Below are 57,671 nucleotides of genomic sequence, written 5' to 3'. Positions count from 1 at the left end.
CAGGCGACCGGCCTCAATCTCAAATTGCAGAACTTCGGGGCAGCCCAGGGCTATTCCCCTGCCCCGCAAAGCCGTGTCCAGCGTACTGGCGTATGAGCGCAAGTTTACCTTTGGCGCGGCTGCAATCTCGGCATTGCCGGAGAGTTCCGAGAAGTTTTCCCAGTTGATCCATTTCGGTGTCAGCTTGTCGAAATCCAGCAGTTTTGTGCTTTGGAACCCCTGCATTGTGTCAACCAGCGCGGGCGCGGCCACAGGCGACCAGATTTCTTCGAAAAGCAAAGTACCTTCCCAACCTGAGGGAATGTCGGAACCATAGAACAAAACCGCATCCGTTTCGAAGGCGAACAGATCAGCATCCTTGTCCGAAGCTGTCAGCGTGACCGGGGCCGCATTAGGCCCAAGCAGGTATTCGTTGATGCGCGGTGTTAGCCAGTATTGTGCCACCGCAACATTGGCCCCAAGCGACAGGCGATCACCTGCCGTTGCACGGCGGATCTGCCGCAAGCTGGAGCTCAGATAATCAAGCGCTTCAGAAGTGTTGGCGGCAAGCGCCTTGCCATTCCGTGACAGGCTGATGGTACGCCCGCTGCGATGAACCAAGGTCATGCCCAGCCATTCTTCCAACACTTTTACCCGTTTGCTGACAGCCGCCTGACTGACGTTCAGCTCAGCGGCAGCACGGGTGAAGTTCTCGTGGCGCGCGACTGCTTCAAAAAACAGAAGATAGTCAAGTGGCGGCAAGGATCGGCGAAAATCTTTCATAACTCAAGGTTATCATAAGCCTATATCAGATGTCACTTTGTGAATCGCGTTTCCGCTCCTAAGCTGATGCATCATCTGAGCACTTCACCGGGGAAAGCCCAGGGATCAAACCGCGCAAGGAAACACGCATGTTCACCCAGAGATTGTCACAATTTCAAACCCGTCTGGCGCAGGCCGGTATCGATGTGGCGTTGATCACTGATGATGACAATGTCTATTACCTGACCGGTTACTATGACTATTTGCATATGGAGTTCGGACGACCAACGATACTGGTTGTACCCAAGGATGGCCCGTCGCTGCTGATCACGCCGACGATTGACCTGAACTCGGCCAAATTCGCTGCGCGGGTGGATCGGATTTCCGCGTGGAATGATGGGATGGGCGCGGAATGGCGCGAAGAACTGCCAAATGCAGTCAAAAGCGCAACCAAGGTCGGGATCGAGCCCGGCCACATGCCACCATTAGTGCGCACATATGTTGATGAACTGATCGGCCCGGACCGATTGACTAGTGCGACTCCGATCTTGAACGATATGCGAATGATCAAGTCGCCGCAGGAATTGCAACTGGCCCGCCACGCCGGACAAGTCGCAAGCGAGATGATGGCGGCGGGTCGCGCAGCTATTGCGGATGGCGTGCCTGAATTTGAGGTCGCGATTGCCACCTCTCAGGCCGGAACGCGCAAGGCCGCCGAGTTGCTGGCCGCACACTACGACGATGCGGATATGTCGCCCAACACGCATTTTCTGCAGATCATGGCCTCGGGCGAGGACATCATCAAAACTCACCACCGCGCATCAACCCGTGTCATGCGGCAGGGGGAACCCGTATTCCTGTGTTTCTGTGGGATGACGAATTTTCACCGTTTCAAACTAGGATTTGATCGTACATTCTGGATCGCTGATGCGCCAGACGATCAGGTCGCGGTGTATGAGGTTGCCGTCGCCAGCCAGAAGGCCGCGCTGGACGCGCTCAAGCCCGGTGTGACGGCAGAAAGCGTGCACGCAGCCTATGCCGAAGTCATTCAGGGCGCGGGCTATGAATACCCGTTCCGCTGCGGTCGCGCCACCGGCTTCAGCTTTCTTGAGGCGCCGCAACTTGTCACCGGCGACACAACCATCCTGCAGCCAGGCATGGTACTGGCCGTTGACGGCTCAGTTTCGGTTGACACCTTCCGTGCGCAAGTTGGTGACAGTTTCATCATAACCGAAACCGGATGGGAGCAAGTAACAAGCCATCCAAAATCCGTTGAGGAGGTCATCCTGTAATGTTTCAATCTGGCGAAATCATACGCTCGGCACCGCGTACACCGATCATGGGCGATGGTCTGGCGCATCGTGGCAGCCTGGGCTTTATCCTGATGTCAACCGATCTTGCCTGCGAGGCGGATTTGTATGCCATGGCGCCAGAGGGTGTCGGCATTCACATAACGCGCCTTAAGACCGACGACTACACAACAAGCGAGACACTGGCTCGTCATATCGATCATATGGCCGACGCTGCCTCGCGTCTGCAACCTGACATGAAACCATCTGTCATCAGCTACAGTTGCACATCGGGGTCGATTGTATGCCGTGAAGAGAACGTCTTTCGCGAAATTCGCAAAGGAGCACCGCATGCACAACCGATGTGCATTGTCACTGGTGTCATGGATGCGCTGCGCGAGGTTGGCGCCAAAAAGATAGTCGTTGGCACGCCCTATCTGGATGATGTGAACACCGCTGAGGCCGAGTATCTTCTGGCCGCGGGGTTCGATGTTCTGGACATTCAAGGGCTGTGTCTGGAAACCGGTGTCGAATTCGGCAAGGTCGAGCCATCCTATTGGAAAGAGTTCGCGCTTGAGATCGATCAGCCCGAAGCCGATGCGATCTTTTTGTCCTGCGGCGGGATTCGATCATTGGAAGTGGTAGCTGAGATTGAACAGGCGGCGGGCAAGCCGGTCATCACCTCGAACCAGGCGCAGTTCTGGTCCTGCCTGCGGCGCGCTGGGATCATGGATGAGCTTGAAGGTTTCGGCCAAATCTTCAAACATCCCGGCAAGCATCTAAGCAAAACCGGCTAATCAAATGACCAAATTCACCGCATGGAATGTGTTTTGGCAGGGGGTGACCGGCCAGAAAGGCTGGACCCGCCAGTGGCGCGATCCCGAACCCAAATCACATTATGACGTAGTCATAGTTGGTGGCGGGTTGCACGGGCTCGCCACCGCTTATTACCTGGCCAAAACCCATGGGGTGAAAAACATCGCCGTGCTTGAAAAGGGCTGGATCGGTGGCGGTAATGCCGGGCGCAATACCACGATCGTGCGGTCAAACTATGCGCGGCCCGGCAATCGGGAATTCTATGAGCATTCGCTGAAGCTTTGGGAAAACCTCAGCCACGAGTTGAACTATAACGTCATGTTCTCGCAGCGCTCACATATCTCGCTGCTGCATTCTCCCGGTGCCATCGACGCTGCGGCGCGCAACTACAACACGATGCGGATGACCGGCACGCCGGATGCAGAAATCTGGGATCTAGAGACGCTCAAGCGCACCGTACCGCATCTGAACTACGCCTCTGATGCGCGGTTCCCGATCATGGGTGCTGCGGTTCAAAAACGCGCGGGGACAGCACGCCATGATGCGGTGGTCTGGGGCTATGCCCGCGGGGCAGATGCGCGTGGCGTTGACGTCATTCAGAACTGTCGGGTCGAAGGCGTTGTTCGTGACGGCGAACGCATCACCGCGGTTGAGACCTCCAGAGGGCGGATCACAGCGGGCAAAGTTGCTTTTGCCGTGGCAGGCAGCACCTCCCTTTTATGGCAGATGGCCGGGCTTGGGCGTTTGCCCATTGAAAGCCACAAACTGCAGGCTTTTGTGTCCGAACCGCTAAAGCCGCTGCTGGATCAGGTCATCGTCTTTGGCATGGGCGGCGCGCATTTCTATATCTCGCAATCCGACAAGGGTGGGATGGTCTTTGGCGGTGATCTGGACTGGTACAAATCCTATGCCCAGCGGGGCAACCTGCACATCGTTCAGGACGTGGCCGAGGCTGCCATGTCAGTTCTGCCTTGCCTTGGAAGGGTAAAACTGCTGCGCCATTGGGCGGGGGTCGTCGATATGTCGATGGACGGGTCACATTTCATCTGCAAGACGCCGCTGGACAATCTCTACCTGAATGCCGGTTGGAACTATGGCGGGTTCAAAGCCAGCCCAGCCTCAGGATGGTGGTTCGCCGATCTGATCGCCAATGACCGGCCCGCACCGATGATTGCGCCTTTTGATCTGAAAAGGTTCGAACGGGGTCTGCAGATTGATGAACGCGGCGCCGGACCTGACTGCAAGCTGCACGGATGACAATATGCTGATTATCAACTGCCCTTTCTGCGGACCCCGCGACCAAAGCGAGTTCAGCTATGGCGGGGATGCGACAATCCAATACCCTGAGCTTGATGCGTCAGTCCAGGACTGGCACGATGCGGTGTTTCTGCGCGAGAACATTCGCGGGCCGCAATTGGAAACCTGGCAACATGTGCATGGCTGCCGGATGTGGCTGTTCGTCAAACGTGACACGCTCACCCATGAGATCCTGTCTGTGTGCCCTGCGCATCCCGGATTGGCGCGAACGTTGGAGGCGACCCCATGACCGCGCGCCGTCTGGATACTGGCGGCCGTATCGACCGCTCGCAGCCCGTCAACTTTCGTTGGGATGGCATGACCTGCCGGGGTTTTACAGGCGATACGCTCGCTTCGGCCCTGATGGCGAACGGGCATACCGTTCTGGGGCGCAGTTTCAAGTACCATCGCCCGCGCGGGGTTATGTCTGCGGGGGTAGAGGAATCAGGTGCTATCGTCTCGGTCGGAACCGGTGCGAGCATGGAACCGAATGTCAAAGCCACCATGCAAGAGCTCTATGAGGGGCTTGAGGCGCATGGCCAGAATGCCTGGCCCAATGTGCGTTTTGATGTTGGGGCGGCCAGCGGGCTTGTGGGACGGTTCTTCTCGGCCGGTTTTTATTACAAGACCTTTATGGGCCTGCCGCCATTTGAATGGGGGCGCGGAACGGGCCTGTGGATGAAGTATGAAAAGCTGATCCGCAAAGCCGCCGGGATGGGCACAGCCAGCCGTGAGGCTGACCCTGACTGCTATGACCACGCCCACGCATTTTGCGATGTTTTGGTGGTGGGGTCTGGTCCTGCTGGTCTGAACGCTGCGCTGACTGCGGCACGGAATGGTCGCGATGTCTTGCTGGTCGAGCAGGATTTTGAGCTAGGTGGCGACTATCTGAACGACCCCAAAGCCGACGATGAACACCTGTCTTTGGTGCAGGCGGTCAAGAATGCGGGCGTCCGCATCATGACCCGCACCACCGCATTCGGACTGTATGATGGCGGCGTCGCCGGACTGGTCGAACGCGTGACAGACCATCTGGCAGCACCTGATCCACACCTGCCACGCCAACGCTTTTGGACTGTCCGTGCATGTGCAACCGTGCTGGCAACTGGTGCGCTGGAACGCTCGATCGCCTTTTCTGGCAACGACCGCCCCGGAGTTATGACTGCAGCGGCGGCGCGAAGCTACCTCAACCGGTTCGGTATCCTGCCAGGCAAACGGATCGTGATCGCCACGACCAATGACAGCACCCAAGGGGTCGCTGCCGAACTGGCCGCTGCCGGGGCTGAGGTTGTTCTGGCCGATGCACGCGATACGGCCGATACGCCCGAGGGTGTCATACTGCGACCCGGCTTAGCGCCTTTGGCCTTGCTGGGACGCAATTCGGTGCGCGGGGTTACACTTGCCTCGCAATCGGGCGCGGGATGGGCAAAGACCCGTCAAGAAGACTGTGATCTGTTGCTGGTCTCAGGTGGGTGGTCACCGGTGGTGAACCTATCCTCGCACCGCGGGGCAAAACCTGTCTGGAACGCTGATCTTGCCTGTTTCCTCGCCGGGCCGACCGATGAGCCGATCCATATGGCTGGTTCGGCAGATGGTGTCTGGCAACGCGAAGACTGTGCTGCCTCGGGCGTGGTCGCAGCAAAGCGCGCGATGGGGCTAAAAGATGATACAGTCACACATCGTGGCTGGGCGAACCCCATAAAGCCGACTTATGAGGTACGTCAGCCGGGCACAAAGGCCAAAACCTTTGTTGATCCCCAGCACGATGTCACGGGCGATGATGTCCGCCTGGCCCACCAGGAGGGATTCGTCTCGGTCGAACATCTGAAACGCTATACCACGCTGGGCATGGCGACAGATCAGGGTAAAATGGGTAACGTCATCGGCCTTGCGCTGATGGCCGAAGCCCTTGGCCGCGAGGTGTCAGCCGTTGGCACCACCCGGTTCCGCCCGCCCTATACGCCAGTCGCCATTGGCACACTGGCCGGGCGCAACACAGCAAGCCATTTCAAACCATTGCGCCGCACACCGCTGCACAGCTGGAACCTGCGACATGGGGCCACGATGACGGATGCGGGCCTGTGGCACCGGCCGTGGTATTTCGCGCAGGACGGCGAGACACTGGAACAGGCCTATATTCGTGAGGCCGCGACGGTGCGTCAAACCGTTGGTATCTGCGATGTCAGCTCTTTGGGTAAAATCGCGGTTCAGGGACCGGATGCCGCAGAATTCCTGAACCGCATCTATACCAATGGCTTTGCCAATTTGCCCGTGGGCCGCGCCCGGTACGGGATCATGTTGCGCGATGATGGGATCGTCATGGATGACGGCACTACTTGGCGGATCGGCGAAGCTGACTTTCTGATGACCACCACCACGACAAATGCAGGCAAAGTCATGGTCTGGCTGGAAGAATTGTTGCAGACCCGCTGGTCTGACCTGCGTGTACATGTCACCTCGGTCTCGGACCTCTGGGCCGGGGTTTCCGTGGCCGGGCCAAAGGCGCGCGAGGCGATTGCCGCCTGCCTTACATCCGAGATGGATATCTCGAACCAGGCGCTGCCGTTCATGGGTGTTCGCCCAGTCACCTTTGCGAATGGTGTCGAAGGTCTGATTGCAAGGATCAGCTTTTCCGGTGAACTGGCCTATGAGCTTTACGTGCCTGCCGATCAGGGCGAGGCAATGATGGAGCTGTTATGGCCATCTGCTGAACGGTTGGGCGGATGTCTGTATGGGCTCGAAGCGCTAGGAACATTGCGGATCGAAAAGGGTCACGTGACCGGGGCCGAACTGGATGGGCGTATGACCATCGACGATGCCGGGCTTGGCAAAATGGCCTCGACCAAGAAGCCTTTTATCGGTGGCGCGTTGCGCCAACGCCCCGAACTGACGCGGGCAGATCGGCCACGTCTGGTCGGCATTTTCCCCAAGGACCGCAGCCAGACCTTCAATGGCGGCGCGCTATTATGTGCAGCGGACAAGGTCACCGGGTTTGGAGAGGGCTGGATCACGGCCGTCACCCATTCCCCTGCACTCGGCCATTGGATCGGGCTTGGCTATATCTCGGGCGGCCACGACGCCTGGCAGGATAAAGCCGTTACCGCGAGCGACCCGGTACGCAAGGGTAACATCGCGGTCGAGATCGTTTCACCCCACATGTTCGACCCGAATGGAGAGAGAATGCATGGCTGAAGGTATCTCTGCACTGGAACTCAAATCGGGCCACACGGGCATAGCGGGCACTTGCGGCATTACGTTAACTGAAATCCGCCCCACTACGCTGATTCAGATCGCAGCATGGCCCGATACGCTGACACAGGTAGGCGAAGAAGCCGCGCGCGTGGCCAAAGCCGACGCGGCACCCGGTCCGGGACGCACGACAAGCGGACGCGCAGGCACGTTGTTGCGCATTGAGCCATTGAAATGGTGGCTGGTCAAAGAAGATGCCGGTCCCCCTGCTATTGTTGTTGAAGCCGGTGCTACGCTGGATCTGTCGCAATCGCGGACACGTTTGCACCTGAGTGGGCCAATGGCCGCCCGACTATTGAACCATGTGTTGCCTATCAACCTGACCGAGCATGCGATCCCCAACGGGGCGGTTGCATCCACTGCGTTCCACCATGTTGGCGTGACGCTGTGGCGTGACACCCAGGGCTTCAACCTGTTCTTGCCACGCAGTTTCGCTGCCTCACTCTGCGACATCCTGATCGAAACTGGGGCGCAATACGGATTGGAGATCGTCTGACATCCCGCCGCCAAACCAGCCAAAGGAGAGCCTGACATGACGCCGCATATGCCCTTGGGCGAGTTGCTGGAGGCCCTAGCCCACAATGCCGCGCTACCCGATGAGTTGGCCGAAGCCACGCCACCGCAGGTCTATTCATCACCGGAGTTCCTGGAACTGGAACTGGATGAGATCTTCAACCATGAATGGTTCTGCGTCGGGCGCGAAGATGAGTTTGAAAACCCCGGCGACTATCGCACCACCTCGATAGGCCGGGATCCGGTGATCGTGCTGCGTGACCGTTCTGGCACCTTACGCGCGATGTCAAACATCTGCCGTCACCGGATGGCAACGCTGTTGGAGGGCGCAGGAAACATCAAGGGCCGGATCAGCTGCCCCTATCATGCCTGGACCTACAATCTGGACGGTCAGTTGATCGGCGCAGCTTATATGCGTGAGAATTTCGACAGGAAACAGGTCTGCCTGCCGCAGTTTCAGGTCGAGATCTGGCAGGGCTGGGTCTATGTCTCGCTGGACACCAATGCCGCACCATTGGCCCCCCGCCTGGCGAAACTGTCCGCGCGGCTGGAAAACTATCAGCTTCCCAGATATCGCACTCTGTTTCGCGCCGAAGAGGTCTGGGACACAAACTGGAAAATCCTGGTTCAGAACTTCACCGAAGGCTATCACCTGTTTGTCGCACACGCCCAAACCATCGAACCGGCGATGCCCACCAAACTGGCCAATGCGATGCATGGCGATGCGGGGTTTAGCCTTTATGAACAAGGGCGCATTCCCGGCAAATCCTATGAGCGCAATTCCGACATGGTTGTCGACAACCCCTTGCTGACCGAGGAGGAGCGGAACAAGGCGGTCCTGTCGGCGGTCTTTCCTACACATGTCTTCTCGGTCGTCGCGGAACGCACCTTTTGGCTATCTCTGCAACCTTATGGCACCGACAAAGTCAAAGTATTCTGGGGAGCGGATGCCTATCCCGGCGCAGTGCCCGAAGACCCTGAAGAACGCGCAGCATACGCCGCCGAGCTCAAGGCAGGATTTGACCGGATCAATGACGAAGACAAGGGTATCATCGGGTCAATCGCCACCAATGCGGCTGCGTTGGCCGCTCAGCCCGGGCGTCTGTCACCAAAGGAGCGAACTGTCTGGTACTTCCAGCAATACCTGGCACGGATGTTGTGTCAGGTAGCCTCGGGAACAGCCCAGACCAAGGCCGGATAATCCGTTCGGCTGTTCAGTCTACCCGTCAGGTTGGATATTGATCTTTCGACAGATCAACTGATTTCATTCGACCTCTAAGGCCTCCAGATCAAGCGCCTGGAGGCTGCCTCCCGCCTCAATGCGAATTTCGACCCGGTCGCCTGCGGACAGTTTCAGACTTGGGGTATCAGGAGGCAGCCGAAACAACAGCATCGCGCGCTCCTGTGCCGTCGATCCGACCCCCCTGCCATACAAAGTAGTGCCGCCTATCTGCCGCTCATTATTGTTTGCATCGATATGCCAGGCCTGCAGGAAACCACCCGCCTCCGGGACACGGCGCAGCCAGATCCTTAGAACCCTGTCTTTGACAGCTTTATCCGTAAGTCTAACGTCCAAGGATCCGACCCCAGCAGTTTAGGTTTTGGCATAGGTTCTTAGCGAACATTGATCATAGACCAGCGTCTCGGGCGCGACGGACTCACCTTTGTCATCCAGCGTCACAAGGTAAATCTTCAGGTTTTTTACCGTCTTCTTTCGACCAATAAAGCGCCGCAAACCGCGTGTGATGTCCAGCCGATACCGCGTGTGTTCATATCTAAGCGGATGCTTGTATCTTTGATCATAGTCATCACGGACGGCTAAGGCAGGGTTACAGTGACCCGGCGCGCCCGGACAGGTGCCATGGCCAAAAAACACAAGGCGCCCCGCATAGCTTTTGTCTTTGTACCCAGTTGAGGCATCGCAATTGGCGTTGTCGACATAGGCACGCAGCTCAAAGCTTTCGGTCGGCGGTCGCATGCGATGGAATTCAAGTTCGGCCCTGACAAATCCGGCTTTCACTGTGCCCAGCCGAACCTCGGTGACATGACTTGCTGCCGCTGACAATGTGGCCACGGGTGCGTTGTCCGAGGTTCCCAAAGCACCAATCGCGGCTTCAACGGAATCCTCGGAATAGATGTATCTGAGCGAGGTTTCCGCGTCGATCAAATCGCGGCCCACCCGACCGTCATATACGACTGTGTCGAGAACATGCTGTGGAACATTGGCCCCGGGCCATAGCGCCTGCCAATCTGCCCAAACCTTGTCGCACATCGCATGGTGCAGCCAGAATACCGGGTCATATGAGGCAGACACTGTGCTACCCATATCTCCAATCGAGCGGGGCAAGGGCGACGATGTATCCGTGCCCCCCGTCAGGACGTGGATACCGCCATGAGCCGCGAAGTTGAAATCGGCTTGGAAGGCTTCAAAGTTTGGGTTGGTCAAATAGCGCTCAACCTCATCCTCCAGCAACGGGATATTGCTACGCAGGCGCGTCGTGTATCTGCGTGTAAAGACCTCATCGCCGGTCAGACCCAGGGCAATGCTGCGATAGAGACTGCGCGCGCGGGCCAGCGGGTTGGGAACTTCGTCCCCGGCACTGTTTGTGTAGGTCGCATCGTCCACTACTTTCGGCAGCCCGTTCGTGGCGTGCGTCGCGGTAGCAAACTGCGTCCAATCCCAATAAGGAAGCGTCAATTCAAGCTCACTATCCCCGCGCTTCCATTGAAGCGCGCTGTTCAGCGATTTTTCGAATGAATAGACATAGGATCGGTGCCAGGTCAGAAACGTGCGGTCATCATCGTGACAAAGGTCCTGATCATAACCGTGGCCGCGCGCCAGTGCGAAATATCCGCGTCGATCGCCCATCGCGATGTCCGATATTTCGTACATTGCAGCATAGGCATCACGCAGGTCCTGAATATCTTCGTCACGTAATCTGATCAGGTCAAAACGGATCAGCGGCAATCCGGCTTGTTTTCTAAGAAAATTCAGTTTGGCAATCGTAGTCATCTAAAAATCCCCCTTAAGGAGTGCTTCAATGCGCCCAGTATAGCACAAAACCACCGCCAATGGCGGCGGCACGCTCAAACGCTCTGCACGCATAGATGACGATTGGCGGATCTAACGCTGCTCTTTCTCATGAAGCACCCGCCCGATGATGTTCATCAGCAGCTGCGCCGCAAGGATTTGGGTAGAGCTGGTGGCGTCATAATCCGGGGCAACCTCAACCAGATCGAGACCAACAATGTGGCCCCGTTTGGCCAGACCTGCCATTAGCTCCAGCACTTCGTAGTAGATGAACCCGCCATGGCTTGGTGTACCTGTACCTGGAGCGATTGATGGGTCAAAGGCATCAATGTCGATGGTCACATAATACCGCGCACCTTCAGGAATGCGGGCCAGCATCCCATCGACCCCCATCTTGCGGAATTGCCGCACCGACTGGATGTCTGATCCCATGGAGCGGGCATCCACATAGCCATCCTTGGCCGTGGACGACACATTGCGAATTCCGATTTGGCTGAGGCCTCTGACATAGGGTTTTTCAGCGGCACGGCGCATCGGGTTTCCGTGGCCATAGCGCACCCCATGGCGTTCATCGACAAAATCCAGATGCGCATCGATTTGCACCACATGGATTGGTTCCTGATCATCAAAGGCATTGATGCAGGGGATGTTGATTGAATGATCGCCGCCCAAGACCACCGGTAGCGCTCCCGCCTCCAGAATTTTACGTACCCCAAACTCAATGTTTGCGTGGCTTTTTATCGTATCGGTATGCACGATATCCGCGTCACCGATATCGACAATGGTCACTTTGGCCGGGTCCAGATAGGTGACATCATCTTCGTGATCATAGGCCCCTGCGTGGCCGAATGAGAACAGCGTCGACGCCTCACGGATCGCACGCGGCCCCATCCGCGCCCCGGACCGCCATTGACAGCCGAAATCAAACGGAGCGCCAAGAACCGCGACGTCCGCGTCAATCGCGTCCCAATCCTCGATATACGGATATTTGCCAAAGGTGCAGATACCAACGAAGGGCAGGTTCAATCGGCCAGAGTCGTAGCCATGGTTCGACATAGGGGAACTCTCTCTGTTCAGCTTACCAACACGTCCTGACATTAAGGCACCCGAAGACCACGGCCTGTAAAGGCCTCTTGACGGGTTGAGCATGCGATAACTGGCGGTTTGTCAGGCTGTTGCGAACGGCGTTCAACTGACGTCAGGCTGTGCCTGAACCTTATAGACACAGGTAGTTTCCTATGAGACAGTGAAGGCGATGGTGTCCGGCTCGGTTCGAGTCGGCTGAAAAGGGAACACGGTGCGGGTTGATCCCCAACTCCGTGACTGCCCCCGCAACTGTAAGCGGCGAGCGACCCCGTTGAAAACCACTGGGCCCTTGGGTTCGGGAAGGATCGGGAAAGCGTTGACCCGCAAGTCAGGAGACCTGCCATCTCCGGTGTGTGATGCCATGCGCCGCAGTCAACTTGAACCTGGGCGGGGTGCCTTGGGAACGGCAGAGACGACCGATGGGCCAAGAATCCCCGGCAGATCACCGTGACCAGCCACACACGTCCCTTTGCGCGGAGGGCGCGATGTTATTGGAACGGACGATTGTTCAACTTGATACAGGACCTATGCCAGCGGATGAAGCGCGGCAGATGGGGCAGCTTGGCTATATGCAATGGATCGCGGGTGTTCCGGGCAATGCCAACTATGCAAAGGCCGCGCGGCATGCTTATGAAACGGCGGCGCCTTTTATGGACCATTCACCCGCGGTGGCCGCGTTTTGCGACCTGCTTTTGACATCACTGAAGCAACCGTTCAAACCCTTGCCACTTGCCATGCCAAAACGTGAAAGACGCGGCGGCGCACAGGCCCGCCGATCCTTTCGCATGCCGCTGTGAACTGGACTAGGCTGCGGGATCATCGCGCAGCTTTGTGCTCTTAAACGAAGTCGAACACCTACCTCCGGCGACTATTAATTTCACCGGCACAACAGGTTTGATTTGCTGAGTCTGGTATTTGCGTGGATAGTCTAGAACTATGGGCTGGCTTGCGCCCGCTGACCCACACGTTAACGTCAAAGGACATGCTATGGATCAGGTGAAATTCACGCAGATGAAAGACGGGGACAAAGAGGACTATGCCTTCCTCGACACCCTGGAGCGTGAGTACTGCCAAGGAACGGCAGATCGTTTGCTTGAGGCCCTGGAGCGGCTGGACAAAAGCCTGTCGGGCTATCAGGTCACGCGTCTTGGCCATTCGGTTCAATCGGCCACCCGGGCCTGGTATGACGGGGCAGACATAGACTGGATAGTCGGCGCCTTGCTGCATGATATCGGCGACATCTACGCGCCGCATAATCACGATGAATATGCGGCCTCGATCCTTAAACCCTTCTTGCGCGAACAGGTCACTTGGTGCGTGCGCACCCATGGGGATTTTCAGCTTGTTTACTTCGGGCAGCATGTAGGCGCGAACCCCGATAAACGCGAGGCCCATCGCGACAGCATCTATTTCGATGACTGTGCCGAGTTCTGCGAGCGCTGGGATCAATCCAGCTTTGATCCCGCCTATCCCAGCAAACCACTGTCTTTCTTTGCGGATATGGTGCGCGAGGTCTTTGATCGCACACCCTATGATCCGGCCGTTGTTCAACCCGGTGTCCGGGTTCCACTGACCGATACCAGCCTTGCAGAAAGTCGACAGGCGTAAGGAGTAGTCTGCCGAGTTTTGGTCACAACCTCGCATTGGCTGGGCATACCGAGAAAATCCAGACGGCCTTGGACTTTGGCTGGCTAGACCCTGCAGACCAATAAGCTCAGCATGTTTCTCATTGGCTGATGCGCAGATTGTCTCTGAACCAAAACGTATTCCCTCACGCCTGACTTCTCACATGCGGTGCATTTCTTAAACGCAGGCAAGTTTGTAAAAAAGTGTTGACCTCTGATTTTATCGGTTCGATGCCAGTCATTAACACCCTGTAAATCAATGAAATTTTGAATTTACGCATCGGCGGCAATTTCTAATAGCCGCGCTTATCAGTTTCACAAAAGCAGATCGCGTAACGACGATCAGACAGCCGTCGACTGTGGCCAAAGTTAAGCCCCTGCATCCCGGACGGGAAATAGCGCAAGACTACCGTCCGTTACGACGAGCGCCGGTACAAAAGGCGCGACAGGATTGAGATCATGTTCGGCAGGCTCAAAGACTGGCGGCGTGCGGCGACAAGACACGACAGGTGTCCCAAGGTCTTCCTCTTAGCAATCGCACTCGCAGTAACTGTCATTTACTGGTTATGTGTCCTGATCATGAGCACAAACCTTCACCACGGAAAAAGCTGTGTTGTCCTGATCGGGATCATCCATGCTGATCACTGCTTTGATCAGTTCATCCGCGATGACATCACTGCCCATTTCACTGTTGGCAGCAATAACCTCCAGAATGCCCTGATCACTCAGAAACTGAAGACCATCGGACGCTGCAATGAGAATATCACCCGGCCAGAGTTCGAGCGGCTCCGCGGGGCAATCTATTTTGGCGATGTCAGAACCATGGATGACAGATGTAAGCATGTTTCTGTCAGGATGTGTGCGGGCGGTTTCAGCATCTAGCATACCCAGCTTCACCATCATATCGATTTGAGGCGCCATTGAATGATCTTCGTTCAACCGCCTAAGCTCACCAGAGCGCCAAAGATAGAGCGGTGAATCCCCCACCGACAGCCAGAACGCCCGGTCCTGTATGCAAATCAGGGCAAGAAGGGTCGCACCCATTCCCTTGATATCCAGGTCATTGTGAATAGCATCGTAGACTTGTGCATTCGCCCTGCTGGCACTGTCGCGCAAGAATGCGGTGACTTCGGAGTTCTTTGAATTCTCATTCAGATTGGTGGCCAGCCAGCCTTTCATCACCTCACGAACGATCAGGTTTGACGCAATATCTCCGGCCGTATGCCCCCCCATACCATCCGCCAAAACCACAAACCCAACACCTGACCCTGGGGATTGTTCGGAAAATATGGCGTCCTCCTGATATTCGCGGGCACCTTGGTTGATCACCGTTGAGATATCGAAGCTTCTAGGCGCTACAGCCTGGTTAAGTCTCGAATTGTCAGTTTGCATCAGAAATTTCTCGGGATGTGACACATGGACTTCCTTCAGCGAAAGGTCTTCAAAGGTCGCCAGAGCCTTAGCGCGACAGCGGCAGATCAACTGATTGCAACTCGCCATTGCGCGCGATGGTCAACAACGCCAGCTCGGCACCTGAGCGGCTCAGTTCTTCAAACAAGCGGGTTATGCCATTCTCGCCCTCAACAGCAACGTGCGAAGTGGTTTCTGACAACACAATATCGCCTACGCGAACCGACGGCGTAGATGCAGGCGCACGCAACACTTTGCTGACCCACTTTCCATTGCCATTGGTAACCGTAATGAACTGAACTCCGTTTGTAAGCTCGACCATCTGGCCGGTATGAAGAGGTAGGCTCTTTTCGGCAACGGGACTGTCCGGGTCGGTTCTGACCCTCATCTCAACCGAAATCTCGCCACTGTCTGGGTCGGCAGCGCGCGACTGGATGGCCTGAATAATCGACGCGTCATCTACAACCAGATGGCCATTTACCGAATAGATAACAGTACCGGATTTCAGCCAATTGGTTGCCTCTTGATCCAGATCGGACCGCACCAGCGAAACCATCGAGAATCTGCCCTGCGGTTGCGATGTTGTAACGGTGGTAAATGGCAGGTCCACGGCAGGACCCGTCCATGCAATCCAGTTCGCATCGGCCTCAGTTGATAACGGGCTTGCCGGCTCTGCCACAGCCTCTGCGACAATCGGCTGGGGTTCGGGTTGCGCAGGTTCCGCCGCGCTGGTTTGCGGTTCTTCTTTAGCCTCTGGTTGCGTGGTAACCTGCTGGGTAGTGGCAACCTCAGCCACATCCAGATTCGTCTCGCCTTTTTGACTGAGGTAATACCAGGCACCACCGACCAACCCGGCCACAAACAATGCTATCATCAGCGCCGCGCTGGATCGACCACGCGGCGGTTGGCTGTTGACTGCGACCGTATCATTGAAATCGACGGCTTCGACCGGTTCGGGTTTTGCCTCAATAGGCATCCTTTCTTCGATCGCGTCTTGCCATTCCTGCACAGATTGGAACCTGTCAGCAGGCGGGATGCTCAGGGCGCGGTCAAGCGCCCGCAGGAAAGTGACAGGATATCCTTCAACCATGCCTTCAAGCGGCTCGTAACTGTCTTTGCCATTCTGAGCCAAAGCCGCCAGCCGGGTCTGACTATCCTGTGGGGCAGACCCCTTGATGACGTGATAGAATGTAGCTGCCAACGCATAAAGATCGCTAGATTGATCCTGTTCAGCCCCTTGCAGATAAAACTCCTGCGGAGAATACCCTTCCTTGACAACTCTCAACATCGACATTGCACGGTCGGATTTGGCAGCACTCTCGCGCGCAGCGCCAAAGTCAATGATCACCGGCTCGCCGTCCTTGTTGATCAGAATGTTGTCGGGCGAGATATCCCTATGCAACATACCTTCGCTATGAATGAAACCGATGGCTTCCAGAGTGGTGCGCAGCAGCTGTTCGACCTCATTTGGTGGCATCGTCTCACGATCTTCAATCGTATCCAGAAGATCTTTGCCCTCGATGAAGTCGATCGCCATATAGGCGGTTTCGTTGTCTCTGAACACCTGATGCACACCCGCGATGTTGGGATGCACCAGTTTCGACTGATTACGCGCTTCTTTTTCGAAGGATCGAACCAGAGCTTCGTATGAAGATGTATGCGACTGCGACCGCGGGCGAACCGCGGTGTTGCTGCGGCGGCAGATCGCTTCGGGGAAGCATTCCTTGATCACGATTGTCCGCTCAAGGCTGTCCTTGGCAAGGTACGTAATGCCGAAGCCGCCGCTGTTGAGGAAACGGATGATGGTGTACTGGCCGGAGAGCAATTTGGTGCCTGGGGCAAGTTCATCCGGGAACTGGTCGTTTGAGTGGGCTGATTGTACCATATGAAACACTTACCTTGCTGTCGTCGAACGCAGATTTGCCCGACTTTTTTTTGCCACCAACACCTGAGGAGAATCGACCTCAGAAACCGCGCATTCGTTCACTATCCACCCCATGCGCGCACCTCTGCATCGGGGCTGTTCACTTCACTCCAAACCTCAACACGCCGGTTCTTCGCACGACCAATCGCGTTGCTATTGCAGGCAACCGGGGCCATTTCCCCATATCCACGCACTTCGATCACAGTGTTGACGGGCCCGCTGGCTTCCAAGCTTGTTGCAAGTTCTCGCAGAACCTGCCTGGCCCGCGCGAGCGATAGCTGACGGTTCTTCCCATAGCTGCCACCCGCATCCGCGAACCCGGCCAGAATGATTTTTTGGGGTTCAACATCGCGTATATACTCGGCAATCCGCTCGATATCCCGCTTCGCCTTGTTGTCCAGAGCCGCAGAACTGGGCGAAAAGCGAAATGTTGTCGACAGACGCGCAGTTGTCAGCTTGTCACTCACATAAGACCGGAGTTCGGAAGCGCTAGCCGAGACTGTCATGTCGGCGATATCCGATCTGAGCCGGGCAAACTTCTCATCCTCGCTTTGCGCGATGACCGATAGGCTGGTGATACCGGATTTGGATACGAACCCATCAATGCGCGGGCTGTCCAGAAATTCGACCAATTGCGCGCCAACTCCTGAAAGATCACGGCCATTATAAACGGTCACCCGGTTCTGCAGCCCATATTCCTCGGTCTTCATCGAAAACTGGTTGGGCAGATGGATGATCCCACATTCACTGCGCAACGGCACCGGGCGCGCATCTCGGATGTTGGAAAACCGCATGACGGCGAAGCCATATGGGTCGGTTTCAATCGCGCGCGAGAGCTCTCGGTTCGAGTTTACAATGTTGCCATCGGTCAGAAAATCGCGTTCGAAAGGGGAAAGGATAAGCCCGTCGACCCTGTGAAACGCTTCCGAGTTTTGCGGTAACGTGTAGACGTTGATCTTGTGATCGGGTCCACCAAACTGAGTCCAGTTTACAATCTCGCCCGACAGGATTTGCGATATCTGATCAAGTGTCAGAGCCAGCAGTTCATTCGCTGGATTGACCGTCGCCGTATAGCCATCAACCGCCAGAACATGTTCCTGCTGAAATGAGGTCAACTCACCCAGACCACTTTTTCTGGCCTGCGCATAGTTCTGGGGTGAGACCGGTTCTTCGCTGACAATCAGATCGCTTTCGCCGGCGATCAAGGCCTCAAAAAGGTTCTGACCCGAAGCCTCTTTCACAAGAATGCTGTGAACCGGGCTGGCCTCTTCATCCATGATCAGAATGTCGAAAGCCTCAGATCCGATCGCGACAGAAGCAGTATCATTCTGTCCGAACGCATGCTGTTCACCAAGCGGCACGCCCTGTAGATCAAAAACATCGGAAAAGAGTTCCTGTTCGGCGGCGAAACCTTCGGCCAGCAACGGAAGCAGGATATCAGCCAAACCGGCGCTTCCAGCCACAACGAGGTCAGTATCTGTTGGCAGGTTCGCGGGGCAAGCCGTGCCGATGCAATGAAACTCTGCTGCATTTAGGGATAGCACCCCAACATTTGATCGTACGATGAACTTACCGGGTTGGATTGTGACCAGTTCGCCAGTCACCGACCTAGAGCCGTCCTTCGAGGTCAATGTTACTTCCTGCGCAAGCCCTGAAGACGCGATGCAACCAAAGGCTATTGCGGCAGCATATTTTGACCAACTTTTCATACTCGCCTCGAACCCTGAAGAAACTGTACTAGTGACGTGCAAGCCGCGAGGTGGCACCCGCGGCTTGCCTGTTTTGCCTTAACCGGCGATCCACACTTCGACACGGCGGTTGATCGCTCGGCCACGCGGGCTGTCATTGCAGGCCACGGGTTCCAGCTCGCCATAGCCAGCCGCCTTCAGGGTGATCCCGTCCAGTTCGCCACCTGTTGCAACTTCGATCAGGTGATCCAGCGCAGCCTGGGCCCGTTCCTGCGAGATCAGCAGGTTCGAGTCGAAGGGGCCTTTGTTGTCAGTGAACCCGACAATCACGACTTCGCTAGGCTTGGTTTCGGCCAGATAGCGCACCATGCGCTTCAGGTCGCGTTCGGCTTTGTTGTCGAACCGCTTCGAGCCCGGCGCGAAACGGAAGGTCGTCGAGAGCCGCTCATGAGTGTTCATGTTTTTCAGCAGGTCTTCGACAAGCTCCGCCTCATACTCGTTCTCACCCTCTTCCAGTTCGGCAACGAGGCGTTCTGCGGCGCGCTCCTGACTGTCTGATGTGATCGACAGGTCGATATAACCAGCTTTGGCAACAAGACCGTCCAGGCTGCCGTCATCCAGGAAATCAACCAGTTCGCGCGCATAGCCGTCGATATCCGAACGGTTATAAGCCACAACGCGTTCCTGCAGATAGTATTCCTCGGTCTTCAGGTTGAAGAGGCTGGGGTCCTGAACGATACCGCAAGTTGTGCGCAGCGGAACAGCACGCGCATCGCGCTTAGCGGCATAGTTGACGATACCGAAGCCAGCTACATCCTCCATGATCGCGGTCGTCAACTCAGTGCGATCGTGGACAATGCTCGACTCGTTCGTCAGCGTCTTGTCGGACTTCTTGAATAGAAGCTTTTCGATATGATGATACGCTTCGGTATCCGGGTCGAACGAGTAGACATGGATGGGTGCATCCGAACCGCCAACCTCGGACCAGTTCGTGATATCACCCGACATGATGTCACGAGCCTGCTTGACGCTCAGATCGGGGATCTGGTTCAGCGGGTTCACGATCATCGCAAAACCGTCCACCGCGATAACACGCTCCTGATCAAAGTCGCGCAAGTTGCCGCCGCTGCCTTCCGAAACGATGGAACGATCCGCTTTGCGCGCAGAGGTTTCGGTGAAGATGATCGAAGCATCTTTCTTCGCAAGACGCTCGAACAGGCGCGCGCCATTGGCCGTATGAATACCGAACGTTGCGACATCCTCACCTTCCAGATCGGTCAGCAACAGGGCAAAGTCATGCTCCTCGCCGTATTTATGGTCGCCCACGTCTACGGTTTCAGTATCTACCGGCTCTCCGTTTTCGTCATAAAGCTGCGCCTCAGCCTCCAAAGCTGCTGCCGCGTAGCCTTCGGCGATGATCGGAACCAGAACTTCCGCGATTTCATCGGGGGCGGAAATTTCAAGGTCATAGACATAGGTTTGCTCAGTCGGGCACGCTTCACCTTCGCAAGTCACAAGGTCCTGATTGATCACGAACTCGCCGATATCCGTTTCGACCAGATACTTCCCGTCTTTTGACGACAGAAGATTGCCGATCACGTCGATATTGCTGTCCTTCCCAACCAGACGAACCTCTTGTGCAAGTGACGCGGTGGTGACAGCGCCTGAGATGATTGATGCGGCAACACAAAGCCGCGTGAATGGTGAATTTAACATTTTAACTCCTCGAGTTAGCACTCATTTAGTACTTTTCTGACGCATGTTTTTGGGCATCAAAGTTATCGCAATTTGGTTTTGCTACGGGTTCCGTGCAGGTGCTGTAGTTTGGGGCCAAATCACGCGAAACATGGTTAGAGTTCAGGAATCCAGCTTGATGGCCTCTTCATAGAGAAGCGCGGCCTTTTCGGATTCGATTTCAAGCACATCCATCTCGGCGCAGAAGTGGGCCACGTCATCGACGTTTGGCACATCCACGCTATCAAGCTGCTCGACAACTGGCTGCAGTTTCGCCCAATGGGTCTGGACTTCGGTCAATGCCTCAAGTGCCGCGTTGCTTGGCGGTTTGGCCATCGTGATTGAACTGCTTCCACCTTCAATCAGAACATCGACAATCTTGCCGAACTTCTTGGCGTTCTTCTTGAATTTCTTGTGGTGCTCTTCGGTGTCCTGACCTGTTGCTGCCAGTGCGATTTCCTTGCAGATCTTCTGTGTCAGCATTCTCTGACGTCCAGCAAAATCCAATGCCAATGCCAGCGCCAGATCAATATCCACGTTGCCATATGCGTCTTCAAGCTTGCGAACGACTTCGTGGCAGGTCTTTTCCAGAACCTCATCATTGTCGATAATCAGGTGCAGATGTTCATCATCCACCGATCCCGCCTCGATGATCTCTTCAATCGCCTTGCGGTAAGGCATCCAAAGCTTTTCGACCTCTTTCAGCGCGTTGTTCACCGAGACAAACCGCTCGCGGTCAACACCCGAGGATCCTTTACCCTCGCGGAAGCCCAGCAGAATGTCGTCAAACTCATCATGGGCTTCTTGCAGTTCAGCAAGATCCTTTTCGACTTCGGCACCCAGGCTCAGCAGCACAACTGCTTTCGCAACCTTCTCGGTCAGGAAACTCAACTTGTCTGCAGCCAGTATCCGGTGTGCGACTTGCCCGGCTGCCATCGCCAGAGCACGCCCTCCGACAGGCACCATAGCGACACAGGCCGCCAGCGATGTGCTATTTACAAAAACTCTTCGGTTCATTCTCATATCGATCAACCTTACCCTTACTCACTTTCTACCCACCGATTTGATTAACAACACAAGAAATTGAACTGTAATAAGGTGCGCCCAAGAAGAATTTATGTTGATTTTTAGACTCATCTTATATCAACATAAACTATTGTTTTTTATTATATATTTGTATATTCTTCCACTGACCCAGTCCTTAAAAAACAAAAAGCGCCCTGCAATTTCGCAAAGCGCTCTTGTTTAAGGAGAGTTTACTTTAGATCAACTCAACCCTCTTTCCAGTCGAAATCATCGTCGCAAAAAGCTGTAAACCGCATGGTGGTATCGCTGATGCGAATACAGTCACCGCTTGCCAACGCGACAGTACTCAGAACCGGGCCTGAGTTCAGGCGTACCAGGTTCGCCTTACCCCCGTGACCCAGGTAGCACTTCCGGGATTCTGCGTCATATGCGATGACTGCGTGATTGCTGCGCGAGATACCATTGTCTCCAAAATCCAGCTGGATCGCTTGATCATCATTTCGACCGATCTGCATCAGCCCATCAGTCAGCATCACACTGGTTCCTCTTCCCGGACCTTTTGTGACGACCAACCAGCCGACGGGATATGTTTCCTGCCGGGTCTCGGACTGGACCGGCGGTGCGTTCTTCAGAATGTCCTTGATCGGGTCCGTCTGATCACCGAAGCCCAAAAAGGTGGTCTTAACCCGCCCGTTGCGTTTTGTTGGGGCAGCCGCTACTTCGGCGGCCTCGGCATTTGTGCTGGGTGTTTCGTCAAGATCGGCTGGCTGAACCGTATCAGCCGTCTGAACCGCTGGAACTTCTGCCACGCTGGGTGCGTTCAGGGCTTCGAGCCTCTCCGCAAATGCCTGAGACGCAATTTCATCCGATCCTGCTGCTGGTATCTCGACCTTGTTGGCGACTTCGGGTGCAGCGATCTCTGGCTCAGGCTGTTCAGCTGCCACTTCTGCATCTTCAACAACGATAACGTCACTATCGACCGTTTCTTCCTCGCCCACATTGGGCATATTGGTCCCGTCAAGAATACGGCTAAGCGGGCTTTTGTATTTGAACATCTATATCACCATCTACTTTCACAACTTTAGACCACTCTTATGATGGCCAAATACGCGTGGACGGAGGAACAACGCTCGCAACGAGTCAAAATTCAGACGCGGTTGCGAGCATCAAGATCATCCTTGAATCCGGCGCCAACTCAAGGAATCTCTTCATTGTGCCCAAAGTTTGTTTTCTTCCGGCCTTCATTGGGGAATTAGTTCGCCCAATTCGATGCGCTAAATTCGAGCCCGCGACGTCAATCCAACGATTGTTAAATGCATTCTCAAACGACAGGAATAAACCGGAGAACAAGTCACCTGTCTTTTCTGAATGCGCCGGGCGAACGGCAAGAAATAGGTTTTACTGGTAACTCCTGAGTTCGAGAATTGGTCCAGACCTGCGTGATCTGCGAAGTTCTAACCGAAGAGAGATGGCGTTAACGTTTCGAATTTGTCGACAAAACAGCATATTTCGAGCATTATATCTAAATACACTATGCTTTGGTCAGCAGGATCAGGCTGACCGCGCTTGGTACGCTGCACGAACGGGGGAACGTGCAACCAGGCATCTTATTCCCGAATTCTGACCCCGAATTGGGTATTAGATGTCTGAGCTTTGACGCATATTCAGAACCGTCCCGCGGTTTTCAGCGACCCGTTTCCCCATGCAGAGTTAAAGATCCTGAGGAAGCTGGCCAAATGACTGAGATGATTTGTACACGCTGCGGAAAGCCATCCCAAGCTGGCGTGAATTTCTGTTCAGGCTGCGGCGCCCGTATCGGAGAAGCCAGCGAAGCACGATCCCAATACATGACCGTTGTGTTCATTGACCTTGTCGGCTCAACCGATGCAACACAGCATTTTGGCAATGAAGCCATGTTCGAGGTAATTCAGAGCTTTCAAAGCCAGTGCCAGCAGGAAATCCAAAATGCGGGCGGCTTTGTTGCGAAGTACATGGGCGATGGCGCCATGGCCTATTTTGGGTACCCAAGGTCGATCAAAAACAGCGCTGCCACTGCAGTTGCTTGCGCAATCAGGATCATCGAAATCGCCTCGGCACTCACAATACAGGGAAAGCTTTTGCAAGCTTGTTGCGGCATCGCAACCGGGTGGAGCGTTGTAAACATCGTGCGCGCCGGCGAGGCGGCTCAGGAAGCACTGGCCATCGGTAACGCGGTGAACCGCGCTGCGCGTCTGCAATCGCTGGCGAGCCCAAGCAGCATCTTCTTTTCATCCGAAGTCAGGCGGTCCATCGATCTGGCGGCGCTTAACCTCAGAGACGTTGGTGAGACAACGCTCAAAGGCTTCCGCAATCCCATCGATGTCTGGGCGATTGACGTTCCGCACCTGACAGGTGATCAGCCCCCCTTTGTGACAGGCGATGCCTTGAATGTCCAACCAGGTTTTCAGGATCAACATGCGCTTTGGGACGGGCAAGTCGAATTGAACCCGGTCGGACAGCCGATGCTTGGTCGCTCTGACCTGATAAATCAGATCAGCACTTGTTACGCGGATGCTGTATCGGGCCGATTTACATTTGCAGATGTTATGGCCCCCGGAGGCTACGGCAAAACAATGCTGGCCGAGCAATTCCTGGCGTCAGTTCCGGATGCAAACGTCATACGCGTCGCGGGATCCCTTCACCGCAGCGAGCAGAGTTATGCCTGTTTCAACGCCGCAATACGTGCGTTGATCGCTCAAGAACAGAACGGGACGGACCCGACCGCATCCCTCGAGGAATGGGCGCCTGAAGGTATGCTAGACGGGCTTCAACGGCTCATGAATACATCGCAAATACCTGTGGCGCCAATTGTTCGTCAGAGCCGTATCACAGAGGCGTTGCAGGCCATATTGGAGCGCGAACTCTCTAAGGAACCACTCATTCTTTTCATCGACGATGCCCAATGGCTTGATGAGGATTCTGTCACCTTCCTGACTCTGCTTTCGCAGGTTTTCCGCAACCGGCCGTTGTTTTTGTTGGCGACACACAGGCTGGAGGGGCGGAACCTGAAGTTGGAAGCAGACCTGCGCATCGATCTGACCCCACTTGCAGATCACTCTGCGGGCAGGCTGATTGGATTTCTAGACCCGGATGCCCGGCTCAACCAATCAACACGCGACAAGATAATCGAACGGGCGAATGGCATACCGCTTTATGTGTACCATTACACGATGACCCTACTGGAACAGCCGCAAGCGAGTATCGAGGCGACCATACCGCAAAACCTGATTGAAGCCCTTCAACAACGGCTAGATGTCGATGAGGATGAAAGGCAGCTGGTCGAGGTTGTCGCCGTCCTGCAGGACTATGCAACAACGGACGTAGCTGCTGCCATGATGAACAAACCAATGCACGAGGTCCAAAAGACCACGGACACGCTTGTCTATCGCAGTTTGCTTCGGCAAAGGGGTGCCAACGAGCTTGCCTTCGATCATGCGCTGCTGCGCGATGCGGTGGTCACATCCATGTTGAACACGCGCGCCCGCAAGCTGCATGGGGACGCGCTGCAGGCCTATCGGGCGATTGCACCTGAAACTCTCAAGACCAATCCGATCATCGAAGCAAAGCACTTGATGGGGTGCGAAGACTATGCGCAGGCCATCCCGAAACTGGCCGAGGCCGCTCAGGTCGCAACCATGCGCGGTGAGATCGCAGAAAGCGTGCGTGTTGCTAAAATTGCCAAGGGGCTACTAGAGAAAATCGAAGACCAGGATCTACGCAATCGCCTGGAAATGTCGACTGAATTTGTACTTGGTAACGCGCTGGTTCAGCAGGAGGGGTTTGGCTCCGCTCGTGCAGCCGCAGCCTATGGCAATGCACTGTCACTGTGCGAAACGATCGCCGGGGGTGGTGAGCTTGAATTCCAGATCGCATGGGGTATCTGGACCCATGCTTTCACACTGTCAGATGTGTCGGGCACCGTGCGAATGGTTGAGCGCATGGAACACATTGCCGAAGTCGAGCCCAAGCTAGGCGTTGTTTCAAACTGCGCACGATCGGTTACGTGTTTCAGCCTTGGTGCATTCGCCACGCAGGAAGCAGCCTATCAGCGCACCGCCGAACTGTATGATTTTGACCAACATAAGCTGCATGTAATGACCTATTCGATGGATTGTCTGGAACTGGTCCATCTATTCCGGGCGCACGGGCGCTTTATCACGGGTGATACGGATGGCTGGGAGCAGGCGTTGGCTTCGGCCCGCGCGCATGGGGAACGGTTGGATGTTGCACCACTTGTCCCATATATTCGCGTTTTCAGCACAGCAGCGCGCTGTTACGCGCCAAGTGGCATACCGATCCGCGAAGAACTGGAACAGGCCAAGGCACTGGCTGAAACATTTGGACAACCCTTTTGGATTGTCGGCGCAAATCTTTGGATGGCTGCCGCGCGTTATCACAACGAAAACCCCGCAGCAGCGCTGGCTGACTTGGAAGCCGCAATAACGGGTGCAGAGGCTCTGGGCATTCGATTTTTGACCAGATACCACGAAGCACTGTTGGCTCATGCCTATGCTTGCGTGGGGCGACATGAAGACGCCGAGGGACTGTGGGCAACGATTGATACGCCCGAAAACGCCCGGGGCAACACGATGATCTGGCCCGAAATTCTCCGGCTGCGCGCAGAGTCTCGCTATCTGGTAAAAGCACATGCAGATGTACTGGTTAGAGATCTGGATCACGCAGAACAAATGGCCCGAGATATCGGAGCACGTGCCTGGCTGGCCCATATTCTAGACAGCCGCAGACGCCTGAAACTGTCTTCATCGGATAAGATTCTGTTAGCGATTCAAGAGATTATGCCAAGCGGCGCGGAACGCCATCCATCATTCAAACTACTTCTAGGGTAGTTTAGGTCTGCACATTCGACGGGAGGCAAACCTCAACTCCGGTCAGTCCGCGCGTCAGGCGTCTGCCAGTATCAGATCGCTTGCTTTTTCACCGATCATGATCGCTGGTGCATTGGTGTTGCCACTGACGATTTCCGGCATGATCGAACAATCCGCGACGCGCAGGTTCGATATTCCATGGACCTTCAGTTTTGCATCGACGACTGATGTCTCGGCCTGTCCCATCGCGCAGGTACCTGTCGGGTGATAGATTGATGCGGTGTTCGATCTGGCCCAATCCAATGTACCCTCATAGTCGTCAAGGCTCAGCTCAGCCGATGGTCGAAACTCTTCAGAGATCTTCGAGGCAAGTGGATTCTGTTTGGCAATCCGCCGAGCGATATTCACTGCATCGACCATGGTACGGCAATCGGTTTCTGTGGACAGGTAATTCGGTATGATTTTGACGTGCGTGGATGGATCAGGGCCGTCTAACCTAAGCTCCCCGCGGCTTTCCGGGCGCAACTGGCAAACAGACATTGTGAAGGCTGAAAACGGGTGCACGCCCTCCCCCGGGCTATCGGCGGACCAGGGTTGAACATGGAATTGAATATCTGGCGTTTCGACATCTGGGCGAGTCTTTATGAAACCTGTGGCCAAGCTAGCCGCCATGGTCATCGGTCCTGCGCGGAATAGAGCGTATTTCAATGCAATACGCGCTTGATTGAATAGGCTGCGCACCTCGTCATTCAACGTGGGCTCATTGCATTTGAAGACCAGCCGAGCCTGAAGATGATCCTGAAGTCCTTTGCCAACACCCGGCAGCGCGTGTAACGGTTCAACGCCGTTTTCCTTGAGGTGATCCGGATCTCCGATCCCGGACAACATCAAAATCTGGGGCGAGTTGATCGCACCACCCGACAGGATAATCTCGCGCCGCACTTTCAGAGTGTGCTCCACACCCGATCTATCCCGGTATACCAGCCCGGTGGCCTTTTTGCCGTCCAGGATCACCCGCGACACCAAAGCTTTAGTGATGATGTTCAGGTTCTGACGATCGCGTATTGGTTTCAGATAGGCGACGGCGGCACTACAACGGCGACCATTTCGCGTCGTTAGTTGGAAATACCCAACGCCCTCCTGTTCGGCACCGTTGTAATCGGGATTAAAGGGATAGCCTTCGGCCTGCGCGGCGGCGACCCATGCGTCACAGATAGGGCGCTGAATGCGCATGTTCGACACAGACAAGGGCCCGCCAACACCGTGGAATTCGTCCACGCCCCGTTCCTGATCTTCGCTGCGTTTGAACAAGGGCAACACATCGTCCCAGCCCCAGCCTTCATTGCCCATCTGACGCCAGCGGTCATAATCTTCTTTCTGTCCGCGCACATAAAGCAACCCGTTAAGCGAAGATGAGCCACCCAAGACCTTGCCGCGCGGCCAGTCGATGGATCGACCATTCAGGCCGGGGTCGGGCTCCGTCCGGTAGCACCAGTCGACCGACGGGTTATGCATCGTTTTAAAGTAACCGACGGGAATGTGAATCCAGGGGTTCGTATCGCGCCCGCCGGCCTCTAGCAGGGCCACTGTGTTCTTGGGATCAGCGCTGAGCCGATTGGCAATAACGCAGCCCGCAGACCCCGCGCCAACAACCGCATAATCCACTTCCATGACTGCCTCCTCCCAAAGTCGCTGAAAAAAACTCTATGCAAGATGCAAGAATTATACTAGCATTTTTTGATACAAATAGTCTCATTATTTGCGATCAGGGAGGTAAGCAATGGAGATTGGTCAAAAACTAAGTGGTATTTCGCGGCGGGATTTCTTCCGCGTGGCCGGACGCTACGGCATGAGCTCGACGCTACTGGCGGCTGGCGGGTTCGGTGGCGCGATGAGTCTGGCGAATTTGGCGCAGGCCGCTGAGTCTACTTATGAGAAGCGCTTTTCCAAAGAACCAAAGCACACGCTGAAGTTTGGCGCCTCTGGCTTCAACACCCGAAACCTTCTGATCGAACGCGCCGGAGCTATCGAGTTCGCGCGCGATCTTGAAGAACGCACCGATGGTGAGATTCGGATCGAGTTCATCGGCGATAACCAGATCTGTGGTCAGCTGAGCTGTGTCGAGAAAACCCAGCAGGGCATTGTCGATATCTATGCGGCATCAACCCAAAACTCGGCTGGCGGCGCGCCCTATCTGAACGTTCTGGACTATGCCTACATGTTCCCCAGCCGCGCGGCGCAGTATCACTTCTTCTACAGCCCAGCGAGCCAACGCATCCTACGCGATCCGCTTGAGAAACGGCATGGGTTAAAATTCCTGTTCACCCATTGCGAGTTGCGTGGTTTGCAAATGGGTTCGACCTTTGCCGACAAGCCAACCGTGACCAAGCTGGAAGAACTGTTTGGCACCAAAAACCGTGTAACAGGTACACAGCTGGGTCGGATTGCCATGCAATTGCTAAACCTGAACCCTGTTCCTGTCGCTTGGGAAGAAACCCTGGACGCGTTGAAGACCGGCTTGATCGACGGGGCCGAGACGTGGGCCTCGGCCGTGGCCTACGCCAACATGGCGCCGGTGGTTTCGCAGTCGGTGAACCTGAAGTTCTTCTGCGGCACCGAACATACCTCTATGTCGGCCAAGGTGTTCGACAGCCTGGGCGGCGATTTGCAAGACGCAGTGATGGAGTCTTCCTACTTCACTCAGGCGTTGATTCAAGGTGCGAATGAGGCCGCGTTGTTGAACACAGTTGGCTTCTCGGAGCCCCAGCTTCCCAACACGATCTTTGCCGAGAACGGTGTCCGCCCGGCCTTCCTGCCGGACGATCAGATCAAACTGGCCGAAGAAATGTGCGCTCCGAACTATAACCCAGAACCTTGGGCGCAGTGGCGTGAACGCCTGAACAAATGGGCTGGCGGCATCGATACGTATCAGGAAATCTACGATATCGCGCGTGAAATTCCGGCCGACACCCTGCCGGAAAATGTCGAGCCGCGCCGTTGGTGGATGGGCCAAGCCTAATCTAAGCTCTTCAAGAACCGGCCCCTTCGGGCCGGTTCCAAAAAACACCGACTGGGAGGACGGGGCTCATGTCATTTTGGGCAGACATAGGCGCTATCTTTAGCGCTCTTCTCACCTTTGATTCATTCGAGATACAATCTGCACTGGAATCCGACGCGACATGGGTTTTGGGCGCAATCGTCGCGGCCCTGGGTGGGCTACTCATCATGTGGGTCTACCGGAAAGTGCCCTTTGTCGAACGCCATTTTGAACGGTCCGTGATGGTCTATTCCTATCTGGCGATTGCCTTCATCATCTTCTGGGGCGTGATTGACCGGTTTGTATTCAATGATCAAGAACCTTGGTCAACGACCATTCCGCCCTTGCTGTTCATGGTGATGGCATGGTTCGGCGCCTCCTACAATGTCCGCCTGCGCACTCATCTGAGCTTTAGCGAATTCCGCACCTCCATGCCCCGCGGCGGTCAACTGGCCTGTCTGATACTCGATGCAGTCCTTTGGTTCATCTTTGCAGTCATCGTCATCGTGACCACCACGCGGTTGGTGGCGCTGTCAGCTTCGAACTTCCAGATTGTCCTGGGGACCGACAATATCATGCAGTGGTGGTTCCTTCTGGCCGCGCCGCTGTCGTTCTTTTTGATGGTTGGACGAGTGTTTCAAAACCTCGCCGACGATCTACATAACTGGAAAACAGGCGAGCCGTTGATCAAACAGGCCGTGATCGGAGCAGACTGATGACAGATGGAACCATGGTCACACTGATCTCGCTTGGGGTCACCTTTCTGTTCATGCTGGGCGTACCGGTTCTTCTGGTCATCGGCTACTGGGTCATCGGCTGTTCCTTTGTCCTTGGCCTGACGCTGGACAACATGGGTGCAGAGCTTCTGAATGTTTTCAACAAAGGTTTTGCCCTTTTAGCGATGCCACTCTTCATTCTAACCGGCGATCTGATCAACAAGTCCGGTATCGCGCGACGGCTTAGCGATTTCGCCTATTCCTGTCTGGGCTGGATACGGGGCGGGCTTGCGATGGCTTCGCTGGGCGCGTGCGGGCTGTTTGCAGCAATCTCGGGGTCGAACTCGGCGACAACAGCCACCATCGGCTCAATGCTGCACCCCGAGATGGTCAAGGGCGGCTATGATGAACGATTCAGCGCCGCAACCGCTGCGGCGGGCGGGACTGTTGGGATCATCATCCCGCCGTCCATTATCTTTATCGTCTACGGGTTCCTGATGAACCTGCCGATTTCCGAGCTATTCGTGGCGGGCATCCTGCCCGGCGCGCTGATGGTCATCGGGATGCAATTTGCCTGCTGGATCATCTGTCGTATGAACGGCTGGGGCCACCTGATCCCGCTACAGTTGAACCGTGTGCTAAAAACGGCGTTCGGGGCATGGCTGGGCTTTTTCGCTATCGGACTGGTGCTGTGGGGCATCTACACTGGTAAATTCTCCCCCACAGAGGCGGCCGGCGTGACGGTTGGTTTCTGCGTCATCGCAGGTCTGGTCAGCTATCCGATCAACCGCATCATGGGCGCGCGGAACGACATCCCGCCAACCGAGAAGACCTTTGCCGAGATGTTCGTGGTCGAGGGCTTCACGATCCCCGAAATCCCCTCAATCGTCATTCGCTCGGCCCAGATCACAGGTATCCTTGCACCGCTGATCGCCGTTTCGGTTGTGATGCAGCAGATCCTGTCCCTGTTGGGTGCTCAGCAAACAATCGGTGATTTTGTGACCTCCATGGGCGGCTATTATGCGGTTCTGTTCACCTCGATGGTGATCGTTTTCTTCTCAGGTATGGTGCTGGAGAGCCTGCCGGTAACAATTATTTTGGCCCCGATCCTGGCCCCAATCGCAGCCTCGGTTGGCATTGATCCGATCCACTTCTCGGTGATCTTCCTGGTCGGCGCGTCCATCGGCTTCATTACGCCGCCTTACGGGCTGAACCTGTATGTCGCCTCAGGCGTGACCGGCGTGCCCTATTTCCGTCTGCTCAGATACACCGTACCTTATCTAGTGTCTTTGCTGTCGGTATGGATTTTGGTTTCGCTTGTGCCCGATCTGGCCTTGATCCTGCTGCCAAATAACTAGACTGTTGCGGGATGGCCCTGACGGAAACACAAGAAAAAGAAACTCAGATCCCGACCAACTTGCGCCTTCTCCTCATACTAGAGGAGGTGGCGCGGCGCGGGGTTGCCGTAAAACCATCTGATCTTATCGACGCATTGGGACTGGCAAAGCCAACGGTCCACCGCTTGTTGCAAACCGCCGAGGCCGAAGGGTTCCTGCAGCGTGACCTGGATGGTCGCTCATACGGCCCCGGCCACCGGCTAAGGTTGCTTTCGGTCAATACGATGTCGTCCGAACACTTGCGCACGGCGCGTCTGGCGATCTTGCGCAGCGTAGCCGAACAAGTCGGCGAGACCTGCAACCTCGCCACCCCGGACCGTGAAGGCATGATCTATCTGGACCGGGTCGAAACCAAATGGCCTTTGCGCATTCAATTGCCCGTCGGGACACAAGTGCCCTTTCATTGCACCGCCAGTGGCAAGATGTACCTGTCCACATTGCGTCAAAAAACGCTGGATGGCTTTCTTTCGGCTGGCAATCTGCAACCGCAGACCGAACGCTCTTTGACTGACCCCAACGCGTTACGCACGGAAATTCAACGTATCGCCGACAACAGATACTCGACCGATGATGAAGAGTTCATGACCGGGATGACCGCACTTGCAGTGCCGGTTCAGGATGGGCAGGACAGGTTAGTCGCAACACTTTCCGTTCATGCGCCAACCCAGCGTCATGATGTCGATAGCCTCATGTCTTTTTTGCAGATTTTGCAAAAAGGGGCAGCTGATCTCTCGGCACTTTTGGCGGAATGATCAGTTCCGCATACACCCATTGCAGCGCCGGTTTGTTCTCTGAATTCTAGGCGAGAACCAAACTGTTTTTTGATCGGGCAATGCAACCAAAAATGGCAGGCAACACTTTGCCCGCCATTTTCGATTTCAGAAGAGATGAAGTATTCGGTTAGTCGAATTTGACCAACCCACACCGCCCTATTGCAGCGTTTTGAGATAGGCGATCAGATCCTCGATCTGTTCCGGTTTTTTCAGCCCCGGAAACGACATCTTGGTACCCGGCAGGTATTTCTTGGGTGCTGCAAGAAAACCGGTCAGGTGTTCGTCATCCCAGGCATACCCGGCTTCTGCCATGGCAGAGGAGTATTTAAACCCTTCGACCGAACCGGCCTCGCGACCCCAGACGCCCTGCATCGTGGGGCCGACTTTCTTCTTACTCTCGTCCACCGAATGGCACGCCGCGCATTTCTTGAACACCTTCTCGCCAGCGGCGGGATCGCCTTCGGCAACAGCGGTCTGAACGCTTCCCAATACCAATGTGATAGCCAAAACAATATCTCTCATGAGATCAACCTTTCCTTTCGTGAGCGGTTTGTAACTGTTTCAAGATTCCGACGGCCGGGCGCTGGTATTAAGTTTGCGGCTAATCGAGGTCATGGCCTGGCCCCCTGCCCAGATAAGACACCCGATCTTCAGGATTTCCGCCGCAACATAGACCAGGTGCAAATGGCTTTCTCCGACCGGGTGACCGGCAATGATCGACAGCGTTCTTGCATCCAGCGATGGCATGATCCAAAGCCGCTGAAACGCAAAAACGGCGATGCCTGCCAGCAACGGAAACCCAGGCCTGCATCTGCTCCACACCAGAAGCCCGACAAGCGCCAACACGCACAACGCTTCAAACAGTCCGATCCAGTGGAACTGCATACGACCCACATCCAAAGCCACCGGCATGGTCAGAGACGGTGCCTGAAACTTTGCCGGGGCGGCGATCATATTGCCGGAAATCGCTGCGCCCACCCAAATGAATGTGAGGGCTGCCAGTGGAAGTTCTGCAATTGCAGACGCGGCACGCAGGTGCTTGTTCTCGGCGGTGGAGGCAGTCTTTTCCATGTGTATCATCCTCGGGAAACCAGCTTCTCGTCCGCGTCAACGGTATCGACGGTCCCAAGCACGGGCTTGGACGCTGCGCGCCAATAGCCGTAGCCCATGATCCCCGCGCCAGCGAACGCATTCCCAAGCGTGACGAAGGTCAGGTTATGGGCTGCACCCGCAAACGAGATGCTATCGGGGTGATTTGAAAAAAGGGCCAGCGCAAACACGGTCATATTGGCCACGCTGTGCTCAAAGCCTGCTGCGATGAATCCGTAGAGGCACCAGAAAATGATGATACATTTCGTGACATCATCTTTTGCGCGCGCCGAGCACCACAGGGCCAGACACACCAGCCAGTTGCATAGGATAGCTTTGGCAAAAAGCTCCAGGCCTGTGCCGTGCATCTTCTTTGCGGCAACCTTGTACAACAGCGCGTCTTCACCTGCCCCCAGGACAAGCCCGCCTCCGCCTGCAACAAACAACAGGGCCAGCAAGATTGCCCCGGTCAGGTTTCCCGCCCAACTGGCAATCCAGCAACGCAGCAGATCTGACAGGCTGCTAGCTCGCGTCAGAAGACCGTGAGTCATGTACATGGTGTGTCCGGTGAAAAGCTCGGCGCCTGCAAACACCACAAGCGTCAGCGCGATGCCGAAACTGGCCCCCATGACAATCGGGCGGATCGAGGCATCAACCCCCTGCCCCACTGAAAAGATAAGCAGGATACCTGCGCCGACGAAGGCTCCGGCCTTCAGCGCGAGGATCAAAAAGGCGATCGGGTCCGATTGCAGGCTGGCGCTTTTCTTTTGTGCCAGTTCCGCAAAGCCCCGAACAGTGTCCGCATAGGTCATCGTGTTTACGCTCCACAAATTGCGCAATCGGCCGGGGTCGGCCTTTGGTCATGCGCATGTCCAAACAAGATCGGGAAGGCCCAGAGGCAGGCCAGGCCTGCCGCGAGGTACAGGAAGGCAAGGCCCAGATCCTGCTGTGCCGAAACCAGATAAGAGTTACAGATTCTGATCGGTGCGTGGGTGTACAAGAAGCCAAGCACACCCAGCATCGACAGCGCGTTGGCCTTAAGAAACCCACGCAGAACCGGGCCCAGATGAGGCCAGGACAGTCGCAACGGAACACCCAGAAACAAAGGAAGGCTCAGGTATTTCGCGACCTCGCCACTGGGCGTCAGCGCCCAGTCAACACTGCGCGGCAACATCCAGAAGAGAAAGACCGTCAGCGCCACAAGCAGCAAGGGGATCGCGTGATCGCGGCGGGCGCGAACGTCCCACACAAGCAGCACACCCGCCAGAACCAGTAACGGCATCTGCACCAGAACATGCTGGATCGGACTTTCGACAACAGTGGCGCGCAGCGCCACCGCCTCGGCTGTGGCAAGGACCGCCAAACAGATCATCCTCATGATTCACGCTCCGTCAGATGGTTCAGCACCGCATCGACGGCATCGGTGTCGAACACGGCAGAGAACTGCCCATCTGGATCAATCACATGGATAGCCGCGTTGTGCTGATACCCGCCCCATTCATCAGGAATGACCGTGACATCAAACAGATCAAGCAAACCGGGCAGGTCCGTTGAACTGGGGCGCGCCACAGTCCACATATCCCCGTCCGCATCATGGGCTTCGCCATAAACGGTCATCTGTTCTGGCGTGTCACGTTCGGGGTCAAAGCTGACCGAGATCATCCGAACCGGAACATTCCGCAGCTCCAGCTGATCACGAATATCGGCGAAATCCGCCGCTGCGATCTGGCAGATATCCCCACACACAGTGTAGATGAATTCCACCAGAACTACTTCGTTTGAAGTCGGCAGCAGGGGCACCCGCTGCCCTGACATGTCCTCTAGCTGGACCACCGGGACCGGACGTGGTGCGCGCACCACATCCAGCCTGCGGGCGGCCTCGCTGGTGAAGGCCTGCGCGCCATCGGTCGCTTGCCACAGCACCGCGACGCCCATGCAGGCGATTGCCACCGAAGGGAGGACACGAAGCAACATCACCCGTTGCTCCGCCCAAGGCGCGCGACATAGCGCAGGACGAAGATCAGCGTGCCCAGCACAACCAGCGCGCTGAAGACAGTGCCAATCCGGTCATGGGTCAGCCATTCGTCATAATGCACTGCCCAGCGACGCGGGATCGACGCCGCACCCGAGAACAGGAACACAATCACGAACCCGGCAGCCCCGGCAAGGTAAGTCACAAAAGCCGCGCGATCCAATCCACCCATCTCGGCAATGGTTTTGCCGCGCACCAGCCATGCCATGAAACCAAAGGCCATCGCGACCTCACCCAATAGCAGGTAGGTATGGAAATGACCGGGAACCCACATGGTGTTGTGCATTACCTTGTTCACGCTGATCATTCCGTCAATCGACGCCGGGATTGACCCTACCGACCATCCCGCCACAGACAGAACCAGCAGCGATGACGTCAGGTCCCAGGTCATCTTTGACCCGCGCACATAGAGGAAGGTCGAAAAGGCCGTGACCGCGATCAGGGGGATGCCGCTGAAGTAGGATACCAGTTGTCCGACCACCAACATCCAGGGCGGCATAACGACGTCCTGCAACAGGTGGTGCCAATAAACCGCCATCACAAAGATCAGAACAGCGTTCCAGGCGATCGCAAACAGGCGATTCGATTTCCAGGGCTTGCCGGTGTACTCGGGCAGGATTTCATAAACCGCAGTCACCGCCATATAGATCGAGGCGTTGATGAAGACGTGACCGAAGAAGTAGATCAGGTTCTTCGCCAGCAACGCGTCGACCTCAAAACCCGGAACCAGCAGATGCACCAGGCTGGCCACAAGAACGGCCGCACCCAGAATGATGCCGATCGAGTTGAAAATGGTCACAGCAGCAGCCGCGACAATGGTGGGCGGTGGAGGGGCGTCATCGGCACGTCCCAGGATCAGGTTCCAACCAAGCGCCCGTGCAAGGCTGCCATAGCGGGCATGGATCTGCCGCCCGAGTTCAAGATAGTACAGCAGGAAACCGACGCCGATGGCGGTGTAGCCCAGCATGAAAGCTGCGGCAGCTCCGGCCTCCCAGGCGCCGCCCGACAAGGCCGGCAGAGGGAAAAGGAACGTCCATGCGCCGCCAAATCCACCGATAAAGATCGAACCGAGGATCAGGACAACACCCGACAGGAAGAGACCTAGAAAGGCCCAGAAAATCGCGGCAGACAGCGCGACATGGCGACCACAGAAATACCACATGATCGCGGCACCCGACAGCGCGGCAGTCCCGACCATACCTGCGCCATGGGCGGTGAGGATCTGGTAGAAAAGCGCCGGATCAAGCTCGATCCACTGGCTTTGCGCGGCGCGCATGATCAAACCAAAGATCATCATAAGCGCGAAAACCGCACCTGATAGGATCATGGTCAGCTTGACCGCTCCGGCCTGAGGTTCTGCTGCGGTGTGTGCCGCCGCTATTGGTTCAGATGCAGTGTTCATTTATTCCTCCGCCGCTACTACTTCGAATTCATTGACCATGTCGTGATGGGCCACCCCACAGAACTCCATGCACAGCAGCTGATAGGTGCCGGGTTCGGTGAAGGTGTAGGTGACCTTGGTGGTGTAGCCGGGGATCGCCTGCACCTGTGTCAGCAATGTCAGGTCGCTGTCATAGATGCCCATGCCATGGGTGACATCCTCGGTCGTGACATTGAAATTGACCGGTGTGCCCAAGGGGATTTCCGTGGTGTCGATATCCCACCACCACTGGCCACCGCTGACATGCACGTCCATCGCATCACTCGTGGAGGCCAATGCATGCGGCCATGGCCGCAACGACCCGACCGAGACGATCACGCCCACGATCGTCATCGCCCAAATCAATGCCGTGCGTTTGGTATTCGCCTTTGGTCCGGGCGCATCGCCTTGCGCGGCGCGCGCCGCCAGCCAGAAGATGACCGACAGCACCGCCATCAGGATCAATGAGATCAATAATACAACTGGCTGCATGAGCCTTCTCCTTTATTGGGTATTAGTAATGCGTATTATAGTCGATTCTTGCCGACGTCAATAAATAGGTATTTTCAAATCCTATTTTTTGTGAGAAAAAGACGTATGCAGATAACCAAATTCTCAGATTACGCCCTGCGCATCCTGATCCACCTCGCCACGCACGAAGAGGGGTTAATGTCGACGCGCGAGATTGCGGCCATGCAGAACCTGCCGTTCAACCATCTGGCCAAAATCTCGCAGTGGCTTGCCCATGAAAACTATGTGGAATCCGTGCGCGGCCGGAATGGGGGGATGCGGTTGGCCCTTCCGCCCGAAGCGATTTCCATCGGTCAGCTATTACGCAAGTCCGAGCGTGGGACGCCCCTAGTCGAATGCATGAAAGAAGGTGGGAGCTGTTGTGTGATGACTCCGGCATGCGGCTTGCTGCCTATTCTCAATGAAGCGCAAGAGGCCTTTTTTGCGGCGATAGACGGCAAAACGCTGCAAGATGTTTTGGAAGGCAATCGGGGGATGAGAAATCTGATCCGCTCTTTAGAGGCGAGCCGCCTCTCTGCCTGAGGCCGTTACACGCGAGCCAATGGTTCGCGCTCCGGCCCACTCATCACTTGGCGGCGCCGGGAACTGATCCTTCAATTTCCTGGCCATCCCAGGCATCGAAGGCCACGGACAGATGCCAGGCCTTGAAGCCAATGTACCCGGCCAGAAGGGCCAGTATCATCAGATACATGGCCCTTCTGAATCTTGGGTTTTCCTCAGCTTGGCGCATCTTCTGCGTTCCACAGCAGATACAGGGTCAGCATTCTGATCTGTGCATCGGTCAGTCGACCCTGCCACGCAGGCATCACACCCTGACGGCCATAGTAGATGCTTTTGTAGATATCCTCGCGGTCGCCACCGTAGATCCAGGCCTGATCTCCCAGATCGGGTGCCCCAATCTCGTACCCGCCGCGACCGTCATCGCCATGGCAAGACGCGCAGTTTTCCTCAAAGACAATCTGGCCGGCTTCGGCTGCGGTCGCGTCGTGCGGCTGCCCGGACAGTAACAAGACGAACTCGGTCACCTCCGACACCTGAGGTTTCTCAAGCAGACCATCAGCCCCAAAGGCCAGCATTTGAGCGAGGCGCGTATCGTCATGCTGCCCATTGATCCCGTAGCGGATGGTTGCTTCGATCTCTTCCGGTGTACCCGACCACAGCCAATGACCGTCTACAAGGTTGGGAAACCCTATTTGACCCTTCAGATCATTGCGGTGGCACGCCGCGCAATTGTCGGCGTAAAGCTTGGAAATCGACGCGCTATACCGTGCCTCAAGCGTTGGATCAGCCGCCAGTTCTTCGATGTTTTCCGCTTCAAAGGGCGCGAAACTCGCCTGACGCTCTCCATCCGCCTGTTTAAGCTCCGCAGCGACCTCGGATCGCGAAGAGTAGCCCAGCAACCCTTTGGCATAGTCGCGCGCGCCCGGAAAGGAAGGGTAGAACACCCAATACAACGCTGCGATAAAAATACTGATCCACAGCGCCCATCGCGCCGCCCGTGGGACCGGTGTATCCAGCTCTTTGATACCATCCCATTCGTGTCCCGTCAGATCGGTGCCCGAGACAGGATCTTTTTCCTCTAGCGCCATGGCTGGTCCTCCTGCCCGTCCAACGGGGATTGCGCAGCATCATCATAGACTTTCCGGCGCGACGGCCAGTAAGTCCAAAGAACGGCGGCCAGGAATACAACCAGCAAATAAATAGCGCCCCAGGTTTTCGAGAACACCAGAACCGCGTCATGTGTCATCGGTTGATCTCCTCTAGGTCCAAGCTGTCCAGATCGGCCAGGGTCCCCAGCACCTGTAGATAGGCGACCAGCGCGTCCATCTCGGTCAGCCTGTCCGGCTGGCCATCAAAGTCGCGGACCTGAACATTTTCGCCATAGCTTTCCTGCAGCTCGCCTTCGAAATACTGTTCCGCATCTGCCTGTCGGGCGGCATCCGTTGCGGCATCCTTTATCTGAGTATCCGTATACGGCACGCTAGCGCGGCTGAGGGCCTTTAACGACGCTGGCAAATGCCCGGTTTCCAGGCGCGTATCGGACAAGAACGCATAGCCGGGCATGATCGAACCTTCGACCAGCTCCCTTGGGGCCTCAAGATGTGCCACATGCCAGTCATCCGAGTATTTGCCCCCGATCCTGGCCAGATCGGGCCCCGTGCGTTTCGATCCCCATTGGAACGGGTGATCATACATGCTTTCTGCCGCCAGACTATAGTGCCCATAGCGTTCGATATCGGACCGCAATGTCCGGATCATCTGACTGTGGCAGGCGTAGCAGCCTTCGCGCACATAGATGTCGCGCCCCGCCAGTTCCAGAGGCGTGTAGGGCCGCATCCCATCGACATCTTCCACCGTGTTTTCAATTGTGAACAGGGGCGCGATTTCAACGATACCACCGATCGAGGCGACCAGCAGTATCGCCATGGCAAAGCCCAGCGAGTGGCGTTCAAGTTTCTGGTGTTGTGTGCTCATCGGCCTTTACTCCGCCGGTTGGATCAGCGGTCCGGTTTGCTGAGTTTCGGTCTGGCGCGGTCCGCTGACAGTCATGTAGATATTGTAAGCTCCGATACAGGCGCCGATCAGATACAGCAGCCCCCCGATGGCGCGGGCAACATAATAGGGGTGCATGGCGATCACACTGTCGAGGAAGGAATACAGGAACGCCCCGTCCGCATCATAGGTCTGCCACATCAGCGATTGCGTGATACCGCTGTTCCACATCGCGCCGACATAGATCAGCGTGCCGGACAGAGCGAGCCAGAAGTGCCAAGCCTCCAGCCGTTCGGAATACACGCCCTCGCGCTTCCATATCCAGGGCACCAGTTTGTACATCGCGCCAAAGGTGATGAACGCAACCCATCCCAGCGCGCCGGCGTGCACATGGCCAACGGTCCAATCCGTATAGTGGCTCAGCGAGTTCACCGGGCGGATCGCCATGAACGAACCTTCGAACGTCGCCAACCCATAGAACAGGATGGCAACCATCATGAAGCGCACGGCTGGGTCGGTGCGCACCTTGTCCCATGCGCCGTTGATGGTGAGGATTCCGTTGAACACCGAGGCCCAGCTGGGCACCAGCAGAATGATCGACATGCTCATCCCAAGATACTGCACCCAATCAGGCAAAGCGGTGTAATGCAGGTGGTGTGACCCGGCCCAGAGGTATAGGAAGGTGATCCCCCAGAACCCGACAATCGACATACGGTAGGAATAGATCGGGCGGTTCACGGCCTTGGGCAGGAAGTAATACAGCATCCCAAGGAACCCGGCCGTCAACAAGAAGCCCACCGCGTTGTGGCCATACCACCATTGCGTCATCGCATCTTGTGTGCCCGAGAACAACGAGTAGCTTTTGGGATAGGCAATAGACACCGGCACCGACAGATTGTTCACCACATGCAGCATCGCGATCACCACGATGAAGGCCAGATAGTACCAGTTGGCCACGTAGATATGCGGCTCGGACCGGCGCGAAAGGGTTTTCAGGTAAAGGCCCAGATAACCGACCCAGACGATCAGCAGCACCAGATCCATATACCATTCCGGTTCTGCATACTCCTTGGATTGCGTGATACCCATTGGATATCCCGAAGCCGCCAGGACCATGAACAGGTTGTAACCCCAGAACACCATCCAGGGCAGCGTTTCACTGGCCAGTCTTGCCCGCGACGTGCGCTGCACGACATAGAATGACGTGGCAATCAGAGCGTTACCGCCAAACCCAAAGATCACGGCGGATGTATGAACTGGGCGCAAACGGCCAAAATTCGACCAGAACATATCGCCATTCAACGCGGGAAACGCCAGCTGCCAGGCCAGAATATCACCGACGGTGAACCCTATGATGGCCCAGATCAGCGCTGCGATCACACCAAAGCGAATGACTTTGTCATTGTACTCCAGCGGGATGTCTTTCGAGGCTTCGCTCAGCCGATTGATCATCCACATCAGGCCCCAGCCGGCCGCGATGGCAATCAACCATCCGTGCAGCACGTAGGCGATGGGAATGCCCCAGCCCAGTATCGCCACACCACCAACAAAGACCACAGCAAGGGCGCACAGGACGGCTGCGTCTTCAAAAGAACCTTCACGCTGCATCGGACATCTCCTGACGGTGGAACCGCACCTCGAACGTGACTTCACCAATAGGGTTCACTGAATGAATTTCCTGTGGACCCAACACCGCGGTATCCCCCCCATCCAAGAACAGACCATCCTTGTCATCACGGCACAGCAACAGCTGTCCTTGTTGTACCGCGATCTGACCCCAGACACCTGCTTTGGTGCTGTGATCCTGGCGCAGGTTTTTCGGAAGGTTCTCATGTGTAAATCGCGAGGTCGCATAGTGCACCACGCCTTCTGGCAGCGCATCGGTCATTTATGCATCTCCATGAAAAAGCTCGGCATAAGCATGCCAGGTCGCGTATCCAAGTAATGGGAACACGACAATCAGACCCAACAGGCCGGTCAGCACCCCAAGCAAAGTGAGAAGAGTGATGATGGCTCCCCAGCACAGACAAAGCTGGAAATTGTGAGTGGTGGCGTTGAAGCTGAGGCCCATTGCCGAGAATCCATCAATTTTACGGTCCACCAGCATGGGCAGTGAAAACGCCGATACCGCAAATCCGAGGGCCGCAAAAAGCCCTCCGACCAAAGAGCCCGCAATCAGAAGCGCCCATCCTGATGGTGTGCTCACCATCAGCCACAGAGTATCCGCAAAGCTGGAAAATGGGCGAAGCCCGTAGACGATGGCGAACATCACAGTCGCTGCGCGAATCCAAGTCAGGGCAAAGACCATCAGGATCGCACCGATCAGCGCAATCTGACCCGTGGCCGCTTTGCGGCCCGCTTTGCCACTGGCGACGGAATAAAGACCGATTGTAGCCAAGGGACCAACCAGAACACCGCCAGCCAGCAAAGGCAGCAGAACCCAACCGAGATCATTGACCATCAGAATGGCAATGCAAACCCAGCCCAGCACAACAAGCGCACCGCCATAAAGCAGCGAATAGCCCAGATTGCGTTTCAGGTCGCCCCACCCTGCGCCCAGCCAGCGTTTGACAACCTGGAGAGGTGGATCAGACAGGACCCGTGCCTTTGCATAAACCAAGTCCGTCATGACAGCACCGGCGGGGTATCAACTGGTTGGCGAAAACTCTCAATCCCGAATGACAATCCACGGCCTATCCTATTGGCCAGAGCCGAGAACGCTTCGGCTGCGTTTGGTTCAAGAACATGTGTGGCGGTGTCTTCGAACAGCGCAAGCCACATTGGAAAGTGTTCTGGCAAGATGTCTGAATTCGCTAGATGAACCTGCATCGGGTTTCCCGTATAACCATTTTCCCGCAGGATAGCGCCTCGCCAGAAAGATGCGATCTTTTCTTCATGTTCAGGCCAATCTTCAATCGCTTCGTTGAACACGGGCCCTAATACAGGGTGTACTCTGATCCGCGCGTAGAATTGGGACACAAGTGCCCCAATTTCGCTGGCGCTGATCTCAAACATTTTTGGTTTGGGTGCTTGGGCAGGTATCATCGGTATCGCCGTTTTTCAGATACCTGCTATCTGCGCTGTATAATAGGTATTGTCAATGCCTATTATGGGATTGCATGTCGCACCCCCATTGATCCGGCTGTTAGCCGGATCTCCTTGCAAAGGATTCTGCATAGGCCGCGCTGCGCAACGAAAACACCTGATCCTGCGGCGCCGCGACACCCTGAGGCATATGCGCCGGGTCAAACACCTTTTTCACACTGTCTGCCCGGTCATCCGGCAGCTCAATCTGCAGCGTCCCAAGCTCGATCTCTGAATGCACACCCTCCCAGGGCACAGTCGGATCACCTAGCTCGTCAGCATCATTCGCCAGAACCAAACACACCGACCAACGCGCCGGCGCATCGCTCAACTTACCCAGGAACCTGTCGAACAAGAACGTATCAGGAAGCTCGTTCATCTCCTGCTCGGTCAACCCAATGCGCCCGGCCTCGGGCTTCAGCATAAGTCTCGCCGCAACCGGCTGGCCGTCTATGTCGATGCGATATGCGTGTCCTGAATGATACTCCTCGTTCGAATAGCAGCGGCAGGGCGCAGTCGACTTCAGGTACGCCTGATGAGGTACGGTATTTGGGTTTGCCTCATTGAACGCCTGCACAAGTTTCGGATCAGGGGCACCTGTTGACGGGTCCGGGATCCGCGCCGCCAAAAACGCACGAAACTGATCGGCAGAGTTGGCAAAGAACACCGGATTGGAAATCAGCGCCATAGCCCAGCGTTCGTCACCTTGCCCAATTTCCAACCCGATACCACGGACGGTCGGGCTTTTGTCGCTGATACCGGGCTTACCGCCCCCAACAGAGAACCGCGCGAGGACGGTTTGGCCCTGCTCCAGAAGCGGAACCTGTACGCCTGAGCGCTGTGTCAGCGGAATGAACCGCCCCCTGGCTGAAAACCCTTTTGCATGGGAAGCGCGATAGCCTTCGTGACGGCCAAATGTGCCATTCAAAGCATCAATCAATTTTGCTGGCTGAGTCATTGCTGTCTCTCTCTAAACGTTTGTTTTTCAGGCGACCCCGGCCAAGCGGGCTTCCTTCCGCAGCGCGCACGCATGTCGGGTATCTGTGGAAGCCCGCCCGGCGAGTGGGTTCGCCTAACCTGTTATTCTTGTTCTGAAAGCCGCTTTCCAACACCGTGCGCATAAATCAACGAACGCGCCTCCAGCATCGGATCATTTGACGGGGCGAAACCCTCACTCAGAACCAGCGGGTCAAAGTTGATCTCATCACACTGGCCATCCGACTCGGACATAGCGGCCTCGGCAGTGAAGCGGGCGGCAACGATCTCCGTGTGCTCTCCGGTCCACTGGATCGACGGATCATCAATCGCATCGCCGGGATTGGCCAACGTGATCACCATGTCCCAGGACACGCCACCATTGGCAATATTGGCTTGCATGTTTTCAAGAAAGAAATCCGGGTGGGTATCCACTACGATCCCCTCCTCCCCCGATGGGCGAAAGTCAAAACGTATTGGCGTTTCGTCACCGGCCTCATTTACCAAATGGAACGAGTTCACGCTAAAATACTTCGTGCCCTCATACGGGCGCAGGGTTTTGTCCAAAGCGCCATGATAGGCACTGTATTTTTTCAACGAAGGATTGGCCGCAGCAAAGGCTTTTGTCGCCTCGCCACCTACAGCCTTAGCACGCAACAGCCCGATAAACGCATCGGCTGTGGGTACGGGAAAGAAATGTTCGGTGTTCATGGCGATCACATGCAGATCGTCATCTGGCGTCTCGATCTGCATCGACAAGCCCAACAGGCCGTATTTGTCGTCTGCAGGATTGGCTTTGCCACCTTTGTGCGACACTCGCGCGATGACCGAAGAAGTTTCAGAGAACAAAGGGCTGTTCGAGTACTCTTTGATCGCCGCATCCACCGGCGTTAGCGCACCCTCAACACAGAATCCTTTGGTGTGATTCCGACGCTTGCCTTCGGTCACACCGAATAGCTGCTCAAACGCCGCAAAACCGTTTTCAAAGTCGAAATCGCCATCGGCGGCAGCTGGCAACGCCGCAACCGACACGCACAAGGCCATTATGGTGGGTTTCATCATCTTCTCCTCGCAAATCGCTTACACTAGCTCACTAATATTTAGGTTACTAATTATTTGCAAGTAATATTTCCTTATGCTACATAAGGTGCACAACAAAATGTGAAGGTCAGCGCTTTGACGATACCAGAAGAGAATACAGAAGACACCGAGGTTCGGTTGGACAACCAGCTTTGCTTTGCGGTCTATGCTGCGTCGCATAAGATTGAGAGCTTTTATCAGACGCTTCTCAAGGCTCAGGGCCTGACCTATACGCAGTACCTGGTATTGATGGCTTTGTCCGAGCAGGATGGCGTTTCCATCTCAAGCCTGGCCAAACGGCTGGACGTTACCGGCGCAACGATGACGCCCCTCCTCCGGCGATTGGAAGACAAAGGCCTGTTACGGCGGGAAACTCAGGCGGGCAATGAACGGCAGAAAATCGTCACCCTGACAGACGCAGGGCGCAGTATCTGGATCAAGAGCTGCGGAGTATCTTCTGAAGTGTTCTCCAAGATCGGGCTGACCCAACACGAAGCGGATGACATCATCCGGATCTCGAAAAAGATTGCCGGGCGGTAGGTTTCACCCCGACCAAAGCACGCCATTCGGCACGACCTTTCAAATCCGCAGAGCAAGTGCACCGACGCCGCGCTTGCGACCCCGCCTAAAATGTTTCGCTATCTTTGACCGATTGCATTGAGACATGGGTCGACGTACTGGCGACGTTTGGCAGGGAAGAAATGGCCTTTCCCAGTACTTCACGAAATGTCCGCATGTTCGATGTTCGGATCTTGATCAAGTAGTCGAACGCCCCCGCAATCATATGGCACTGCTCAACCTCTGGCACCTTGCGCACCGCAGTATTGAACGCGGACAAAGCGGGCTCGGTGGTGTCGGACAGCTTGATCTCGACAAAGGCAACTTGCTCCAGGTCCAGCTTCGCCGGATTGATGACGGCCTGAAATCCCAGGATGACCCTCTCCTCCTGCAAACGCTTCAGCCTGATTTGGCATGGGGTTTTTGACAAACCAACCCGCATCGACAATTCCGTAACAGGTATTCTGCCTTCCTGTGAGAGAATCGAAATGATCGCACGATCATATCGATCTAATTGCCTAGCATTACCTAAATACCCCACTATTTCACCTATCAGATTCCAGAACTTTGGTTCTTTTATCTAATTAAACCCGCTTATTTAGGCAACACGATTTCCCCGACTCTGCTAACATGCGCGGCAAGCTGCAAAGAGCAGAGAATTAAGGAGGGCTGCAATGTCAGAGCTAACAACAATCAGGAACCGAATTCGCCAGAACCACTTACGTGACGAATCCGAGGCCCTGAGGGAACTCATCCAAACGGCTGAGCTGACAGCGTCTGATCGTGCAGCTGCGCGGAACCGTGCAATAGCTCTGGTGAAATCAATCCGGGAAGATGACAAGCCCGGCTTGATGGAGGTCTTCCTGGCCGAATACGGTCTGTCCACCAGCGAAGGTGTCGCCCTGATGTGTCTGGCCGAGGCGCTGTTACGTGTGCCGGATGCAGATACGATCGACGCCCTGATCGAAGACAAAATTGCACCTTCGGCCTGGGGCCAGCACCTTGGCAATTCTTCATCCTCACTGGTCAACGCATCGACATGGGCCTTGATGCTGACCGGAAAGGTCCTTCAGGAAGGCAGCGGCCTTGTTGCGACCCTGAAGGGCGCCGTCAAACGCTTGGGTGAGCCTGTCATTCGTGCCGCCGTCGGGCGTGCGATGAAGGAAATGGGCGCGCAGTTCGTTCTGGGCCAAACCATCGAAGAGGCGGTCAAGCGCGGCAAGAAGAAAGAAGCGCAAGGCTACACCTATTCTTACGACATGCTGGGTGAGGCAGCACTTACGGCAGCAGATGCAAAGGGGTTCTTCGTCGCCTATCAGGATGCCATCTCAGCTTTGGCACAGGAATGCCGGTCCAAGGATGTTCGTGAAAACCCGGGCATCTCAATCAAGCTGTCCGCGCTACACCCCCGCTATGAAGTCGGTCAGAAAGACCGGGTCATGGCCGAGCTGGTGCCGCTGACACTGAAACTTGCTCAGCAAGCGAAAGACGCAGGCATGGGCCTGAATATCGACGCGGAAGAAGCCGATAGGCTGGATTTGTCGCTTGACGTGATCGAAGCCGTTTTGCGCGATCCATCGCTGGCGGGCTGGGATGGTTTTGGTGTCGTGGTTCAGGCCTACGGAAAGCGCGCAGCGCATGTTCTGGACTGGCTGAACGCGCTGGCCACTGAACTTGATCGCAAAATCATGGTGCGTCTGGTTAAAGGCGCTTATTGGGACACGGAAATCAAGCGGGCACAGGTCGAAGGGCTTGGCGGGTTCCCCCTGTTCACGCGGAAAGCAGCAACCGACGTATCCTATATCTGCTGCGCCAGAAAACTGCTGGAGATGACGGATCGCATCTATCCGCAGTTTGCCACCCACAATGCGCATACTGTCGCAGCCATTTTGGAAATGGCGGATGACACGCGTGCATTTGAATTCCAGCGCCTGCACGGCATGGGAGATTCGCTGCACGATCTGGTGCTGGAAGGCGAAGGAACCCGTTGCCGGATCTATGCCCCGGTGGGCGCGCATCGCGATCTTCTGGCCTATCTGGTCCGCAGGCTGCTGGAAAACGGCGCGAACTCTTCCTTCGTGAACCAGATTGTCGATGAGGCTGTTCCAGCCGAAGCCATCGCCACCGATCCGTTCGAAACAATCGCCACCCCGGACCGCAATACATCTGTCTTGATGCCGGATGCTCTGTACGGGACCGAACGCCCGAACTCGCGCGGTTGGGATCTGCATGACACAACCGATCTGGCAGAGATTGAACAGGCCCGCACCCCGTTCCTAGACACCGTCTGGAATGTCGGCCCAATCATCGAAGGTGAAGTCGTCGGTGATCGTGTTCTTGACGTGATCAACCCCGCGGATCACGCGGATAAGCTGGGAACCGCAAAGCAGGCCGCTGCAGAAGACATGGAAACGGCGCTGAGCGCGGCAAAAGCCTGGAGCGCGGATGCCCAAACGCGGGCGGACGTTCTGAACAAGACTGCGGATCTATACGAGGAACACTTCGGTGAGATCTTCGCGGCCCTGACGCGGGAAGCCGGCAAAACCCCGATGGATGCCATTGCTGAGCTGCGCGAAGCCGTTGATTTCTTGCGCTACTACGCAGCGCGCGCGCTGGAGCTGAACCGCCCGGCGCGGGGTGTGATCGCCTGTATTTCGCCCTGGAACTTCCCTCTGGCGATTTTCTCGGGCCAGATTGCGGCGGCACTTGCGGCAGGCAACGGCGTGATTGCAAAACCTGCTGAACCGACGGCGATCATCGCCTCAATCGGTGTGCGTTTGATGCATCAAGCAGGTGTGCCTATCAGCAGCCTGCAACTGATCCCGGGCCGTGGTTCCGTTGTCGGCGCCAAGATGACGTCTGACCCCCGCGTCAACGGCGTTTGCTTCACCGGCTCGACATTCACCGCCCAGACCATCAACCGCGCGATGAGCCAGGACATCGAACCCGGCGCGCCGCTGATCGCGGAAACTGGCGGGTTGAACGCGATGATCGTTGACTCCACCGCGCTTCCTGAACAGGCCATCAAGGACATTGTCGCATCTGCGTTTCAATCCGCAGGTCAGCGCTGCTCGGCCCTACGCATACTCTACGTTCAAGAAGATGTCGCCGATACGGTTCAGGAAATGCTCTATGGCGCGATGGACGAGTTGGTCATCGGCAACCCATGGGACATGCGCACGGATGTCGGCCCGGTCATCGAGGGTGGTGCGCAGAAAGAAATTCTGGACTATATTGAGGTTGCACGCAGTCAAGGCCGTGTCCTGAAACAGCTTGCTGTGCCCGACACAGGCACATTCGTGCCGCCCACCGTGCTGCGTGTTTCGGGTATCGGCGACATGGAGAAAGAGGTCTTTGGCCCGGTCATGCATATCGCGACCTTCAAAGCCTCCGAACTGGATCAGGTTGTCGATGCGATCAATAAAACCGGGTTCGGTCTGACCTTTGGTATGCATTCGCGGATTGATGACCGGATTCAGCAGGTCACTTCACGGGTAAACGCAGGCAACATGTATATCAACCGCAACCAGATTGGTGCGATCGTTGGATCACAGCCGTTCGGGGGTGAGGGTCTTTCGGGAACCGGGCCAAAAGCGGGCGGCCCGTCTTATGTAAAACGCTTTACCCAAGGGGCCTCCAGCCAGCTTCCGGCCGAAACCGGAACCACCGCTTCGCTGGGTGATGTTCAAAAGACGGTTGACGCAACAGCGGCACCTGAACGGCTGGCGCTCAGCACCTCTGAGCTGCCGGGCCCGACCGGGGAATCCAATGTCCTGTCGACCTATGGTCGTGGTAAGGTTCTGTGCCTGGGTCCCAATCTTGCCGCCGCGCAACAGCAGGCGTCGATTGTACGCGCGCATGGCTGCGTTCCAATCACTGTCGCGCCTGGGGCACAAGGCGCCGGAGCGATAGATGGCGTTCTGGACCCGGCTTCTCTGACCGCACTCAGTGGTTTTGACCTTGTTGTTTACTGGGGGTCAGAGGCTGAACAGCGCGCCATCAGGAAAGCGCTGGCAGATCGTGACGGCGCCCTTATCCCGTTGGCCACCGAAAACGATTTCGGCGAACGCTGCGTGATGGAACGCCACGTCTGTGTCGACACCACTGCCGCAGGCGGCAACGCCAGCCTTTTGGCCGAGGCAAGCTGATGCGGAAACAGATGCCAGAGAAGCAGGGGCAAGGCCCCTCCTCTCCGGCGGTAATCGCTGCGATGCCCGATACAACTGTTGGGCATTGCGAGCTTTGGATCACAAAGCAAAAAGGGTTCTAACTGGCCTGCCTGAAAGGGTCATGCGGCCGGATATGGCCACCGCGTCGGAAAATCGATGGCAATGGGATATGTCGCAAGTGAAAGCGCAGCACCCGGAACCAAGCTTCAGATCGAAATACTGGGTGAGTTCTACGACGCCGAGGTGCTTGGCGGCCCTCTATACGACGCAAACGGCGCCAATATGCGTGCCTAAACAAGATATCCGGAGCGTTGATCATACAAAGATCAATGCTCCGGCCACGGTCATGGATACATCGTGCAAGCCGCCTTGTGACAACTCATTGCAACCTGATCACTGGTGACCTTTGGGCTAATGCGGTTCGGACGTTGGCAGCTTGCGTTTAGCCTTTTTCATTTGATCATACCAACGCATCAAACTCTGTCCGGGATCAGGGAATACGCGGGTATCCGGTTTCATATTGCGCCAGGGCCTTGAAATACGCGCCATTTGCTTTGTGCGCCAGACCCGCCCCTAGATATCAGTCGCCGTCAGCCACCCCTTTTGCGCGGGCAACAGCACGGCGCTGGCGGTAGCTGGGCAGCAGCACCAGCACAACTGCAATAGCCAACAGGCCCAAGGTCATCGGCCGCTCCCAGATAAAGCCCACACCATCATAGAGCTGCATCGCGCGCGAAAAGTTGTTTTCAAGCAGCGGTCCAAGGATGAACCCGATCAGCAGCGGCGCCAGCGGATAATCAGCAAAGCGCAGGATCGTCGCGCAGACGCCGAAGCCGACCAGTAGCAGCAGTTCTGTCGCGTTGTTCTGCCCGATATACGCCCCCATGAGGGTGAAGAATAAAATGAAGGGGATCAGGAAACTGCGCGGCACTGCCAGAACCTTGGCAATGTAAGGGATCAGCGGCAGGTTCAGGATCAGCAGGACCAGATTGCCCAGATACATCGAAATGATGACGGCCCAGAAAATCTGCGGCTCATCTATCATCAGCCGCGGGCCCGGGCTGACATTCAGGGCGATCAGGGCCCCAAGCAGGATCGCGGTTGTACCCGACCCGGGAATACCCAGCGTCAACAAAGGTACAAACGATCCGGTACAGGCGGCATTGTTGGCGCTTTCCGGCGCGGCAATGCCTTTGATCTCACCCTTGCCAAAGCGTTCCTGTTCTTCCTTCGGTGCGATATTCCGTTCGACCGCATATCCAAGAAAGGATGCAATAGTCGCACCTGCCCCTGGCAAGACGCCGATAAAAAAGCCTTGAATTGATTGGCGTCCAATCACCGGTGCAATCTTCCTGGCCTCTTCCCGGTTGATGCGCAGATTGCTTATCTTGCCGCTGTCTCCATCCCCGGTTTTGGACCGATTAGGATCAAGCACCAGGTAGATCGCCTCGGGCAAGGCAAACATGGCCATCGCAAGCGTAATGAAGCCAAAGCCAGATTGCAGGTCCATGATCCCCATGGTGAAGCGCGGCGCATTGAACAGAACGCCTTCGCCCACTGTGGCCATGATCAGACCTAAGAACGTCATCAATAGCGCCTTGCCAACCTGCCCTGTACCCGCAAATGCGGCAATGGCGGACAAGCCGACGACCATTAGCGCAAAATACTCTGAGGAATGGAATAGCAACGCCACCGAGGCCAGAGCCGGGGCAAAGACCATCAACAACACAGCCCCAATCGTACCACCCGCAAAGGATGAGATCGCGGCAACGGTCAGCGCCTTACCCGCTTGGCCCGAACGGGCCAGCGGATAGCCATCGAAACTGGTGGCCACTGTCGAAGCCACCCCCGGCGCGTTGATCAGGATTGACGAGGTCGACCCCCCAAAAACTGCGCCGTAATAGACCCCTGCCAATAGGATCAGTGCCGCCGACGGGTCGCCAATGGTGATCGCCACCGGGATCATGATCGCAATGATCGACATCGGCCCCAAACCCGGCAACATGCCAATAAATGTTCCGATCAGACATCCACCGATCACCATCAGGATGTTTGTGAGTGTAAAGGCCGTTGCGAGGCCTGTTAAAAGTCCCTCAAGCATATCAGCCTCCGTTTGCCATAGCGGTCAGAAATCCGGGGAACGGGCTCAGGAAAATCCCAAGCACCACATCAACAAGATACCAGACAACACCGGCGGCGACGCCGCCGACAACAGCCATCAGTACGTATCGCCGTTCCCCCAGTATGAAACTGCCAATGCTTAGAAACAGGAAGGTCGACGCCAGAAATCCTAAGGGGCGCAGCAGCAGCGCATAGGCGACCATCAGCGCCAGTAACATCACAGCCTGGCCGACCTTGTATTCATGCAGTTTCGCAAGGTTGATATCTGTGGGTTTTTCTTTCTCGGGCGTCTTTTCCAAACCCAAAATGATCGAAAGGGCCATCAGAATGGCACCGATAACCAGCACCTTGGGAAAGCTCGATGGCCATATCGGGCTGCGCCGCATGATTGGTGGCAGCAAATCATCCATGGTAAAAAAAGCCGCATAGCCATAGGCCAAACAGATCAAAAGAATGACAAGCGCAATCCAGCGATCCAGTGCCATTTCATCCCCTCCCCAAATTGCTTCAGGCGCCCGGCTCAGGGCCGGGCGCCTGTCTTAGCTGTGAACAGTCGATTTAGAGGAAGCCAAGCTTCTTCATCAGATCACCGATTTCCTGTTCCTGCTGCTCCAGGAAGGTGCGGAAGTCGTCACCGTTGTTGTGGATGTCGACCCAGCCGTTGCGATCACGAACTTCGACCCATTCCGGCGTTCCGTACATCTGGGTCAAAGCGTCCTGATAGGCCGCCAGCTTGTCGCCAGGCAGACCGGGGGCCGCGAAGAACCCGCGCCAGTTCACAAACGATGTATCGTTGCCCTGCTCTTTCATGGTTGGCGCATCAGGAAAGGCGTCGACACGTTCGTCTGAGGTCACGCCAATGATGCGAACCTCACCGGCTTTGGCCAGCTCGACTGCTTCGGAGAAGCCTGTTGAGACCGCCTGAACTTCGCCTGATAGCAAACCGGCCATAGTGGCGCCTCCGCCATCATAAGGGACGTATTTCATGGCCACTGGATCAGCGCCCGCCGCCTGGAAAACCATGGCCGCAACCAGATGGTCCATCCCCCCGGGAACCGATCCGCCACCAACCGCGGTCGAATTTGGATCAGCATTGAACGCTTCGATCAGCCCGTTCAGGTCCTGAATTGGCCCGTCCGCCGCAACCACCAGCGCCGCATAGTCACCGATCGTTCCGGCCACAAGCGTCAGATCGCGGAAGTTCTGTGGGAATACGCCTGTCAGCGACCGGATCACGATGGGCGTTGAGTTGACCATCAAGGTGCCGTGATTGCTGTCTGCGTTCTCGATCAGATAGCCGATGGCCTTACCGCCACCACCGCCGGACATATTTTCATAGCTCGCAGTTCCGACAAGCCCTGACTTTGTCAGTGCCTCACCAGTACCACGGGCCGTACCGTCCCAGCCGCCGCCAGCGCCGCCAGGAATAAGAAAATGAATGCTGTCCACGACTTCCTGGGCTTGTGCAAGCGTCGGCATCCCCAGCGACATCGCTGCCACCGCAGCAGCCGCAAAGGTCCGGCGTGTAAGTTGAAGTTTTGCCATTGTTTCCTCCCATTGGTTGGCATTTCGTTATTTTTGTTAGATCGGATTCTGTGCCACCAGAATTCCGTCTTGATCACAGTAGATGTACCGCCCCGGCCAAAACAGCGTGCCTCCGAAGGCGACGGGAACATCGATCACCCCAATGCCGCTTTTGCCTGATCGAACCGACGTCGCCCTGCACGCTTTGATCCCAAGGTCAAGACGCGCAAGACATTCACTGTCACGAACCGCTCCGTTTATGACAACTCCTGACCATCCATTGGCGATCAACCGTTCTGCCATCATGCCTCCCAGCAATGCCGTGCGCAATGATCCGCCGCCATCCAGAACAATGACACCGCCATTTCCCTGCAAAGTAAAGAGTTTCTCTTGAACCCCCTTGCTACCTCCAGCCGTGACTGCGGTGTGGATACGCCCCGCAAAGCTGCGTTTTGCGCCATAATCCGTGAACTGTTGCCGGGCAGAGCTTGCCGGCAGGCATCGCCCAGATCGGCTGTGAGTTTAGCAATCGAATTGATCAGCACCCTCCACCAATTCGGCCGGATACAGAACCGCACCTTCCATAAGGCGCCTTTGGGTGCGGAATGTCCCGGCAGATATCGCCTTGGGTCCTGTGGGACCGGTTTCAACATTGGCTATCGTCGGCAAATTGCCCGACGGGTTGCCGATGCGCAGGTCTTGAGTTGTGGGTTGCGCGATCTTTTGCACCAGCGTGCCCGGTATCTGGGCAGCGACTGCAGTGCACATTGCTCCGGTCAGTGTAATGGCACGATGAAATTTCCCCATCGACACAAGCCGCACATTAATGTCATGACTGCCCGCTCCATACACACGTCCATCAAGAGCTGTGAATTCCTTGGGGGCACCAAGCATGGCGACCTTCGGGCTTGAGCGTTTCACGCCCTTAACGGATGACGCCATCCCCATCGCAACAGCACCTGCTGCACGGATTTGTTCGACCAAAGCCATGTATTCAGTGTCACCATCCAGATCCTGCGGACGTTCTGTGGCCGTTTTGTTCAGATCCGCGGCGCGGAAAAACACCACCGGATTGGCGGCATCGATCAAAGAGGCCTCAAGCGCCCCGAACCCATCAACCTGAAGAACATCAACAACATTACCTGTTGGCAGCAGCATCCCGGTGCCAGCGCCGCCGGGGGCCAGAAAATCAATTGTTACCTTTGCCCCGGCACCAGACACGCCGGGAATTTCGAACGTGCCTTCTTCCACGGGATGGCCATCGCGCACCGGAAAACACGCGTGATAAATACTGTCGGTATTGGTGCTGTAGATACGTACAAGTGCTTCTTTCTGATCTGCTGCAACCTGAACCATCCTTTCCTCAACCGCGAAAGGCCCGACACAGGATGACATGTTTCCACAGGCCGAGCCATAATCAGCAATGGGCTCATCCACCGCAATTTGTACGAAGGTGTACTCCACATCCGCATCATCCCGGCTCGACGGCTCAACAATCACAACTTTGGATAGCGATGACAGCCCTCCGCCCATTCCGTTCAACTGCCGACCATAGGGGTCAGGGCTGCCCAGGACGTGCAGGAATATGCGATCACGCACCACCTGATCCTTGGGCAAATCTGCACCGTTGAACACAACCGCCTTCGAGGTCCCGCCCCGATAGAACGCCGCCCGCAACCGCTCCGCCATCAGGCAGCCCCTGCCAGAAACCCGCGAAACGCGCGTGGCAACAGACCGCCCTCGGCAAAGGTCGCGCGTTCGGCGTCATTATATAGCCGAAGATCCAACGGCGTGGTTTGGACACGACCATCCTTTCGATGGATGGTCAGAGAGGCTGTGGTCAGGTCCTCACTAAAGTCGATATCAAAGGTCTCGGACCCGTCCAGTTGCAGGCTTTTTCGGTTTACACCTTCCGGGAAACACAGCGGCGCGATGCCCATATTCACAAGATTCGAGCGATGAATACGTTCGAAACTTTCCGCGATGACGGCACGAATGCCAGCCAACCACGGGGCTTTGGCCGCTGTGTCCCGGGAGGAGCCGCAGCCATATTCCTTACCCCCGATCACGACAAGTTTCTGATCCCGGTCCAGATAGGTTTCGATCGCCTTGAAAACCGATGTCACCTGCCCTTCGGGTTCGACCCTCGTCCAGGACCCTTCTTTGTCGAGGGTCATTTCATTGCGCAGGCGATAGTTCGCGAATGTCGAGCGAATAACAACATCCGAACAACCGCGTCGGGTTCCGAAGGAATTAAAGTCGCGCGGGGTGACGCCTTTCGCCTGCAAAAACTGGCCGGCCTCGGAATCCGGCGTAATGATACCTGAGGGCGAGATATGGTCGGTTGTGACGCTATCGCCCAGAATAGCCAACGGGCGCAGGCCCCGCAGAGGCTCAAGCCGGATCTTCTTTGGGCTGATGTCTTTCACGAAGGGCGGGAAAGAGACATAGGTTGAAGGCACCCATGCATAGGTCCCGGTCCCAACCTCCATGGCATTCCACTGATCGTTGACATCCCCGATGGCCGCATAATTGTCGCGGAATTCTTCAGGCGTCACAAAGGTCTCAACAATGCGCGTCACCTCATCCGCCGCGGGCCACAAATCATCCAGCATCACAGGGTTGCCATCTTGATCGGTTCCCAGCGGTTCGGTTGTGATGTCTTTCAGGATCGTTCCCATCAAGGCATACGCCACGACCAGAGGCGGCGAGGCGATCATGTTTCGCGATGCAAGCGGATGAATCCGCCCGGCAAAATTCCGGTTTCCAGACAAGACCGCAATGCCTTTGACATCATGTGCCTTGATCGCCTCCTCATGCGCGGGTTCAAGGGGGCCGGACATTCCGTTGCAGGTCGAGCAGGAAAAGGCAGCAACCTCAAAGCCGAGCGCATCCAGAGGATCCTGCAGGCCGCTTTCTGACAGGTATTTGGCCACCACGCGCGAGCCTGGTGCCAGCGAGGTTTTGACATGCGGTTTGACAGCCAACCCACGCGCAACCGCGTTGCGGGCGACAAGGCCAGCCAAAACCATGTTTCGGGGGTTCGCCGTATTGGTGCAACTGGTTATCGCCGCGATGATCACATCGCCATCGCCAATATCATGATCCGCATTGGGTACGGGCACTCTGCGCTCGGTCTCACCTTCGAAACTCAGGCGGTCCGTCGCAGCCGAGAGGTCGATCCGCTGTTCCGGGCGCGACGGGCCAGAAACCGAGCGGCCAATCTGATCGAGATTGAGTTCAACAACCTGCTCATAGTCAACCGAAGCATCCATACCCTCGACCCACAGGTTCTGCTCTCGGCAATACAGCTCGGCCAGTTTAGCACTGTCGTTACGGCCGGTCTGACGCAGATATCCGATTGTGCGCTCATCCACCGGACAGAATACCATGGTCGAGCCATATTCCGGGGCCATATTGGCAATGGTGGCGCGGTCGGCCACACTCAGTTCAGCATAGCCGCTGCCGAACAGTTCGACGAAGGTGTCGACCACCCCAATCGCGCGCAGCTTCTCGGCGATGACCAGCGCAATATCCGTGGCGGTCACATGGTCTGACGGCTTACCCGTCACCTCAAGCCCGATCACGCGCGGCACGTTTACTGGCGTGGTTTCACCGAACAGCAATGCCTCGGCCTCGAGCCCACCAATACCCCAGCCCATGATCCCAAGCGCGTTGATCATCGGGGTATGGCTGTCAGTGCCCAGGCTGGAATCCGGGATCAGTATTTCCGGGTTCTCATTCGACGGCAGAACCGTCTGCCCAAGATATTCAAGGTTTACCTGATGGCAAATACCCCCGCCTGGTGGGATAACCCTCAGCTTTGGAAACCTGACCTCACAGGCTTTGAGAAACGCGAACCGTTCGCGGTTCACTTCAAACTCGCGCTCCATGTTCTTGGTCAGCGCAAACTTTTCAGCCCAGTGATTGATGGACATGGAATGATCAATCACCAGATCGACCGGCAAACTCATATCAACCACGTTCGGGTCGCCACCCATCTCTTCCAACCGGTTGCGCATGGCCATGATATCGATCAGCGCGGGAATACCCAGCATGTCATGCAGCAACAGGCGTGCAGGGCGAAACGGAACCGCATCTCCGGCCCGTTTGAGCACATCCAGCGCAGCGGCCCCTTTTTCGGAATGGCGCGCTGCATTCTCCGCCAAGACCCGCAGCGAATAGGGAAGCGTCCGATAGTCGCCCCCCACTAAGGCACAATAATCCACGGCCCGGAACGCAGTATTGGCGATTGGTTTGTGGATAACATGTGTCACGGCGGCCTCCAGAATTGCCACCAGGCTAGACAATACCAAAGGGATGCAGCAAGGTTGATCCAGTCTCGTTTCATCTGACAGAACGCTATGTCCTCGAACAGA

The 57,671-nt window shown here is 56.1% G+C and carries 53 protein-coding genes, 2 pseudogenes and 1 riboswitch (2 of these 56 running past the window's edge); of the genes and pseudogenes, 20 read left to right on the top strand and 35 right to left on the bottom strand.

What is annotated here, in order from left to right; all coding sequences use genetic code 11:
- Positions 1–762, bottom strand: partial view of a LysR family transcriptional regulator gene (locus tag AC2FGE_RS03950; RefSeq protein ID WP_496817891.1) — the 5' portion only. It extends 117 nt beyond the left edge of the window; only the first 762 of its 879 coding nucleotides appear in the window; the start codon lies at positions 760–762; its stop codon lies off the left edge, out of view.
- A 128-nt stretch (positions 763–890) separates the two neighbouring features.
- On the opposite strand from AC2FGE_RS03950, the gene AC2FGE_RS03945 reads away from it, so the two are divergent.
- The 7 genes from AC2FGE_RS03945 to AC2FGE_RS03915 are packed head-to-tail and all read left to right on the top strand — an operon-like array spanning position 891 to position 9,105.
- A complete protein-coding gene (locus tag AC2FGE_RS03945) occupies positions 891–2,033 on the top strand; it encodes a M24 family metallopeptidase (RefSeq protein WP_496817890.1) in 1,143 nt (380 codons plus the stop codon).
- Positions 2,033–2,827 carry a maleate cis-trans isomerase family protein gene (locus AC2FGE_RS03940; RefSeq protein WP_496817889.1) on the top strand — a complete coding sequence of 265 codons (795 nt, stop codon included), beginning with the start codon at positions 2,033–2,035 and terminating at the stop codon, positions 2,825–2,827. The genes AC2FGE_RS03945 and AC2FGE_RS03940 overlap by 1 nt, the downstream gene beginning before the upstream one ends.
- 4 nt (positions 2,828–2,831) lie before the next feature.
- The gene (locus AC2FGE_RS03935) at positions 2,832–4,103 is read left to right on the top strand and encodes a sarcosine oxidase subunit beta family protein (protein ID WP_496817888.1); all 1,272 of its coding nucleotides are present in this window, start codon (positions 2,832–2,834) and stop codon (positions 4,101–4,103) included.
- Positions 4,063–4,392: a sarcosine oxidase subunit delta gene (locus AC2FGE_RS03930; protein WP_496817887.1), complete on the top strand. Its 330-nt coding sequence runs from the start codon at positions 4,063–4,065 to the stop codon at positions 4,390–4,392. The genes AC2FGE_RS03935 and AC2FGE_RS03930 overlap by 41 nt, the downstream gene beginning before the upstream one ends.
- On the top strand, positions 4,389–7,334 hold the full coding sequence (locus AC2FGE_RS03925) for a sarcosine oxidase subunit alpha family protein (RefSeq protein ID WP_496817886.1): 2,946 nt from the start codon (positions 4,389–4,391) through the stop codon (positions 7,332–7,334). Before AC2FGE_RS03930 ends, AC2FGE_RS03925 begins: the two co-directional genes overlap by 4 nt.
- Positions 7,327–7,887, top strand: coding sequence for a sarcosine oxidase subunit gamma (locus tag AC2FGE_RS03920; RefSeq protein ID WP_496817885.1), 561 nt, complete (start codon positions 7,327–7,329; stop codon positions 7,885–7,887). The genes AC2FGE_RS03925 and AC2FGE_RS03920 overlap by 8 nt, the downstream gene beginning before the upstream one ends.
- 36 nt (positions 7,888–7,923) lie before the next feature.
- Complete coding sequence (locus AC2FGE_RS03915) at positions 7,924–9,105, top strand: aromatic ring-hydroxylating oxygenase subunit alpha (RefSeq protein ID WP_496817884.1); 1,182 nt, start codon at positions 7,924–7,926, stop codon at positions 9,103–9,105.
- A gap of 63 nt (positions 9,106–9,168) precedes the next feature.
- Here the strand turns inward: AC2FGE_RS03915 and AC2FGE_RS03910 are convergent, their stop codons facing one another.
- The 3 genes from AC2FGE_RS03910 to speB form a co-directional block, all read right to left on the bottom strand.
- On the bottom strand, positions 9,169–9,297 hold the full coding sequence (locus tag AC2FGE_RS03910) for a hypothetical protein (protein ID WP_496817883.1): 129 nt from the start codon (positions 9,295–9,297) through the stop codon (positions 9,169–9,171).
- Positions 9,298–9,498: 201 nt separating this feature from the next.
- Positions 9,499–10,917: a tyrosinase family protein gene (locus tag AC2FGE_RS03905; RefSeq protein ID WP_496817882.1), complete on the bottom strand. Its 1,419-nt coding sequence runs from the start codon at positions 10,915–10,917 to the stop codon at positions 9,499–9,501.
- A 111-nt stretch (positions 10,918–11,028) separates the two neighbouring features.
- Positions 11,029–11,991, bottom strand: a complete 963-nt coding sequence (gene speB / locus AC2FGE_RS03900; protein ID WP_496818293.1) for an agmatinase — start codon at positions 11,989–11,991, stop codon at positions 11,029–11,031.
- 183 nt (positions 11,992–12,174) lie between these two features.
- A riboswitch (cobalamin riboswitch) is annotated at positions 12,175–12,380 on the top strand.
- A gap of 168 nt (positions 12,381–12,548) precedes the next feature.
- Between speB and AC2FGE_RS03895 the strand changes: the two genes are divergently transcribed.
- From AC2FGE_RS03895 to AC2FGE_RS03885, 3 genes and pseudogenes are all read left to right on the top strand, one after another.
- Positions 12,549–12,818: a hypothetical protein gene (locus AC2FGE_RS03895; RefSeq protein WP_496817881.1), complete on the top strand. Its 270-nt coding sequence runs from the start codon at positions 12,549–12,551 to the stop codon at positions 12,816–12,818.
- 190 nt (positions 12,819–13,008) lie between these two features.
- Complete coding sequence (locus AC2FGE_RS03890; RefSeq protein WP_496817879.1) at positions 13,009–13,629, top strand: HD domain-containing protein; 621 nt, start codon at positions 13,009–13,011, stop codon at positions 13,627–13,629.
- Between the two features lie 416 nt (positions 13,630–14,045).
- Positions 14,046–14,213 (top strand): annotated as a pseudogene (locus AC2FGE_RS03885) (IS5/IS1182 family transposase); the annotation flags it as partial.
- On the opposite strand, the gene AC2FGE_RS03880 reads toward AC2FGE_RS03885, so the two are convergent.
- From AC2FGE_RS03880 to AC2FGE_RS03855, 6 genes are all read right to left on the bottom strand, one after another.
- Positions 14,211–15,038, bottom strand: a complete 828-nt coding sequence (locus AC2FGE_RS03880; RefSeq protein ID WP_496818292.1) for a PP2C family protein-serine/threonine phosphatase — start codon at positions 15,036–15,038, stop codon at positions 14,211–14,213. The pseudogene AC2FGE_RS03885 and the gene AC2FGE_RS03880 sit on opposite strands and share 3 nt — an antisense overlap.
- 67 nt (positions 15,039–15,105) lie before the next feature.
- Positions 15,106–16,941, bottom strand: a complete 1,836-nt coding sequence (locus tag AC2FGE_RS03875; protein ID WP_496817878.1) for a serine/threonine protein kinase — start codon at positions 16,939–16,941, stop codon at positions 15,106–15,108.
- Positions 16,942–17,042: 101 nt separating this feature from the next.
- Positions 17,043–18,611: a phosphate ABC transporter substrate-binding/OmpA family protein gene (locus AC2FGE_RS03870; RefSeq protein WP_496817877.1), complete on the bottom strand. Its 1,569-nt coding sequence runs from the start codon at positions 18,609–18,611 to the stop codon at positions 17,043–17,045.
- Between the two features lie 156 nt (positions 18,612–18,767).
- Positions 18,768–20,384: a phosphate ABC transporter substrate-binding/OmpA family protein gene (locus AC2FGE_RS03865; protein ID WP_496817876.1), complete on the bottom strand. Its 1,617-nt coding sequence runs from the start codon at positions 20,382–20,384 to the stop codon at positions 18,768–18,770.
- A gap of 141 nt (positions 20,385–20,525) precedes the next feature.
- Complete coding sequence (locus tag AC2FGE_RS03860; protein WP_496817875.1) at positions 20,526–21,419, bottom strand: type IV pili methyl-accepting chemotaxis transducer N-terminal domain-containing protein; 894 nt, start codon at positions 21,417–21,419, stop codon at positions 20,526–20,528.
- 254 nt (positions 21,420–21,673) lie between these two features.
- Positions 21,674–22,483: an FHA domain-containing protein gene (locus tag AC2FGE_RS03855; RefSeq protein ID WP_496817874.1), complete on the bottom strand. Its 810-nt coding sequence runs from the start codon at positions 22,481–22,483 to the stop codon at positions 21,674–21,676.
- A 681-nt stretch (positions 22,484–23,164) separates the two neighbouring features.
- Here AC2FGE_RS03855 and AC2FGE_RS03850 point away from each other — a divergent pair.
- Complete coding sequence (locus AC2FGE_RS03850; protein ID WP_496817873.1) at positions 23,165–26,314, top strand: AAA family ATPase; 3,150 nt, start codon at positions 23,165–23,167, stop codon at positions 26,312–26,314.
- Positions 26,315–26,368: 54 nt separating this feature from the next.
- Here AC2FGE_RS03850 and AC2FGE_RS03845 read toward each other — a convergent pair whose 3' ends face one another.
- Positions 26,369–27,964 (bottom strand): GMC family oxidoreductase, encoded by a 1,596-nt coding sequence (locus tag AC2FGE_RS03845; RefSeq protein ID WP_496817872.1) that lies wholly within the window; start codon positions 27,962–27,964, stop codon positions 26,369–26,371.
- A gap of 109 nt (positions 27,965–28,073) precedes the next feature.
- Here AC2FGE_RS03845 and AC2FGE_RS03840 point away from each other — a divergent pair, with 109 nt between their 5' ends.
- From AC2FGE_RS03840 to AC2FGE_RS03825, 4 genes are all read left to right on the top strand, one after another.
- Entirely contained in the window at positions 28,074–29,312 is a 1,239-nt protein-coding gene (locus tag AC2FGE_RS03840) for a TRAP transporter substrate-binding protein (RefSeq protein ID WP_496817871.1), read from the top strand.
- A 68-nt stretch (positions 29,313–29,380) separates the two neighbouring features.
- A complete protein-coding gene (locus AC2FGE_RS03835; protein ID WP_480499234.1) occupies positions 29,381–30,046 on the top strand; it encodes a TRAP transporter small permease in 666 nt (221 codons plus the stop codon).
- Positions 30,046–31,404 (top strand): TRAP transporter large permease, encoded by a 1,359-nt coding sequence (locus tag AC2FGE_RS03830; RefSeq protein WP_496817870.1) that lies wholly within the window; start codon positions 30,046–30,048, stop codon positions 31,402–31,404. Before AC2FGE_RS03835 ends, AC2FGE_RS03830 begins: the two co-directional genes overlap by 1 nt.
- A gap of 11 nt (positions 31,405–31,415) precedes the next feature.
- Positions 31,416–32,195, top strand: coding sequence for an IclR family transcriptional regulator (locus AC2FGE_RS03825; protein ID WP_496817869.1), 780 nt, complete (start codon positions 31,416–31,418; stop codon positions 32,193–32,195).
- Between the two features lie 177 nt (positions 32,196–32,372).
- On the opposite strand, the gene AC2FGE_RS03820 is transcribed toward AC2FGE_RS03825, so the two are convergent.
- The 7 genes from AC2FGE_RS03820 to AC2FGE_RS03790 are packed head-to-tail and all read right to left on the bottom strand — an operon-like array spanning position 32,373 to position 37,249.
- Positions 32,373–32,738, bottom strand: a complete 366-nt coding sequence (locus tag AC2FGE_RS03820; RefSeq protein WP_496817868.1) for a c-type cytochrome — start codon at positions 32,736–32,738, stop codon at positions 32,373–32,375.
- A gap of 39 nt (positions 32,739–32,777) precedes the next feature.
- Positions 32,778–33,287: a hypothetical protein gene (locus AC2FGE_RS03815; protein WP_496817867.1), complete on the bottom strand. Its 510-nt coding sequence runs from the start codon at positions 33,285–33,287 to the stop codon at positions 32,778–32,780.
- A gap of 5 nt (positions 33,288–33,292) precedes the next feature.
- A complete protein-coding gene (locus AC2FGE_RS03810; RefSeq protein WP_496817866.1) occupies positions 33,293–34,117 on the bottom strand; it encodes a formate/nitrite transporter family protein in 825 nt (274 codons plus the stop codon).
- Positions 34,118–34,122: 5 nt separating this feature from the next.
- Positions 34,123–34,683 carry a hypothetical protein gene (locus AC2FGE_RS03805; protein ID WP_496817865.1) on the bottom strand — a complete coding sequence of 187 codons (561 nt, stop codon included), beginning with the start codon at positions 34,681–34,683 and terminating at the stop codon, positions 34,123–34,125.
- A complete protein-coding gene (locus AC2FGE_RS03800) occupies positions 34,680–35,279 on the bottom strand; it encodes an SCO family protein (RefSeq protein ID WP_496817864.1) in 600 nt (199 codons plus the stop codon). The genes AC2FGE_RS03805 and AC2FGE_RS03800 overlap by 4 nt, the downstream gene beginning before the upstream one ends.
- Positions 35,279–36,739: a cbb3-type cytochrome c oxidase subunit I gene (locus tag AC2FGE_RS03795; protein WP_496817863.1), complete on the bottom strand. Its 1,461-nt coding sequence runs from the start codon at positions 36,737–36,739 to the stop codon at positions 35,279–35,281. The genes AC2FGE_RS03800 and AC2FGE_RS03795 overlap by 1 nt, the downstream gene beginning before the upstream one ends.
- Complete coding sequence (locus tag AC2FGE_RS03790; RefSeq protein ID WP_496817862.1) at positions 36,740–37,249, bottom strand: cupredoxin domain-containing protein; 510 nt, start codon at positions 37,247–37,249, stop codon at positions 36,740–36,742. It lies immediately after the preceding gene.
- 105 nt (positions 37,250–37,354) lie between these two features.
- On the opposite strand from AC2FGE_RS03790, the gene AC2FGE_RS03785 reads away from it, so the two are divergent.
- Entirely contained in the window at positions 37,355–37,810 is a 456-nt protein-coding gene (locus AC2FGE_RS03785; protein ID WP_496817861.1) for an RrF2 family transcriptional regulator, read from the top strand.
- Positions 37,811–37,853: 43 nt separating this feature from the next.
- Here AC2FGE_RS03785 and AC2FGE_RS03780 read toward each other — a convergent pair whose 3' ends face one another.
- The 10 genes from AC2FGE_RS03780 to AC2FGE_RS03735 form a co-directional block, all read right to left on the bottom strand.
- Positions 37,854–37,979, bottom strand: a complete 126-nt coding sequence (locus tag AC2FGE_RS03780) for a hypothetical protein (protein WP_496817860.1) — start codon at positions 37,977–37,979, stop codon at positions 37,854–37,856.
- A 25-nt stretch (positions 37,980–38,004) separates the two neighbouring features.
- The gene (gene ccoP, locus AC2FGE_RS03775) at positions 38,005–38,877 is read right to left on the bottom strand and encodes a cytochrome-c oxidase, cbb3-type subunit III (RefSeq protein ID WP_496817859.1); all 873 of its coding nucleotides are present in this window, start codon (positions 38,875–38,877) and stop codon (positions 38,005–38,007) included.
- Positions 38,868–39,035 carry a cbb3-type cytochrome c oxidase subunit 3 gene (locus AC2FGE_RS03770; RefSeq protein WP_496817858.1) on the bottom strand — a complete coding sequence of 56 codons (168 nt, stop codon included), beginning with the start codon at positions 39,033–39,035 and terminating at the stop codon, positions 38,868–38,870. The genes ccoP and AC2FGE_RS03770 overlap by 10 nt, the downstream gene beginning before the upstream one ends.
- A complete protein-coding gene (ccoO, locus tag AC2FGE_RS03765) occupies positions 39,032–39,763 on the bottom strand; it encodes a cytochrome-c oxidase, cbb3-type subunit II (RefSeq protein WP_496817857.1) in 732 nt (243 codons plus the stop codon). Before ccoO ends, AC2FGE_RS03770 begins: the two co-directional genes overlap by 4 nt.
- Before the next feature lie 6 nt (positions 39,764–39,769).
- Entirely contained in the window at positions 39,770–41,389 is a 1,620-nt protein-coding gene (gene ccoN / locus AC2FGE_RS03760; protein ID WP_496817856.1) for a cytochrome-c oxidase, cbb3-type subunit I, read from the bottom strand.
- Positions 41,379–41,669: a TehB-like domain-containing protein gene (locus AC2FGE_RS03755; protein WP_496817855.1), complete on the bottom strand. Its 291-nt coding sequence runs from the start codon at positions 41,667–41,669 to the stop codon at positions 41,379–41,381. Before AC2FGE_RS03755 ends, ccoN begins: the two co-directional genes overlap by 11 nt.
- A complete protein-coding gene (locus AC2FGE_RS03750) occupies positions 41,670–42,410 on the bottom strand; it encodes a DUF2189 domain-containing protein (protein ID WP_496817854.1) in 741 nt (246 codons plus the stop codon). It abuts the gene before it with no gap.
- A complete protein-coding gene (locus AC2FGE_RS03745) occupies positions 42,407–42,712 on the bottom strand; it encodes a group III truncated hemoglobin (protein WP_496817853.1) in 306 nt (101 codons plus the stop codon). Before AC2FGE_RS03745 ends, AC2FGE_RS03750 begins: the two co-directional genes overlap by 4 nt.
- Positions 42,713–42,926: 214 nt before the next feature.
- Entirely contained in the window at positions 42,927–43,823 is an 897-nt protein-coding gene (locus AC2FGE_RS03740; RefSeq protein WP_496817852.1) for a catalase, read from the bottom strand.
- 122 nt (positions 43,824–43,945) lie between these two features.
- A complete protein-coding gene (locus AC2FGE_RS03735; RefSeq protein ID WP_496817851.1) occupies positions 43,946–44,899 on the bottom strand; it encodes a catalase in 954 nt (317 codons plus the stop codon).
- Positions 44,900–45,016: 117 nt separating this feature from the next.
- On the opposite strand from AC2FGE_RS03735, the gene AC2FGE_RS03730 reads away from it, so the two are divergent.
- Positions 45,017–45,460, top strand: coding sequence for a MarR family winged helix-turn-helix transcriptional regulator (locus AC2FGE_RS03730; protein WP_496817850.1), 444 nt, complete (start codon positions 45,017–45,019; stop codon positions 45,458–45,460).
- Positions 45,461–45,545: 85 nt separating this feature from the next.
- Here AC2FGE_RS03730 and AC2FGE_RS03725 read toward each other — a convergent pair whose 3' ends face one another.
- A complete protein-coding gene (locus AC2FGE_RS03725) occupies positions 45,546–46,019 on the bottom strand; it encodes an Lrp/AsnC family transcriptional regulator (RefSeq protein ID WP_496817849.1) in 474 nt (157 codons plus the stop codon).
- Positions 46,020–46,152: 133 nt separating this feature from the next.
- Between AC2FGE_RS03725 and putA the strand changes: the two genes are divergently transcribed.
- Together putA and AC2FGE_RS03715 are read left to right on the top strand one after the other, a co-directional pair.
- The gene (gene putA, locus AC2FGE_RS03720; protein ID WP_496817848.1) at positions 46,153–49,626 is read left to right on the top strand and encodes a bifunctional proline dehydrogenase/L-glutamate gamma-semialdehyde dehydrogenase PutA; all 3,474 of its coding nucleotides are present in this window, start codon (positions 46,153–46,155) and stop codon (positions 49,624–49,626) included.
- A gap of 159 nt (positions 49,627–49,785) precedes the next feature.
- Positions 49,786–49,941, top strand: a pseudogene (locus AC2FGE_RS03715) (glycine cleavage T C-terminal barrel domain-containing protein); the annotation flags it as partial.
- A 286-nt stretch (positions 49,942–50,227) separates the two neighbouring features.
- On the opposite strand, the gene AC2FGE_RS03710 reads toward AC2FGE_RS03715, so the two are convergent.
- The 6 genes from AC2FGE_RS03710 to acnA all read right to left on the bottom strand — a co-directional run bounded on the left by AC2FGE_RS03710 (position 50,228) and on the right by acnA (position 57,569).
- Entirely contained in the window at positions 50,228–51,748 is a 1,521-nt protein-coding gene (locus AC2FGE_RS03710; RefSeq protein ID WP_496817847.1) for a tripartite tricarboxylate transporter permease, read from the bottom strand.
- Between the two features lies 1 nt (position 51,749).
- Complete coding sequence (locus tag AC2FGE_RS03705; protein ID WP_496817846.1) at positions 51,750–52,253, bottom strand: tripartite tricarboxylate transporter TctB family protein; 504 nt, start codon at positions 52,251–52,253, stop codon at positions 51,750–51,752.
- A gap of 73 nt (positions 52,254–52,326) precedes the next feature.
- A complete protein-coding gene (locus tag AC2FGE_RS03700) occupies positions 52,327–53,313 on the bottom strand; it encodes a tripartite tricarboxylate transporter substrate binding protein (protein ID WP_496817845.1) in 987 nt (328 codons plus the stop codon).
- 36 nt (positions 53,314–53,349) lie between these two features.
- Complete coding sequence (gene rraA / locus AC2FGE_RS03695) at positions 53,350–53,790, bottom strand: ribonuclease E activity regulator RraA (RefSeq protein ID WP_496818291.1); 441 nt, start codon at positions 53,788–53,790, stop codon at positions 53,350–53,352.
- A 24-nt stretch (positions 53,791–53,814) separates the two neighbouring features.
- Positions 53,815–54,981 carry a PrpF domain-containing protein gene (locus tag AC2FGE_RS03690; RefSeq protein ID WP_496817844.1) on the bottom strand — a complete coding sequence of 389 codons (1,167 nt, stop codon included), beginning with the start codon at positions 54,979–54,981 and terminating at the stop codon, positions 53,815–53,817.
- Positions 54,981–57,569, bottom strand: a complete 2,589-nt coding sequence (acnA, locus tag AC2FGE_RS03685) for an aconitate hydratase AcnA (protein WP_496817843.1) — start codon at positions 57,567–57,569, stop codon at positions 54,981–54,983. Before acnA ends, AC2FGE_RS03690 begins: the two co-directional genes overlap by 1 nt.
- 87 nt (positions 57,570–57,656) lie before the next feature.
- On the opposite strand from acnA, the gene AC2FGE_RS03680 reads away from it, so the two are divergent.
- On the top strand, positions 57,657–57,671 hold the beginning of the coding sequence (locus AC2FGE_RS03680; RefSeq protein ID WP_480549806.1) for an IclR family transcriptional regulator. The gene runs 657 nt beyond the window's last position; only the first 15 of its 672 coding nucleotides appear in the window; it begins with the start codon at positions 57,657–57,659; its stop codon lies beyond the right edge, outside the window.

This window comes from Ruegeria sp. YTSA075 (genome assembly GCF_059610245.1).
Note: the sequence above shows the minus strand (reverse complement) of the source record. Positions and strands in the feature narration are given on the sequence as shown.

What these genes read in the sequence shown, in the direction of transcription:
- AC2FGE_RS03945 (WP_496817890.1), top strand. Translation starts at nt 891, where the DNA reads ATGTTCACCCAGAGATTGTCACAATTTCAAACCCGTCTGGCGCAGGCC.
- AC2FGE_RS03940 (WP_496817889.1), top strand. Translation starts at nt 2,033, where the DNA reads ATGTTTCAATCTGGCGAAATCATACGCTCGGCACCGCGTACACCGATC.
- AC2FGE_RS03935 (WP_496817888.1), top strand. Translation starts at nt 2,832, where the DNA reads ATGACCAAATTCACCGCATGGAATGTGTTTTGGCAGGGGGTGACCGGC.
- AC2FGE_RS03930 (WP_496817887.1), top strand. Translation starts at nt 4,063, where the DNA reads ATGAACGCGGCGCCGGACCTGACTGCAAGCTGCACGGATGACAATATG.
- AC2FGE_RS03925 (WP_496817886.1), top strand. Translation starts at nt 4,389, where the DNA reads ATGACCGCGCGCCGTCTGGATACTGGCGGCCGTATCGACCGCTCGCAG.
- AC2FGE_RS03920 (WP_496817885.1), top strand. Translation starts at nt 7,327, where the DNA reads ATGGCTGAAGGTATCTCTGCACTGGAACTCAAATCGGGCCACACGGGC.
- AC2FGE_RS03915 (WP_496817884.1), top strand. Translation starts at nt 7,924, where the DNA reads ATGACGCCGCATATGCCCTTGGGCGAGTTGCTGGAGGCCCTAGCCCAC.
- AC2FGE_RS03910 (WP_496817883.1), bottom strand. Translation starts at nt 9,297, where the DNA reads ATGCTGTTGTTTCGGCTGCCTCCTGATACCCCAAGTCTGAAACTGTCC.
- AC2FGE_RS03905 (WP_496817882.1), bottom strand. Translation starts at nt 10,917, where the DNA reads ATGACTACGATTGCCAAACTGAATTTTCTTAGAAAACAAGCCGGATTG.
- speB (WP_496818293.1), bottom strand. Translation starts at nt 11,991, where the DNA reads ATGTCGAACCATGGCTACGACTCTGGCCGATTGAACCTGCCCTTCGTT.
- AC2FGE_RS03895 (WP_496817881.1), top strand. Translation starts at nt 12,549, where the DNA reads ATGCCAGCGGATGAAGCGCGGCAGATGGGGCAGCTTGGCTATATGCAA.
- AC2FGE_RS03890 (WP_496817879.1), top strand. Translation starts at nt 13,009, where the DNA reads ATGGATCAGGTGAAATTCACGCAGATGAAAGACGGGGACAAAGAGGAC.
- AC2FGE_RS03880 (WP_496818292.1), bottom strand. Translation starts at nt 15,038, where the DNA reads ATGCAAACTGACAATTCGAGACTTAACCAGGCTGTAGCGCCTAGAAGC.
- AC2FGE_RS03875 (WP_496817878.1), bottom strand. Translation starts at nt 16,941, where the DNA reads ATGGTACAATCAGCCCACTCAAACGACCAGTTCCCGGATGAACTTGCC.
- AC2FGE_RS03865 (WP_496817876.1), bottom strand. Translation starts at nt 20,384, where the DNA reads ATGTTAAATTCACCATTCACGCGGCTTTGTGTTGCCGCATCAATCATC.
- AC2FGE_RS03860 (WP_496817875.1), bottom strand. Translation starts at nt 21,419, where the DNA reads ATGAACCGAAGAGTTTTTGTAAATAGCACATCGCTGGCGGCCTGTGTC.
- AC2FGE_RS03855 (WP_496817874.1), bottom strand. Translation starts at nt 22,483, where the DNA reads ATGTTCAAATACAAAAGCCCGCTTAGCCGTATTCTTGACGGGACCAAT.
- AC2FGE_RS03850 (WP_496817873.1), top strand. Translation starts at nt 23,165, where the DNA reads ATGACTGAGATGATTTGTACACGCTGCGGAAAGCCATCCCAAGCTGGC.
- AC2FGE_RS03845 (WP_496817872.1), bottom strand. Translation starts at nt 27,964, where the DNA reads ATGGAAGTGGATTATGCGGTTGTTGGCGCGGGGTCTGCGGGCTGCGTT.
- AC2FGE_RS03840 (WP_496817871.1), top strand. Translation starts at nt 28,074, where the DNA reads ATGGAGATTGGTCAAAAACTAAGTGGTATTTCGCGGCGGGATTTCTTC.
- AC2FGE_RS03835 (WP_480499234.1), top strand. Translation starts at nt 29,381, where the DNA reads ATGTCATTTTGGGCAGACATAGGCGCTATCTTTAGCGCTCTTCTCACC.
- AC2FGE_RS03830 (WP_496817870.1), top strand. Translation starts at nt 30,046, where the DNA reads ATGACAGATGGAACCATGGTCACACTGATCTCGCTTGGGGTCACCTTT.
- AC2FGE_RS03825 (WP_496817869.1), top strand. Translation starts at nt 31,416, where the DNA reads ATGGCCCTGACGGAAACACAAGAAAAAGAAACTCAGATCCCGACCAAC.
- AC2FGE_RS03820 (WP_496817868.1), bottom strand. Translation starts at nt 32,738, where the DNA reads ATGAGAGATATTGTTTTGGCTATCACATTGGTATTGGGAAGCGTTCAG.
- AC2FGE_RS03815 (WP_496817867.1), bottom strand. Translation starts at nt 33,287, where the DNA reads ATGGAAAAGACTGCCTCCACCGCCGAGAACAAGCACCTGCGTGCCGCG.
- AC2FGE_RS03810 (WP_496817866.1), bottom strand. Translation starts at nt 34,117, where the DNA reads ATGACCTATGCGGACACTGTTCGGGGCTTTGCGGAACTGGCACAAAAG.
- AC2FGE_RS03805 (WP_496817865.1), bottom strand. Translation starts at nt 34,683, where the DNA reads ATGAGGATGATCTGTTTGGCGGTCCTTGCCACAGCCGAGGCGGTGGCG.
- AC2FGE_RS03800 (WP_496817864.1), bottom strand. Translation starts at nt 35,279, where the DNA reads ATGTTGCTTCGTGTCCTCCCTTCGGTGGCAATCGCCTGCATGGGCGTC.
- AC2FGE_RS03795 (WP_496817863.1), bottom strand. Translation starts at nt 36,739, where the DNA reads ATGAACACTGCATCTGAACCAATAGCGGCGGCACACACCGCAGCAGAA.
- AC2FGE_RS03790 (WP_496817862.1), bottom strand. Translation starts at nt 37,249, where the DNA reads ATGCAGCCAGTTGTATTATTGATCTCATTGATCCTGATGGCGGTGCTG.
- AC2FGE_RS03785 (WP_496817861.1), top strand. Translation starts at nt 37,355, where the DNA reads ATGCAGATAACCAAATTCTCAGATTACGCCCTGCGCATCCTGATCCAC.
- AC2FGE_RS03780 (WP_496817860.1), bottom strand. Translation starts at nt 37,979, where the DNA reads ATGTATCTGATGATACTGGCCCTTCTGGCCGGGTACATTGGCTTCAAG.
- ccoP (WP_496817859.1), bottom strand. Translation starts at nt 38,877, where the DNA reads ATGGCGCTAGAGGAAAAAGATCCTGTCTCGGGCACCGATCTGACGGGA.
- AC2FGE_RS03770 (WP_496817858.1), bottom strand. Translation starts at nt 39,035, where the DNA reads ATGACACATGACGCGGTTCTGGTGTTCTCGAAAACCTGGGGCGCTATT.
- ccoO (WP_496817857.1), bottom strand. Translation starts at nt 39,763, where the DNA reads ATGAGCACACAACACCAGAAACTTGAACGCCACTCGCTGGGCTTTGCC.
- ccoN (WP_496817856.1), bottom strand. Translation starts at nt 41,389, where the DNA reads ATGCAGCGTGAAGGTTCTTTTGAAGACGCAGCCGTCCTGTGCGCCCTT.
- AC2FGE_RS03755 (WP_496817855.1), bottom strand. Translation starts at nt 41,669, where the DNA reads ATGACCGATGCGCTGCCAGAAGGCGTGGTGCACTATGCGACCTCGCGA.
- AC2FGE_RS03750 (WP_496817854.1), bottom strand. Translation starts at nt 42,410, where the DNA reads ATGACGGACTTGGTTTATGCAAAGGCACGGGTCCTGTCTGATCCACCT.
- AC2FGE_RS03740 (WP_496817852.1), bottom strand. Translation starts at nt 43,823, where the DNA reads ATGACTCAGCCAGCAAAATTGATTGATGCTTTGAATGGCACATTTGGC.
- AC2FGE_RS03735 (WP_496817851.1), bottom strand. Translation starts at nt 44,899, where the DNA reads ATGAAACCCACCATAATGGCCTTGTGCGTGTCGGTTGCGGCGTTGCCA.
- putA (WP_496817848.1), top strand. Translation starts at nt 46,153, where the DNA reads ATGTCAGAGCTAACAACAATCAGGAACCGAATTCGCCAGAACCACTTA.
- AC2FGE_RS03710 (WP_496817847.1), bottom strand. Translation starts at nt 51,748, where the DNA reads ATGCTTGAGGGACTTTTAACAGGCCTCGCAACGGCCTTTACACTCACA.
- AC2FGE_RS03705 (WP_496817846.1), bottom strand. Translation starts at nt 52,253, where the DNA reads ATGGCACTGGATCGCTGGATTGCGCTTGTCATTCTTTTGATCTGTTTG.
- AC2FGE_RS03700 (WP_496817845.1), bottom strand. Translation starts at nt 53,313, where the DNA reads ATGGCAAAACTTCAACTTACACGCCGGACCTTTGCGGCTGCTGCGGTG.
- AC2FGE_RS03690 (WP_496817844.1), bottom strand. Translation starts at nt 54,981, where the DNA reads ATGGCGGAGCGGTTGCGGGCGGCGTTCTATCGGGGCGGGACCTCGAAG.